General features: G+C 65.1%; 56 protein-coding genes and 2 pseudogenes (1 of these 58 cut by a window edge). 29 read left to right on the top strand and 29 right to left on the bottom strand.

Annotated features, from left to right (window positions below):
* The 3 genes in view from VNW74_RS01935 to VNW74_RS01925 are tightly spaced (at most 27 nt apart) and all read left to right on the top strand, a layout consistent with a single transcriptional unit that may run on beyond the window.
* On the top strand, window positions 1–416 hold the 3' end of the coding sequence (locus VNW74_RS01935) for a GNAT family N-acetyltransferase (protein WP_325674915.1). It extends 580 nt beyond the left edge of the window; the window shows 416 of its 996 coding nt (coding positions 581–996); its start codon lies off the left edge, out of view; the stop codon is at window positions 414–416.
* A 1-nt stretch (window position 417) separates the two neighbouring features.
* Window positions 418–1,080, top strand: a complete 663-nt coding sequence (locus VNW74_RS01930; RefSeq protein ID WP_325674914.1) for a DUF5642 family protein — start codon at window positions 418–420, stop codon at window positions 1,078–1,080.
* Window positions 1,081–1,107: 27 nt separating this feature from the next.
* Entirely contained in the window at window positions 1,108–1,764 is a 657-nt protein-coding gene (locus VNW74_RS01925) for a DUF5642 family protein (RefSeq protein WP_325674931.1), read from the top strand.
* A 3-nt stretch (window positions 1,765–1,767) separates the two neighbouring features.
* On the opposite strand, the gene VNW74_RS01920 is transcribed toward VNW74_RS01925, so the two are convergent.
* Together VNW74_RS01920 and soxR are read right to left on the bottom strand one after the other, a co-directional pair.
* Complete coding sequence (locus VNW74_RS01920; RefSeq protein WP_325674913.1) at window positions 1,768–2,364, bottom strand: alpha-ketoglutarate-dependent dioxygenase AlkB; 597 nt, start codon at window positions 2,362–2,364, stop codon at window positions 1,768–1,770.
* 59 nt (window positions 2,365–2,423) lie between these two features.
* Window positions 2,424–2,855, bottom strand: a complete 432-nt coding sequence (soxR, locus tag VNW74_RS01915) for a redox-sensitive transcriptional activator SoxR (protein WP_325674912.1) — start codon at window positions 2,853–2,855, stop codon at window positions 2,424–2,426.
* 46 nt (window positions 2,856–2,901) lie between these two features.
* Here soxR and arcA point away from each other — a divergent pair, with 46 nt between their 5' ends.
* Window positions 2,902–4,110: an arginine deiminase gene (arcA, locus tag VNW74_RS01910; RefSeq protein WP_325674911.1), complete on the top strand. Its 1,209-nt coding sequence runs from the start codon at window positions 2,902–2,904 to the stop codon at window positions 4,108–4,110.
* 13 nt (window positions 4,111–4,123) lie between these two features.
* On the opposite strand, the gene VNW74_RS01905 is transcribed toward arcA, so the two are convergent.
* Complete coding sequence (locus VNW74_RS01905; protein ID WP_325674910.1) at window positions 4,124–5,677, bottom strand: dolichyl-phosphate-mannose--protein mannosyltransferase; 1,554 nt, start codon at window positions 5,675–5,677, stop codon at window positions 4,124–4,126.
* A gap of 25 nt (window positions 5,678–5,702) precedes the next feature.
* Here VNW74_RS01905 and rsmI point away from each other — a divergent pair, with 25 nt between their 5' ends.
* A complete protein-coding gene (rsmI, locus tag VNW74_RS01900; RefSeq protein ID WP_325674909.1) occupies window positions 5,703–6,557 on the top strand; it encodes a 16S rRNA (cytidine(1402)-2'-O)-methyltransferase in 855 nt (284 codons plus the stop codon).
* Here rsmI and VNW74_RS01895 read toward each other — a convergent pair whose 3' ends face one another.
* From VNW74_RS01895 to VNW74_RS01880, 4 genes are all read right to left on the bottom strand, one after another.
* Window positions 6,558–7,808, bottom strand: a complete 1,251-nt coding sequence (locus VNW74_RS01895) for an aminodeoxychorismate synthase component I (RefSeq protein ID WP_325674908.1) — start codon at window positions 7,806–7,808, stop codon at window positions 6,558–6,560.
* A 22-nt stretch (window positions 7,809–7,830) separates the two neighbouring features.
* Window positions 7,831–8,733: an RNA polymerase sigma-70 factor gene (locus VNW74_RS01890; RefSeq protein WP_325674907.1), complete on the bottom strand. Its 903-nt coding sequence runs from the start codon at window positions 8,731–8,733 to the stop codon at window positions 7,831–7,833.
* Complete coding sequence (locus VNW74_RS01885) at window positions 8,730–9,914, bottom strand: NAD(P)/FAD-dependent oxidoreductase (RefSeq protein ID WP_325674906.1); 1,185 nt, start codon at window positions 9,912–9,914, stop codon at window positions 8,730–8,732. Before VNW74_RS01885 ends, VNW74_RS01890 begins: the two co-directional genes overlap by 4 nt.
* A gap of 88 nt (window positions 9,915–10,002) precedes the next feature.
* Window positions 10,003–10,581, bottom strand: coding sequence for a TetR/AcrR family transcriptional regulator (locus VNW74_RS01880; protein WP_325674905.1), 579 nt, complete (start codon window positions 10,579–10,581; stop codon window positions 10,003–10,005).
* A gap of 100 nt (window positions 10,582–10,681) precedes the next feature.
* Here VNW74_RS01880 and VNW74_RS01875 point away from each other — a divergent pair, with 100 nt between their 5' ends.
* Window positions 10,682–11,152 (top strand): DUF1772 domain-containing protein, encoded by a 471-nt coding sequence (locus tag VNW74_RS01875; protein ID WP_325674904.1) that lies wholly within the window; start codon window positions 10,682–10,684, stop codon window positions 11,150–11,152.
* Window positions 11,153–11,186: 34 nt separating this feature from the next.
* The gene (locus VNW74_RS01870; protein WP_325674903.1) at window positions 11,187–11,546 is read left to right on the top strand and encodes a nitroreductase/quinone reductase family protein; all 360 of its coding nucleotides are present in this window, start codon (window positions 11,187–11,189) and stop codon (window positions 11,544–11,546) included.
* On the opposite strand, the gene metG is transcribed toward VNW74_RS01870, so the two are convergent.
* Complete coding sequence (gene metG, locus VNW74_RS01865) at window positions 11,534–13,084, bottom strand: methionine--tRNA ligase (protein ID WP_325674902.1); 1,551 nt, start codon at window positions 13,082–13,084, stop codon at window positions 11,534–11,536. The two genes, VNW74_RS01870 and metG, sit on opposite strands and share 13 nt — an antisense overlap.
* A 24-nt stretch (window positions 13,085–13,108) precedes the next feature.
* On the opposite strand from metG, the gene VNW74_RS01860 reads away from it, so the two are divergent.
* The 5 genes from VNW74_RS01860 (at window position 13,109) to VNW74_RS01840 (ending at window position 19,091) form a co-directional block, all read left to right on the top strand.
* Window positions 13,109–13,948 carry a TatD family hydrolase gene (locus tag VNW74_RS01860; RefSeq protein ID WP_325674901.1) on the top strand — a complete coding sequence of 280 codons (840 nt, stop codon included), beginning with the start codon at window positions 13,109–13,111 and terminating at the stop codon, window positions 13,946–13,948.
* A gap of 147 nt (window positions 13,949–14,095) precedes the next feature.
* A complete protein-coding gene (locus tag VNW74_RS01855; protein ID WP_325674900.1) occupies window positions 14,096–15,223 on the top strand; it encodes a transglycosylase family protein in 1,128 nt (375 codons plus the stop codon).
* Window positions 15,187–16,131: a 16S rRNA (adenine(1518)-N(6)/adenine(1519)-N(6))-dimethyltransferase RsmA gene (gene rsmA / locus VNW74_RS01850; protein WP_414686575.1), complete on the top strand. Its 945-nt coding sequence runs from the start codon at window positions 15,187–15,189 to the stop codon at window positions 16,129–16,131. The genes VNW74_RS01855 and rsmA overlap by 37 nt, the downstream gene beginning before the upstream one ends.
* Window positions 16,132–16,186: 55 nt before the next feature.
* The gene (locus VNW74_RS01845; RefSeq protein ID WP_325674930.1) at window positions 16,187–17,137 is read left to right on the top strand and encodes a 4-(cytidine 5'-diphospho)-2-C-methyl-D-erythritol kinase; all 951 of its coding nucleotides are present in this window, start codon (window positions 16,187–16,189) and stop codon (window positions 17,135–17,137) included.
* A 316-nt stretch (window positions 17,138–17,453) separates the two neighbouring features.
* A complete protein-coding gene (locus tag VNW74_RS01840) occupies window positions 17,454–19,091 on the top strand; it encodes a fatty acyl-AMP ligase (RefSeq protein ID WP_325674898.1) in 1,638 nt (545 codons plus the stop codon).
* 99 nt (window positions 19,092–19,190) lie between these two features.
* Here the strand turns inward: VNW74_RS01840 and pth are convergent, their stop codons facing one another.
* The 7 genes from pth to glmU form a co-directional block, all read right to left on the bottom strand.
* Window positions 19,191–19,766, bottom strand: coding sequence for an aminoacyl-tRNA hydrolase (pth, locus tag VNW74_RS01835; protein ID WP_325674897.1), 576 nt, complete (start codon window positions 19,764–19,766; stop codon window positions 19,191–19,193).
* Between the two features lie 3 nt (window positions 19,767–19,769).
* Window positions 19,770–20,429: a 50S ribosomal protein L25/general stress protein Ctc gene (locus tag VNW74_RS01830; RefSeq protein ID WP_325674896.1), complete on the bottom strand. Its 660-nt coding sequence runs from the start codon at window positions 20,427–20,429 to the stop codon at window positions 19,770–19,772.
* Between the two features lie 153 nt (window positions 20,430–20,582).
* The gene (locus VNW74_RS01825) at window positions 20,583–21,452 is read right to left on the bottom strand and encodes an oxidoreductase (protein WP_325674895.1); all 870 of its coding nucleotides are present in this window, start codon (window positions 21,450–21,452) and stop codon (window positions 20,583–20,585) included.
* Window positions 21,453–21,483: 31 nt separating this feature from the next.
* On the bottom strand, window positions 21,484–22,137 hold the full coding sequence (locus VNW74_RS01820; protein WP_325674894.1) for an LpqN/LpqT family lipoprotein: 654 nt from the start codon (window positions 22,135–22,137) through the stop codon (window positions 21,484–21,486).
* A complete protein-coding gene (gene arsC, locus VNW74_RS01815) occupies window positions 22,134–22,490 on the bottom strand; it encodes an arsenate reductase (glutaredoxin) (protein ID WP_325674893.1) in 357 nt (118 codons plus the stop codon). The genes VNW74_RS01820 and arsC overlap by 4 nt, the downstream gene beginning before the upstream one ends.
* On the bottom strand, window positions 22,491–23,471 hold the full coding sequence (locus VNW74_RS01810) for a ribose-phosphate diphosphokinase (protein ID WP_325674892.1): 981 nt from the start codon (window positions 23,469–23,471) through the stop codon (window positions 22,491–22,493).
* A 121-nt stretch (window positions 23,472–23,592) separates the two neighbouring features.
* Window positions 23,593–25,053: a bifunctional UDP-N-acetylglucosamine diphosphorylase/glucosamine-1-phosphate N-acetyltransferase GlmU gene (gene glmU, locus VNW74_RS01805; RefSeq protein ID WP_325674891.1), complete on the bottom strand. Its 1,461-nt coding sequence runs from the start codon at window positions 25,051–25,053 to the stop codon at window positions 23,593–23,595.
* A gap of 129 nt (window positions 25,054–25,182) precedes the next feature.
* Here glmU and VNW74_RS01800 point away from each other — a divergent pair, with 129 nt between their 5' ends.
* Window positions 25,183–25,584, top strand: coding sequence for a PAS domain-containing protein (locus VNW74_RS01800; protein WP_325674929.1), 402 nt, complete (start codon window positions 25,183–25,185; stop codon window positions 25,582–25,584).
* Between the two features lie 16 nt (window positions 25,585–25,600).
* On the opposite strand, the gene VNW74_RS01795 is transcribed toward VNW74_RS01800, so the two are convergent.
* Together VNW74_RS01795 and VNW74_RS01790 are read right to left on the bottom strand one after the other, a co-directional pair.
* Window positions 25,601–26,260 carry a TetR/AcrR family transcriptional regulator gene (locus tag VNW74_RS01795; RefSeq protein WP_325674890.1) on the bottom strand — a complete coding sequence of 220 codons (660 nt, stop codon included), beginning with the start codon at window positions 26,258–26,260 and terminating at the stop codon, window positions 25,601–25,603.
* Window positions 26,261–26,396: 136 nt separating this feature from the next.
* Entirely contained in the window at window positions 26,397–27,071 is a 675-nt protein-coding gene (locus VNW74_RS01790; protein WP_325674889.1) for a TetR/AcrR family transcriptional regulator, read from the bottom strand.
* 427 nt (window positions 27,072–27,498) lie between these two features.
* On the opposite strand from VNW74_RS01790, the gene VNW74_RS01785 reads away from it, so the two are divergent.
* From VNW74_RS01785 to VNW74_RS01750, 8 genes are all read left to right on the top strand, one after another.
* The gene (locus VNW74_RS01785; protein WP_414686577.1) at window positions 27,499–28,710 is read left to right on the top strand and encodes a PPE family protein; all 1,212 of its coding nucleotides are present in this window, start codon (window positions 27,499–27,501) and stop codon (window positions 28,708–28,710) included.
* Between the two features lie 223 nt (window positions 28,711–28,933).
* The gene (locus tag VNW74_RS01780; protein ID WP_325674928.1) at window positions 28,934–29,596 is read left to right on the top strand and encodes a PIG-L deacetylase family protein; all 663 of its coding nucleotides are present in this window, start codon (window positions 28,934–28,936) and stop codon (window positions 29,594–29,596) included.
* Between the two features lie 35 nt (window positions 29,597–29,631).
* A complete protein-coding gene (locus tag VNW74_RS01775) occupies window positions 29,632–29,772 on the top strand; it encodes a hypothetical protein (protein ID WP_325674887.1) in 141 nt (46 codons plus the stop codon).
* A complete protein-coding gene (gene rfbC, locus VNW74_RS01770; RefSeq protein ID WP_325674886.1) occupies window positions 29,769–30,317 on the top strand; it encodes a dTDP-4-dehydrorhamnose 3,5-epimerase in 549 nt (182 codons plus the stop codon). Before VNW74_RS01775 ends, rfbC begins: the two co-directional genes overlap by 4 nt.
* A 169-nt stretch (window positions 30,318–30,486) precedes the next feature.
* The gene (locus tag VNW74_RS01765) at window positions 30,487–30,747 is read left to right on the top strand and encodes a hypothetical protein (protein ID WP_325674885.1); all 261 of its coding nucleotides are present in this window, start codon (window positions 30,487–30,489) and stop codon (window positions 30,745–30,747) included.
* A complete protein-coding gene (locus VNW74_RS01760; protein WP_325674884.1) occupies window positions 30,744–30,944 on the top strand; it encodes a hypothetical protein in 201 nt (66 codons plus the stop codon). The genes VNW74_RS01765 and VNW74_RS01760 overlap by 4 nt, the downstream gene beginning before the upstream one ends.
* Before the next feature lie 41 nt (window positions 30,945–30,985).
* Window positions 30,986–32,245 (top strand): class I SAM-dependent methyltransferase, encoded by a 1,260-nt coding sequence (locus tag VNW74_RS01755; RefSeq protein ID WP_325674927.1) that lies wholly within the window; start codon window positions 30,986–30,988, stop codon window positions 32,243–32,245.
* A 148-nt stretch (window positions 32,246–32,393) separates the two neighbouring features.
* Window positions 32,394–33,446, top strand: a complete 1,053-nt coding sequence (locus tag VNW74_RS01750; protein ID WP_325674926.1) for a glycosyltransferase — start codon at window positions 32,394–32,396, stop codon at window positions 33,444–33,446.
* 113 nt (window positions 33,447–33,559) lie between these two features.
* Here the strand turns inward: VNW74_RS01750 and VNW74_RS01745 are convergent, their stop codons facing one another.
* Window positions 33,560–37,057 (bottom strand): indolepyruvate ferredoxin oxidoreductase family protein, encoded by a 3,498-nt coding sequence (locus VNW74_RS01745; protein ID WP_325674883.1) that lies wholly within the window; start codon window positions 37,055–37,057, stop codon window positions 33,560–33,562.
* 264 nt (window positions 37,058–37,321) lie between these two features.
* Here VNW74_RS01745 and VNW74_RS01740 point away from each other — a divergent pair, with 264 nt between their 5' ends.
* The 4 genes from VNW74_RS01740 (at window position 37,322) to VNW74_RS01725 (ending at window position 42,476) form a co-directional block, all read left to right on the top strand.
* A complete protein-coding gene (locus VNW74_RS01740) occupies window positions 37,322–38,173 on the top strand; it encodes a GNAT family N-acetyltransferase (protein ID WP_325674882.1) in 852 nt (283 codons plus the stop codon).
* Between the two features lie 456 nt (window positions 38,174–38,629).
* Window positions 38,630–39,565: a GNAT family N-acetyltransferase gene (locus VNW74_RS01735; protein ID WP_325674881.1), complete on the top strand. Its 936-nt coding sequence runs from the start codon at window positions 38,630–38,632 to the stop codon at window positions 39,563–39,565.
* A gap of 419 nt (window positions 39,566–39,984) precedes the next feature.
* Window positions 39,985–41,193, top strand: coding sequence for a type VII secretion protein EccE (eccE, locus tag VNW74_RS01730; RefSeq protein WP_325674925.1), 1,209 nt, complete (start codon window positions 39,985–39,987; stop codon window positions 41,191–41,193).
* A gap of 1,151 nt (window positions 41,194–42,344) precedes the next feature.
* Window positions 42,345–42,476 (top strand): hypothetical protein, encoded by a 132-nt coding sequence (locus VNW74_RS01725; RefSeq protein ID WP_325674880.1) that lies wholly within the window; start codon window positions 42,345–42,347, stop codon window positions 42,474–42,476.
* 286 nt (window positions 42,477–42,762) lie between these two features.
* Here the strand turns inward: VNW74_RS01725 and VNW74_RS01720 are convergent, their stop codons facing one another.
* Window positions 42,763–42,945, bottom strand: coding sequence for a hypothetical protein (locus VNW74_RS01720; protein ID WP_325674879.1), 183 nt, complete (start codon window positions 42,943–42,945; stop codon window positions 42,763–42,765).
* Between the two features lie 334 nt (window positions 42,946–43,279).
* Between VNW74_RS01720 and VNW74_RS01715 the strand changes: the two genes are divergently transcribed.
* The gene (locus VNW74_RS01715; protein ID WP_325674878.1) at window positions 43,280–44,179 is read left to right on the top strand and encodes a glycosyltransferase family 2 protein; all 900 of its coding nucleotides are present in this window, start codon (window positions 43,280–43,282) and stop codon (window positions 44,177–44,179) included.
* 183 nt (window positions 44,180–44,362) lie between these two features.
* Here VNW74_RS01715 and VNW74_RS01710 read toward each other — a convergent pair whose 3' ends face one another.
* Entirely contained in the window at window positions 44,363–45,091 is a 729-nt protein-coding gene (locus VNW74_RS01710) for an SGNH/GDSL hydrolase family protein (RefSeq protein WP_325674877.1), read from the bottom strand.
* 266 nt (window positions 45,092–45,357) lie between these two features.
* Here VNW74_RS01710 and VNW74_RS01705 point away from each other — a divergent pair, with 266 nt between their 5' ends.
* The 3 genes from VNW74_RS01705 to VNW74_RS01695 are packed head-to-tail and all read left to right on the top strand — an operon-like array spanning window position 45,358 to window position 47,971.
* Window positions 45,358–46,611, top strand: a complete 1,254-nt coding sequence (locus VNW74_RS01705) for an acyltransferase family protein (protein WP_414686574.1) — start codon at window positions 45,358–45,360, stop codon at window positions 46,609–46,611.
* Window positions 46,608–47,774, top strand: a complete 1,167-nt coding sequence (locus VNW74_RS01700; RefSeq protein WP_325674875.1) for an SGNH hydrolase domain-containing protein — start codon at window positions 46,608–46,610, stop codon at window positions 47,772–47,774. The genes VNW74_RS01705 and VNW74_RS01700 overlap by 4 nt, the downstream gene beginning before the upstream one ends.
* A gap of 38 nt (window positions 47,775–47,812) precedes the next feature.
* A complete protein-coding gene (locus VNW74_RS01695; RefSeq protein ID WP_325674874.1) occupies window positions 47,813–47,971 on the top strand; it encodes a hypothetical protein in 159 nt (52 codons plus the stop codon).
* A gap of 399 nt (window positions 47,972–48,370) precedes the next feature.
* On the opposite strand, the gene VNW74_RS01690 is transcribed toward VNW74_RS01695, so the two are convergent.
* From VNW74_RS01690 to VNW74_RS01650, 9 genes and pseudogenes are all read right to left on the bottom strand, one after another.
* Complete coding sequence (locus tag VNW74_RS01690) at window positions 48,371–49,423, bottom strand: YncE family protein (protein ID WP_325674873.1); 1,053 nt, start codon at window positions 49,421–49,423, stop codon at window positions 48,371–48,373.
* 25 nt (window positions 49,424–49,448) lie between these two features.
* Window positions 49,449–49,580, bottom strand: a pseudogene (locus VNW74_RS01685) (NAD-dependent epimerase/dehydratase family protein); the annotation flags it as partial.
* 44 nt (window positions 49,581–49,624) lie between these two features.
* Window positions 49,625–50,428: a polysaccharide deacetylase family protein gene (locus VNW74_RS01680; protein WP_325674872.1), complete on the bottom strand. Its 804-nt coding sequence runs from the start codon at window positions 50,426–50,428 to the stop codon at window positions 49,625–49,627.
* A complete protein-coding gene (locus VNW74_RS01675) occupies window positions 50,425–50,916 on the bottom strand; it encodes a hypothetical protein (protein ID WP_325674871.1) in 492 nt (163 codons plus the stop codon). Before VNW74_RS01675 ends, VNW74_RS01680 begins: the two co-directional genes overlap by 4 nt.
* Entirely contained in the window at window positions 50,913–53,696 is a 2,784-nt protein-coding gene (locus VNW74_RS01670; RefSeq protein WP_325674870.1) for a glycosyltransferase family 2 protein, read from the bottom strand. The genes VNW74_RS01675 and VNW74_RS01670 overlap by 4 nt, the downstream gene beginning before the upstream one ends.
* Window positions 53,693–54,205, bottom strand: coding sequence for a hypothetical protein (locus tag VNW74_RS01665; RefSeq protein ID WP_325674869.1), 513 nt, complete (start codon window positions 54,203–54,205; stop codon window positions 53,693–53,695). The genes VNW74_RS01670 and VNW74_RS01665 overlap by 4 nt, the downstream gene beginning before the upstream one ends.
* Window positions 54,157–55,755, bottom strand: a complete 1,599-nt coding sequence (locus VNW74_RS01660) for a hypothetical protein (RefSeq protein WP_325674868.1) — start codon at window positions 55,753–55,755, stop codon at window positions 54,157–54,159. The genes VNW74_RS01665 and VNW74_RS01660 overlap by 49 nt, the downstream gene beginning before the upstream one ends.
* Complete coding sequence (locus tag VNW74_RS01655; RefSeq protein ID WP_325674867.1) at window positions 55,724–57,079, bottom strand: glycosyltransferase family 2 protein; 1,356 nt, start codon at window positions 57,077–57,079, stop codon at window positions 55,724–55,726. The genes VNW74_RS01660 and VNW74_RS01655 overlap by 32 nt, the downstream gene beginning before the upstream one ends.
* Window positions 57,076–57,259 (bottom strand): annotated as a pseudogene (locus VNW74_RS01650) (glycosyltransferase family 2 protein); the annotation flags it as partial. The gene VNW74_RS01655 and the pseudogene VNW74_RS01650, both read right to left, overlap by 4 nt.

Below are 57,259 nucleotides of genomic sequence, written 5' to 3'. Positions count from 1 at the left end.
ACTACCTGGCCGAGGTCGACTACGTCGACCACTTCGTGTGGGTGATGACCGATGCGGATGGCAACCCGGTTGCCGACGGCCGCTTCGTCCGAGACGACCACGACCCTACCGTCGCCGAGGTCGCGTTCACCGTCGCCGACGCCTACCAGGGCCGCGGTATCGGCTCCTTCCTGATCACCGCGCTCTCCGTCGCCGCCCGGGTCGACGGCGTGGAAAAGTTCACCGCCCGGATGCTCGCCGACAACGTGGCGATGCGGACGATCATGGACCACTACGGCGCTTTCTGGGAGCGCGACGACGTCGGGGTGGTCACCACCGTCATCGCGGTGCCCGACCAGCGCGACCTTCCGTTAAGCCGCGACATGACGAACAACATCAAACGTACTGCGCGCCAAGTTATTCGGGCTGTCAGCTAGCATGCGACTCCGCGTCACTGCGGTTGTTGTCCTGCTGCTCGCCTCATGCGCTCACGCACGCCAACCCGCACCGACGACTTCCGGCAGCACGCAGGCTCGCCAGGTCAACCCCGCCAACATCAGGCGGGTGGGACGCGAATTGCCGCCCGGCTATGAGGTAACCGAGGTTTCGGGCGTGGCCGCGCCGCCGACGATCTGGGGTCTTGGCGGGGATGGCGTAGCAACCCCGGCGCGCTGCGCGGCGCTGGCCGACCCGGCCGATAGTCACGGGCAATCCGCCCAAGGTATTTCGGGTTCCGGTGCGGGCGGCATCGTCTACGCGGTGGTCGTGACCGCGCCGACGGGCCCGGTGGCGCTCGACCACTCCCTGGTTACCCAGTGCCACGGGTGGACTATGAGCAGCGGGCGTGCCACGGCCCGGGTTCATCTCGTCGACCCACCCCGCATCGAGGGCGCCGAAACCCTCGGTATGGCCACCGATATCACCACGTCGGTCGAAGGAGGCAATGAAATCGACTCTCGGGCAAGCACCTTCACCGCTTATCTGGGCGACTACTATGCGTTCACCGCGCTGATCAGTGACCCCGGCTCATCGCATTCGCCGCTTACGCCGCAGTTCGCGGCCGATCTGTTGGTGAAAACCGTGTCGGCGTTACGCGCCTGAGGGCCTTGCACTAGATTGACGCGGGTGATGAGAATAGCGGTCGCGATTGGAAGTGCCTGCTTGCTGGCGGGCTGCTCATCGCACGGATCGTCGGAGACCGCCCCGTCCGCCGATATCACCAAGATTTCGCAGGTCAAGTCGGATTTCGGGCCGGAGTTCAAGGTCAAGGACGTCCCGAAGACCGCAATCGACCCCAAGGTGTTGTCGACGCACAAGCTTCCGCCGGGGCTGAAGTTCGACCCGCCGGATTGCTCGTCATTCGTGGTTGGCGAGGACATGCCGCCGGGCCTGCAGGGAAACATGGCCGCGGTGGCCGCCGAGGGTGATGGCAATCGCTTCATTGCCATGGCCGTGCAGACGTCCGAGGCGGTGCCGGTCAACGACCCAGGGCGCAAATGCCAGAAGGTGGGATTCGAGGGCGGCCGGGTGCGCGGTCTCATCGAGGTCGTCAAAGCGCCGCAGATCCAGGGGACACGCACCCTGGGCGTGCACCGTGTCCTGCAAACGACGGTGAACGGAAAGCCGCGCAGCGGCGAGCTTTACAACTACACCGCGCACTTCGGCGACTATCAGGTGATCATCACCGCCAACCCCGTGCCGCAACCTGGCAAGTCGGCCACGCCCATCGACACCAATCGGGCGCGCGACTTGCTGGTCAAATCCGTCGCGGCGATCAGAAGCTGATTTCTAGCGCACGTCTCTGGGCCGGAACTGGATGCTGACCCGGGGGCTGTTGCACGCCGAGGTTTTGGGAACCGAGTGTTCCCACGTCCGCTGACAGGAACCGCCCATCACCAGCAGATCGCCGTGCGCCTGTGGCAGCCGCAACGACGGGCCGCCGCCGCGCGGTCGTAACGCGAAGGTGCGGGTGGCACCGAGGCTGACGATCGCCACCATGGTGTCCTGGGTGCTGCTGCGGCCGATCGTGTCGCCGTGCCAGGCGACGCTGTCCGACCCGTCGCGATAGCAGCACAGGCCTACGGTCGTGAACGGCTCACCCAATTCGCCGCCGTAGATGTCGTTGAGCCGACGGCGTAACCGGCTCAGCCGTGGATGCGGTGGATCCTCGACCGTGAGGTCATGAAAGCTCACCAGGCGCGGCACGTCGAGGACGCGGTCGTACATCTGACGCCGCTCCGCGCGCCACGGCACAGTTGTCAGGAGTTCGCCCAACAAGTCGTCGGCGCCGGTCAGCCATCCGGAGCGGATATCGATCCAGGCCCCCTTGCCCAGCGGCCTCCGTTCGTTGCAGTCGAACAACGACTCCTGTACCGCAATCGCCACGACACCAATTCTATCGCACACCCGTTCGAATTCGCGCGGCGCCGTTGCGAGCGGTCGAACTACAGTCGGACCGGACCGGGCCCCTGCTTGGCGAGCACGTCGCCCGGATTGGTCAACGCGCAACTGCGCAGGCTCAGACAACCGCAACCGATGCAGTCGGCCAGGTTATCGCGCAGCCGCTGAAGATGCAGGATCCGATCGTCGAGGTCTGCCCGCCAGCCCGCCGACAGCCGCGCCCAGTCCCGGCTGGTCGCAACCCGATCGGCGGGCAGCGTGGCCAGTGCCGCGCGGACACGCGCGAGCGGGATGCCCAGCCGGTGCGACATCCGGATGAAGGCGACTCGCCGGAGGGTGTCGCGACTGTAGCGGCGCTGATTGCCCGATGTGCGCCTGCTGGTGATCAGCCCCTGCCGCTCGTAGAAGTGCAAAGCCGAGACCGCAACGCCGGCCCGAGCGGCCAGTTCTCCCGGTAGTAGTTCCTCGGCATCCATAACCTGAACCATACTTGAGGTGACGGTTCGGGTTACCGTGCTAAGTGTGAGTAGCAGCGAGCTGGGGTCCAACTCGGAAGTCGGTGCACTGCGAGTGGCGATCCTGCACCGACCGGGCGCCGAACTGCGTCGACTCACGCCGCGTAACAACGATGATCTGCTGTTCGACGGATTGCCCTGGGTTGCAAGGGCGCAGGAGGAGCACGATGCGTTCGCCGAGCTGCTCAGGTCCCGCGGCGTTGAGGTGCTGCTGCTCTCCGACCTGCTGACGGAAGCTCTGCAGAGCGGTGCCGCCAGGATGCAGGGCATTGCTGCCGCCGTTGATGCTCCACGACTCGGATCACCGCTGGCGCAAGAGCTCTCGGCCTTCTTGCGTGGCCTTGACCCGGCCAGGTTGGCCGATGTGCTGATGGCCGGCATGACGTTCGCCGAACTGCCGTGGGACGCGGGCGCGGACGACTCGTTGGTGCGCCGCATGCATGACGGCACCGACTACGTCATCGAGCCATTGCCGAACCTGGTCTTCACCCGCGACTCGTCGATCTGGATCGGTCCCCGTATCGTCATCCCGTCGCTGGCCCTGCCGGCGCGGGTGCGCGAGGCGTCGTTGACCGATCTGATCTATGCCCACCATCCACGGTTCACCGGTGTGCGCCGCGCCTACGAATCCCGCACCGCGCCCGTCGAAGGCGGTGACGTGTTGCTGCTGGCACCGGGCGTCGTCGCGGTCGGGGTGGGTGAACGGACCACCCCGGCGGGTGCGGAAGCTCTGGCGCGCAGCCTGTTCGACGACGATCTGGCTAACACGGTGCTGGTCGTGCCGCTGGCTCAGGAACGCGCGCAGATGCACTTGGACACCGTGTGCACGGTGGTCGACACGGACGCGGTGGTGATGTATGCCAATGTCGTCGAGACATTATCCGCTTTCACGATCGCGCGCACGCCCGATGGCGTGAAGATCTCGGACGAGACTCCGTTCGTGGAGGCCGCGGCCACCGCGATGGGTATCGACAAGTTGCGCGTCATCGACACCGGGCTGGATCCCGTTGTCGCCGAACGTGAACAGTGGGATGACGGCAACAACACGCTGGCGTTATCGCCCGGGGTCGTCGTCGCCTACGAGCGCAATGCGCGGACCAACGCTCGTCTGAGGGACGCCGGGATCGAGGTGCTGACGATCGCCGCCTCCGAATTGGGGACTGGTCGGGGTGGCCCGCGGTGCATGTCCTGTCCCGCCGCCCGCGACCCGCTGTAAACAATGCGAGCCGTCACCGCCAGCTGGGCAGCCAGATCTCCATGTTCCAGGTGGTCTGCGAAATCGGCTGACCGGTCAGTACTGGAAACAGCCAGGCGAAGTTCGTCAGCACCAGTGCGACGTAACAGGATACGGCGATCAGTCCGAGGGTGCGGCGTTCCGCGCCTTGACCGGGTTTGTACAGGATGTCGCCACAGATCAGCGCGATCGCCATCACCAAAAACGGCGCCATGGTGGCGGCATAGAAGAAGTACATCTGCCGGTCGATGTCGGCGAACCATGGCAGCCAGCCTGCGCAGTAGCCGACCAGCACCACGGCGTAGCGCCAGTCGCGGCGCACGATCATCCGCCAGCAGGCGTAGCCGAGGACGGGCACCGACAGCCACCACATCGCGGGAGTGCCGACCAGCATCACCGCCTTGACGCACGACTGGGCGCCGCAGCCCGGGACGTTCTGCTGGTCGATGGCGTAGAGCACCGGTCGCAGCGACATCGGCCACGCCCACGGTTTGGATTCCCACGGGTGATAGTTGCCCGCTGAATTCGTCAGGCCGGCATGGAATTGGTAGGCCTTGGCGGTGTAGTGCCACAGCGAGCGGATCGCGTCCGGCAGCGGGAAATCCGTTTGCGGTCCGATCGATTGGCCTACCTCGTGTCGATCGATCGCGGTCTCGGAGGCGAACCAGGGCGCGTAGCTGGCCAGGTACACCGCGAAAGGGATGAGCAGCAGCGTGTACATGGTCGGGCCCAGGTCGCGGCGGACGACGCCCAGCCACGGTCGCGGCACCCGGTATTGGCGGCGTGCCGCAACGTCGAACGCCAACGACATCAACCCGAAGAACACCACGAAGTACAGGCCGGACCACTTTGTCGCACAAGACAAACCGAGCAGCACCCCAGCGCCGAACCGCCACCAGCGCACGCCCAGGCGCGGGCCCCACACCGTATGGGCGCTGCGGCCTTCGGTCAGCGCGACGTGCATGCGCTCGCGCACCTGATCCCGGTCGACGATGAGCGCACCGAACGCGGCGACCACAAAGAATTCCAGGAAGCCGTCGAGGAGAGCCGTGCGCGCCGCCACAAAGCTGACCCCGTCGCCAATGAGCAGCAGTCCGGCGATTGCGCCGACCAACGTCGACCGGCTGATCCGTCGCACGATCCGCACGACCAGCGCCACCAGCAAAATGCCGAGTACTGCGCCGGTGAACCGCCAACCCAGCCCGTTGTAGCCGAAGATCGCCTCGCCGATCGCGATCAGTTCCTTGCCCACCGGCGGATGAACGACCAGACCGTACCCGGGGTTGTCCTCCACGCCGTGGTTGCGCAGCATCTGCCAGGCCTGCGGCGCGTAATGCTTCTCGTCGAAAATCGGCGTGCCGGCATCGGTCGGCGAACCCAGGTTCACCGTTCGGGTCACCGCCGCCAAAGCAGCAATCACCGCGGTCACCACCCAGCCCTCTAACCGGTCGACGGGTCCGAAATCGGGCACCGGCATCATCGGCCCGGGGCTGATAACAGGGACGGTCCGCTCGGTGGCGACGACGAGTTCATCGGACAGGGCGGTCATCACAGACAATCGTAAGCTGTGGCGCATGACTGGTGGCCGACTGTTGCTGGGCGCGACGCCATTGGGGCAGCCGTCCGATGCGTCACCGCGCCTTATCACCGCCTTGTCGTCGGCTGACATCGTCGCCGCCGAGGACACCCGCCGGGTGCGGACACTGGCCAAAGCGCTCGATGTCCGGATCGGCGGGAAGATCGTCAGCTTCTTCGATCACGTCGAGGCCTCCCGGGTGCCCGAGCTGATCGACGAGATCAGCACAGGGGCAACGGTGCTGGTGGTCAGCGACGCCGGGATGCCGCTGATCAGCGACCCGGGCCACCGGCTGGTGCTGGCCTGCCTGGACGCCGGTTTGCCGGTGCGGTGTCTGCCCGGTCCATCGGCGGTGACCACCGCGCTGGCGGTCTCGGGGCTGCCGTCAGACAAGTTCTGCTTCGAGGGATTCGCGCCACGCAAGCAGGCGGCGCGCCGCGATTGGCTGGCATCGCTGGCCGAGGAACGGCGCACTGCGGTGTTCTTCGAATCGCCGCGCCGGCTACCCGCATGTCTGCGTGATGCGGTCGAACGGCTCGGCGGGGATCGCCGGGCAGCCGTGTGCCGAGAGCTGACCAAGGTGCACGAGGAAGTGGTGCGCGGGTCGCTGGCGGAACTGGCGGCCTGGGCTGCCGACGGCGTGTTGGGCGAGGTGACCGTCGTGCTGGCCGGCGCCACCGTCCGCGCCGACCTGCCGGCGCTGGTCGCTGAGGTCGAGGCCCTGGCCGCCGCGGGAATCCGCGTCAAGGACGCCTGCGGCCAGGTGGCCGAGGCGCATCCGGAGTTGAAGTCGCGGAGGGTGCTCTACGACACGGTGTTGCGTTCGCGGCAGCAAGGCAGCGACCAAGGCTGACTACCGCGCGAAAAGCTCTGCGGGAATTCCCGCCCCGATGATCGGCGCCGCCTTGTGCAGGCATTCGTCCCACTCAGCGTCGGCGTCGGAGTCGGCGGTGATCCCGCCGCCCGACCCCAGCAGCGCGTTGCCCGCACTATCGAATTCCACGGTACGGATCGCGACGTTCAGCTCGCAGCCGGCGACCGGCGATGCCAAACCGACTGTGCCGCAGTACACTCCGCGCCTCGATCGCTCCCACCGGGTAATCAGTTGCCGCGCCCGTAGTTTGGGAGTGCCGGTAACCGAGGCCGGCGGGAATGCGGCATCCAGCAGCGTCGAGGTCGGCAGGTCGACCGGCATCAGCGCGGCCACCGTCGAGACCAAGTGCCACACACCCGGCGCGGGCCGGACCACCAGCAGCTCGGGCACAGTGACCGATCCGGTGACCGCGACGCGTCCCAGGTCGTTGCGGACCAGGTCGACGATCATGATGTTCTCGGCAACGTCCTTGGCCGAGGCTCTCAGCGCCGACGGGGAAGCGTCCAACGGCAGCGTGCCCTTGATCGGGCTCGACGTGACGACCTCACCACGACGGCGCAAAAAGAGCTCCGGCGACAGCGATGCCACCGCACCCCAGGACCCGGCCACATAGGCTGCCCGCGCCGGCGCGGTGCGCGCGACGCCGTCGATGAAGAAGTCGAGCGGTTCCCCGGCAATCGTGCCGGCGAACTGGGTGCATACGCAGGCCTGGTAGACCTCGCCGGCGCGGATGGCCTCCAGGCAGGCCAGCACCCCGTCGCGATGCGCCCGACGGTCGGCCGCGTCCCAATCGATCCGGTAAGGCCGCGCCGGTGCCGAACGCGGCGACGGCGCCGCCAAGGCTTGGGCCAGCCAATTCCGCATCGGGGCGCCCGACAGGCTCTCGTACCACCACTGCCGGTCACGGTCGCAGCGCAACACGCAGTCCGTCCACCCGCCCGCGGCTTCGGGTATTCGGGCGGACCGTCCGTCGGCGCTCGGATCGGGATAGGACAGGTAACCGATCCAGCCGCCGCCGACCGCCTCGCCATCCGCACCGGGCCGCACGGCGAACGCCCCGGCGGCGTCGACGGCGCGTACCGACACACTCGGCGCGATCACCGCCAGCGCGCCGAACCAGTCACCGGTCAGCGCGGCCGGCGGCGGTAGGTCCAGCCGGTTCGTGGCGTCACCGACGGCCCGCAGCACCTCATGCGGGCTGCCGAGATCGCCAAGCCGGTCGGTTCGCACGCCCCCTAGCTTGGCAGAGATCTCAGCCGCGGCTGATTTTGCGTGCGGTGGTGACGGCCGCGAGCTTGTCGGGATTGCGCATCGCGTAGAAGTTACTGATCTTGCCGTCGACGATCTCCACGGTGAAAACGCCCTCCAACTGGTCGCCGGCGTAGATCAGCACGGCCGGCGCGGCGTTACAGATGACCATCTCGGCGCGGACATCGGGCAGCTGCATGCCGCGGCCGATCAGCCCGACGACCGCTCTCGCGACCTTGTCGGCCCCGACCACCGGACGACGGGCCGCGCTGGCCTTGCCGCCGCCGTCGGAGGTCCACACCACGTCCGGGGCCAGCATCGACATCACCGCCTGCACATCGCCGCCGGCCGCCGCGGCCATGAACTCCGCGGCGATCCGGGCGTTCTGCTCCGGGTCCACCGGGGCGAAGCGCCTGCGCCGGGCCTGCACGTGTTCGCGGGCCCGATGCGCGACCTGCCGTACCGCCGCGACGGATTTGCCTACCGTGGAAGCGATTTCGTCGTAGTCGAACCCGAACACCTCGCGCAGCACGAACACCGCGCGTTCGTCGGGGCTCAAGGTCTCCAGCAGCACCAGCATCGCCATCGAAACCGACTCGGCCAGTACGACATCGGCTGACGGGTCTTGCTCGTCGAGCAGCAGCGGTTCGGGCAGCCAGGGTCCGACGTAGTCCTCCCGACGCCGAGCACCGGCGCGCAGCGCATTGAGCGCCTGACGGGTGACCAGCCGGGCCAGGTAGGACTTGGTGTCGAGCACTGACGACAGGTCTACCTGTGCCCAGCGCAGATAGCTGTCCTGCAGCACGTCATCGGATTCGGTTGCCGAGCCTAGGATTTCGTAGGCGATGGTGAACAGCAACGGCCGCAGCAGCACGAACCGTTCGGCATGTTCGTCGGAGCTGGTCACCGCACCGTCACCGTGTCGTTTGCCGGCTGCTCGGGCCGCTTGCCGCCCTTGAGCCAGAAGTATGAGCCGGGCTTGGTGGCCTCGCGGCGAATCGACCAGACCGTCGCCTTGCAGATTGCCTCTTTGAGCGACGCGGCGATCCGGCCACCGACGACGGCGTTCACCGGGGTGTCGTCGGTGCGGGCGATTTGGAGGCTGGCATACGAGCGGCCCAGGCTGATGCACTGCCCGATGAACGCCTGGTTCAGCGTCGCCGGTGTGGTGCCGGCGATGCGGCTCAGCACCGTGTTGGCGGCCTGAACTCCCAATGGCCCGGCCGCCTGGCAGCTCATCCGCAGCGGCTGGCCGGACGGTGCGGCGGCGTCTCCGGCCGCCACGATGCGCGGGTCGTCCACGCTGGTCAGGGTTTCATCGGTCAGCAACCGGCCCAGCCCATCGGTGCTCAGCCCGCTGCGGGCGGCCAGTTCCGGCACGCCGAAGCCCGCCGTCCACACCGTCAGCGCGCTTGGCAGCACGGCGCCAGCCGACAACGGCGAGTCCAGCACGACCGCGTCCGGGCGGACCTCGCGGACCACGGCGGTCTCGAGCACGTCGACACCGAGACGGCGCAGCCACTTGGCCACCGAACGTCGGCCCGGCCGGCTCAGCGACGGCCCCAGCACGCCGCCGCAGAGCAGGGTCACGCGGCGTTGCCCGGCCAGCTCGGATGCCGTTTCGATGCCGGTCAATCCGGCGCCGATCACGGTGACGGGTGCGTCGGGATGCAGCTCGTCCAGTGCGTCACGCAGCCGTTCCGCGTGCTCGAATTCGGCGACCGGATAGGCGAATTCGACCGCGCCGGCTACCGCAGACGGCGCCACGCCGGTGCTGCCGACGGCGTAGATCAGGTAGTCATAGTCCAACACAGCGCCGGAAGCCAGCTCGATCGTGCGGTCGGCGCTGTTGATCCGCTCGGCGGCATCGACGACCAGCCGGATACCCTCGCCGAGCAGCGTGCCGTAGTCGACGGCGGCGGTGCCGCTGCCCGCGGCCAACTGATGCAACCGGATTCGCTCAACGAATACCGGACGTGGATTGACCAGCGTGATCTCGACGTCCGCGCGCAGCCGCAGGTGGTTGGCGGCCAGCGTTCCGGCATATCCGCCACCGATCACGACGACGTGAGTGCGCTGCTGGGTCATTGCTGTCTCCTGTTCTCGCGGGATGTTCTGCCCTTGAGACACCGCCGAGGTCGCGGATGTGACAGCGTTCGCGCCGTTGTGACCAGGCTCACGTCGACCGCGAGAGCGCGGAGACCAGCAGATCGACGCGCGCGGACCGATATTCCGGACGTAACCGGCCACCGCGGTCGAGGGTGACCATCCCGTGCAGCGCCGCCCAGAGCACCTCGGAGAGCGTGTCGGCATCCCGGGTGCCTGCGACCATGCCGACCGCCGCACGCAGCTCGGCGAAGGCCGCGTTCAACTCGGCCGGGGTGTCCGGGGCGGCGAAGTGCAGTGTTGTCGCGCGGGTGAACATCGCGTCGAACAGGGCGGGATTGTCGTGGGCGAACCGGATGAACGCGTGGGCGACTCGCGCCACGGCGTCCTGGCCGTCGGTCGCACCGCTGCGCGCCGACGAAAGCGCGTCGGCGAGCTCGCCGAAGCCCTGCACGGCGACGGCGGCGACGACTCCCTCCATGCTCGCGAAGTGCTTGTACAACACCGGCTGGCTGTACTCGATCTCTGCGGAGAGCCGGCGGGTGGTGACGGCGTCCCAGCCCTCCTGTTCGGCGAGCTTGCGCGCCGTGACGGTGATGAGCTCGCGTCGCGCGGCCCGTTCCCGGGCCCGACGGTCCTCGATGGCCATGGCGTCATGTTAGCGCCGATACAAAATCTAGCGGCGCTATTGACGCGGTGGGTCTCAAGGGTTAGCGTTGCTAACACCTAATCCGGAAGAGGAGAGCGCGATGACGCAACCCGCCCACTGGTTCGCCTTGATCGCGGTGCTGGGCACCGCGGTGGTCTACGGCACCGACGTGTTCGGTGCGATCGTGCAACGGCCCGCACTGGCGCGAATAGACGACCACGCCTTGCTCGCGGTGATGGGCAACATCCATCGCTACGGCGACCGGCGGATGCCGGTGCCCGGGGGGTTCGGCATGGTGGCCGCGGCGATCAGTGTGGCATTTGCCGCCGCGTCCGGTCGCTGGGTGCAAGCCGGCGCGGCTGGTGTCGCACTTGGCCTGCTGCTGATTTGGCTGGCGCTCTACCTGCGAGTGGCCAAGCCGATCAACCGCCAACTCATCGCCGGGGCTGATCATCCCGAACTGCCCACGGATGCCCGTGCGCTGCAGCGTAACTGGGACAAGGTGATCACAACCAGGGCCACGCTGCAGGGTCTGGCGGTTGCGGCGTTGTGCCTGACGCTGCTGATCTGAACTGTGGCACGACAAACCGAAGGGTCAAAAGAAAATGCGCAGTTACATGCGATTGATCATGCGCCCGGCTCCGCTTTTCAACGCGCCGATAGCGGCGATCGCGGCTTCCCCGCGCTTCGGCGCGAGACTGCGGCGCAGTGTCACGCTGATCACCTACACGGGACGACGTTCGGGACGGACGTTCAATATCCCGGTGGCCTACCGCCGCCGCGGTGACGAGTTCGAGATCGCCGCGAACTTGCCCGACGCAAAAACGTGGTGGCGCAACTTTGTCGGCGATGGCGCTCCGATTTCGCTGACGCTGGACGAAGTCGAACGTGCCGGACACGCCGTAGCTCACCGAGACGACAAGGGACGCGTCACCGTCCGCGTTCGCCTTAATCAGTCAACTTGATAGCGCGGGAACACCCCGGTGGGTGTCGGCAGCTTCGTCCCCGGTGCCAAGCGTCTACCGACCGCCGCGAATGTCCGCTGGTCTTCCGGCTGGCCGAGCAAGTCCAATAGCTTGCCCGCCGACTCGGGCATCACCGGCTGGATCAACAGCGCGGCGATCCGCACCACCTCGCAGGTGGCGTAGAGCACGGTCGCGAACCGGACCTGGTCTGCCTCCGAGTCGCTCTTGCGCAGCACCCACGGCTGCTGCGCGGAGAAGTACCTGTTCGCCGCGCCTAGCATCAGCCAAATCGCTTCCAGCGCCAAATGCATTGCTTGGGAATCGAACTCGACGCGAACGCGGTCGAGTAGGCCGTCGGCGGCGGCCAGCAGTTCGTTGTCGTCAGCGGTGAAATCGCCAGGCGTCGGGGCGATCCCGTCGAGGTTCTTGGCCACCATCGACAACGACCGTTGCGCCAGGTTGCCCAATTCATTGGCCAGGTCGGCGTTGATCCGGGTGATGATCGCCTCCTCGCTGTAGCTGCCGTCCTGGCCGAAGGGCACCTCGCGCAGGAAGAAGTAGCGGACCTGGTCGACGCCGAACTCGTCGACGAGAGCGGCCGGATCGACGGTGTTGCCCAACGATTTGCTCATCTTCTCGCCGCTGTTGAGCAGGAAGCCGTGCGCGAAAACCCTTCTTGGGAGCTCAATTCCGGCGGACATCAGAAATGCCGGCCAGAAGACGGCGTGGAATCTGATGATGTCCTTGCCGATCATGTGCACGTCGGCCGGCCAATAGCGGCGAAACACCTCGGAGTCGGTGTCCGGGTAGCCGACCCCGGTCAGGTAGTTGGTCAGCGCATCGATCCAGACGTACATGACGTGGTCGGGGTGGTCCGGAACGGGCACGCCCCAGTCGAACGACGTCCGCGAGATCGACAGGTCGTTCAACCCACCGGAGACGAAGCTGACCACTTCGTTGCGCCGCACCTGGGGGCCGATGAAGTCCGGATTGGCCTCGTAATGAGCCAGCAGCTTGTCGCGGTACGCGGACAGCCGGAAGAAATAGGTCTGCTCTTCTGTCCAGGTGACCGGGGTGCCGGTTTCGACGGCGATGCGAGTACCGGTGGCGTCGAGAGCCGTTTCGTCTTCGGTGAAGTAGCGTTCGTCGCGCACCGAATACCAGCCGGCGTAGGCGTCCAGATAAATGTCGCCGGCATCGGCCAGCCGCTGCCAGATGGCCTTCGATGCCTCGTGGTGGTCGGCATCGGTGGTGCGGATGAACCGGTCGAACGAAATATTGAGCTTCTCCTGCAGCCGCTGATATACGTCGGAGTTCCGCTTGGCCAGTTCGGCGGGCGAGATCCCTTCGGCGGCGGCTGCCTGCGCCATTTTCAGTCCGTGCTCGTCGGTACCGGTCAGGAACCGCACGTCGAAGCCGTCGAGCCGTTTGAAGCGCGCGATGGCGTCGGTGGCGATGTACTCATAAGCGTGCCCGATGTGCGGCTCACCGTTCGGGTACGTGATCGCCGTCGTGATGTAGTAGGGCCGCGTCTTCATCGTTTGCCACCCTATTGTGTCCGCGTGGGTTCCAAACGTCCGCCGCCGCCGGCGCCCGAGCGATTGAGCCCGCTGATCGACGCGCACACCCACCTCGATGCGTGCGGCGCGCAGGACGCTGACGACGTGCGCGCCATCGTCGACCGCGCCGCGTCGGTCGGGGTGGTCGCGGTGGTCACCATCGCCGACGACCTGGCCTCGGCGCGCTGGGTGACACATGCCGCCGACTGGGATCCGCGGGTCTACGCCGCGGTGGCACTGCACCCGACCCGCGCAGACGCGCTCACCGATGCGGCCCGAGCCGAGATCGAACGATTGGCTGCCCACCCGCGGGTGGTGGCGATCGGCGAGACCGGCATGGATCTGTACTGGCCGGGCCGGTTGGAGGGCTGCGCGGAACCGGGGAAGCAGCGGGAGGCCTTCGCGTGGCACATCGACCTCGCCAAGCGGACCGGCAAACCGCTGATGATTCACAACCGCGAGGCCGACGCCGAAGTGCTCGACGTGTTGCGCGCCGAGGGCGCGCCGGACACGGTGATCTTTCACTGCTTCTCGTCGGGCGCCGCCTTGGCGCGCGCATGCGTCGATGCCGGGTGGCTGGTCAGCCTATCCGGGACGGTGAGCTTCCGAAATGCACGTGAGCTGCGCGAAGCCGTCCCGCTGATCCCTGTGGCGCAGCTGTTGGTGGAGACCGACGCGCCGTTTTTGACGCCCCATCCCTACCGGGGGGCGCCCAACGAGCCGTACTGCCTGCCCTACACTGTGCGGGCGCTGGCCGAGCTCATCGATCGGCCCGCCGACGAACTGGCCGAGGTCACCACTGGCAATGCCCGCACGGCCTACGGATTAGCCGCGAGAAGTTAAGAGCCCGTTAAGGCGGTTGCGGCGGAGTTGCTCTATCTAGGCCGGTTCGTTACCGTCTTGTGATCGAACGGTAGGGCCCCCGGTGGGCCTTTTGCTTTGTTGACGAATTGTTGCTCAAGCTCTTGCTGAGGTCGGGATAAACGCGCGTTGAACGTAGTTACGAAACTCCATCAGGCTGCCTCACCGGCTTTGCGGCTTCTGGTCGCGGGTCTACTGCTGGTCTTGGCCTTCGCCGGCGCCTATGCGGTCGCTGACTACAAGACGGTGACGCTGAGCGTCGATGGCACCGCTATGACCGTGACCACCATGAAGTCGCGGGTGATCGACATCATCAGGGAGAACGGCTTCAACGTCAGCGAGCGTGATGACCTCTATCCCGCCGCCGGCGAGCGCGTCCGCAACGCCGAGAACATCGTGCTGCGTCGCAGCCGGCCGCTGCAGATCTCGCTGGACGGCCAGAACACCAAGCAGGTGTGGACGACGGCTTCCACCGTCGACGAGGCGCTGGCCCAGCTGGCGATGACAGACACCGCTCCGGCCGCGGCGTCGCGAGGCAGCCGTGTCCCGCTGGCCGGCATGGCGCTGCCGGTCGTCAGCGCCAAGACGGTCGAACTCGACGACGCCGGCGCGGTGCGCAACGTCCACCTGGCCGCGGCCCGGGTCGGGGAACTGCTGGCCGGCATCGGGGTGCCGCTGGTGCAGAGCGACCAGGTCACTCCCGGTGCGGCGGCGCCGGTGATCGACGGCATGCACATCCAGGTCACCCGTAACCGTATCGAGAAGGTCACCGAGCGCGTGCCGTTGGTTCCGCCCCGGCGCCGGATCGAGGACCCGGACATGAACATGGACCGCGAGGTCGTCCAGGACCCGGGCACCCCGGGCACCCAGGACGTCACCTTCTCGGTGTCCAAGGTCAATGGCGTCGAGACCGGCCGGCTGCCGGTGGCAAGCCACGTCATCACACCTGCCCGTGAGGCGGTGGTGCGGGTCGGAACCAAACCGGGCACCGACGTTCCGGCGGTCGGCAACGGAGAAATCTGGGATGCCATCTCGCGCTGCGAGGCGGGCGGAAACTGGGCGATCAACACCGGAAACGGCTACTACGGCGGCGTGCAATTCGACCAGAACACCTGGGAGCGCAACGGTGGATTGCGGTTTGCCCCGCGCGCCGACTTGGCGACCCGGGAAGAGCAGATCACGGTCGCGGAGGTGACGCGGGCTCGCCAGGGTTGGGGAGCGTGGCCGGTGTGCAGCGGAAGAGCGGGTGCACGCTGACCATCCGGTTGCTGGGGCGCACAGAGATCCGAAGGCTGGCCAAAGAACTCGAATTCCGGCCGCGCAAATCTCTGGGACAGAACTTCGTCCACGACGCCAACACGGTGCGCCGGGTGGTGTCCTCCTCTGGAGTCAACCGGCACGATCACGTCCTGGAGGTCGGGCCCGGTCTGGGATCGCTGACGCTGGCGCTGCTGGATCGCGGGGCCACGGTCAGCGCCGTCGAGATCGATCCGGTCCTGGCAGGCAGGCTGCCGAAGACCGTCGCCGAGCATTCGCACAGCGAGATTCACCGGCTGAAGGTGCTAAACCGCGACGTGTTATCCATCGGGCCCGCCGATCTGGCTGCCGAGCCGACGGCGGTGGTGGCGAATCTGCCCTATAACGTCGCCGTTCCCGCGCTGCTGCACCTGCTCGCCGAATTCCCGTCGCTGCGCACCGTGATGGTGATGGTGCAGGCCGAAGTCGCCGAACGGCTGGCGGCCGAACCCGGTGGCAAGGAGTACGGCGTGCCCAGCGTCAAGGTCCGCTTCCACGGACAGGTCCGCCGCCACGGCACGGTGTCACCGACCGTGTTCTGGCCCATTCCGCGGGTCTATTCCGGGTTGGTGCGCATCGATCGGCATGCAAACCCGCCCTGGCCGACCGACAAGGCCTTCCGTCAAGACGTGTTCAAACTTGTCGATATCGCATTTGCTCAGCGGCGCAAGACATCTCGCAACGCGTTCGTCGAGTGGGCGGGTTCGGGCAACGAATCGGCGAGTCGGTTGCTGGCCGCCAGTATCGACCCGGCGCGCCGGGGTGAGACGCTGACCGTCGACGACTTCGTCCGGCTGTATCAGCGCTCGCGAGAAGCCGCCGGCAACACCGCCGCGGGCCTCCCGCAACCGCACGCCTCGGCAAGCTGAGGGGCCGAGGGGCTTCGGTTTCGCCCGCCGCGGGCGATACTCTCGTTCGGTGCCGATGGACGGAAACACTGCTGCTCAGTGGGTGCCCACTGGGTCCGTTACGGTCCGGGCGCCCGGCAAAATCAACCTGTATCTGGCTGTCGGCGAGCGGCGTGAGAACGGTTATCACGACCTGACGACGGTGTTTCACGCCGTCTCGCTGGTCGACGAGGTCACCGTCCGCAATGCCGATGTGCTCTCGCTCGAGGTCAGCGGCGAGGGCGCCGACCAGCTGCCCCGCGACGAGCGCAATCTGGCGTGGCAAGCCGCCGAACTGATGGCGGACCACGTGGGTCGGGCGCCCGACGTCTCGATCGTCATCGACAAGTCCATCCCGGTGGCCGGCGGAATGGGGGGTGGCAGTGCCGACGCGGCGGCCGTACTGGTCGCGATCAACTCCCTATGGGAACTGGGTGTGCCACGTCGCGATCTGCACATGCTGGCCGCGAAGCTGGGCAGCGATGTGCCATTCGCACTGCACGGCGGCACCGCGCTGGGTACCGGTCGCGGGGAGGAGTTGGCGACGGTGCTGGCCCGCAACACTTTCCACTGGGTGCTGGCGTTCGCCGAGGGCGGGTTGTCCACCCCGGCGGTGTTCAGTGAACTGGACCGGCTTCGGGAGGTCGGGACACCACCTCGGCTCGACGAACCCGGTCCGGTGCTGGCGGCGCTGGCGGTCGGCGACCCCGAGCAGCTGGCGCCGCTGTTGGGCAACGAACTGCAGGCGGCCGCGGTGAGCAAGGATCCGGCCTTACGCCGCGTCTTGCGTGCCGGCGTCGAGGCGGGCGCGCTGGCGGGCATCGTGTCGGGTTCCGGACCGACGTGTACGTTTCTGTGCCGGTCGGCGCCCGCCGCGGTGGACGTCGGCACCGAGCTTTCGGGGGCCGGTGTCTGCCGAACCGTACGCGTTGCGAGCGGGCCGGTGCACGGCGCGCGGGTGGTGCCGGCACCTGTCACGGGGGTGTGACGAACGCTCGATTCCACCCGCGAGTTTGGCAGTTACTTAAGAGGAGTTTAAGATGATCGGCGGTGACAAATGCCGGTCAAGAAATGCGCCTGGATGTCTCGCCCGCCGACCATGCCGGCGGGCGTTGCGTGCACCCCAAAAGTCGGGGTGACCGCCGTGTCCGCGGCGCAACCGCAACGTTGCGTGAGGTTAGCCCGTCATCACCGATTCGAGACGAAATCGCCGCCCAATTGTGGGCGTGCAGCTGCACCAAAGTGTGGTTCAGCCGGAGCAGCATTAAATGCTGTGCGTTGGCGCCGGAACCGAGGAGGCTACCGTGAGCAGGTTTACCGAGAACATGTTCCGCCGCGCCCACGAGAGCACCAAGGGCATGGTGACGGGCGAGCCGCACCAGCCGGTCCGGCACACCTGGGCGGAGGTCCACCAGCGTGCACGCCAAGTGGCTGGCGGCCTGGCTGCTGCTGGAGTCGGCCACGGTGATGTGGTCGGCGTGCTGGCCGGCGCGCCGGTGGAAATCGCGCCGACGGCCCAGGGCCTGTGGATGCGTGGCGCCAGCCTGACCATGCTGCACCAGCCCACGCCTCGCACCGACCTCGAGTTGTGGGCCAACGACACCACCACCGTCATCGACATGATCGAGGCGAAGGCGGTGATCGTCTCCGACCCGTTCATGGCGGCCGCTCCAGTGCTGGCGGAGCGCGGGATCAGGGTGCTGACCGCCGAGCAGCTGCTGGCATCCGACCCGATCGACCCGATCGCCACCGGCGAGGATGATCTGGCGCTCATGCAGCTGACGTCGGGCTCAACCGGCTCGCCGAAGGCGGTGCACATCACGCACCGCAACATCTACTCCAACGCGGAGGCGATGTTCATCTCGGCCAAGATGGACCCCAGCGGCAACGACGTGATGCTCAGCTGGCTGCCGTGCTTCCACGACATGGGTATGGTCGGCTTCCTGACTGTGCCGATGTATTTCGGTGTGGAGCTGGTCAAGGTCACCCCGATGGATTTCCTGCGCGACACGCTGCTGTGGGCCAAGCTGATCGACAAGTACGGCGGCACGATGACGGCGGCGCCCAACTTCGCGTACGCGCTGTTCGCCAAGCGGCTGCGCAACCAGGCCACGCCCGGTCAGTTCGACCTCTCCACGCTGCGGTTCGCGCTGTCAGGTGCCGAGCCGGTAGACCCGGCGGACGTCGAGGACCTGATCGAGGCCGGAAAGCCGTTCGGCTTGCGGCCCGAAGCGATCATGCCCGCCTACGGAATGGCCGAGACGACGCTCGCGGTGTCGTTCTCCGAACTCGGTGACGGGCTGGTGGTCGACGAGGTGGACGCGGATCTGCTGGCCGCGCTGCGTCGCGCCGTGCCCGCCACCAAGGGCAACACCAAACGGTTGGCGTCCCTGGGACCGCTGCTGCAGGGGCTGGAGGCCCGCATCGTCGACGAGGACGGCAATGTGTTGCCCACCCGCGGCGTCGGGGTGATCGAACTGCGCGGCGAGCCGGTGACCCCGGGCTACACGACGATGGGTGGGTTCATCCCGGCTCAAGACGAGCAGGGCTGGTATGACACCGGCGACCTCGGCTATCTGATGGACAACGGCCACGTCGTGGTCTGCGGCCGGGTCAAGGACGTCATCATCATGGCTGGCCGCAACATTTATCCGACCGACATCGAGCGGGCCGCGGGCCGCGTCGAGGGTGTCCGTCCGGGCTGCGCGGTGGCTGTCCGGCTGGATGCCGGACATTCGCGGGAGACCTTCGCTGTCGCCGTCGAGTCCAATGCCTTCGAGGATCCCATTGCGGTGCGCCGCATCGAGCATCAGGTCGCCCACGAGGTCGTGAGCGAGGTCGACGTGCGGCCGCGCAACGTCGTGGTGCTGGGTCCCGGGACGATCCCGAAGACGCCGTCGGGCAAGCTGCGGCGGGCGAACTCCGTCACCCTGGTTACGTAGTAGCCCGGCGAGCAGACACATAAGGTCCTCGCGATCGGCATGTAGCGGTGCTTTTGCTGGGGGTACCCCCACCCGCTTGCGGGGGACTGCTCGCGCGACTTACCAAGCGTGGACGCGGTTTTGGGCCGGCTCCAGTCCCAATTCGATGAGCAGCTCGGTGGCGTCGGCCGCCTGCTCGCAAACCGTAGGCACCTCCGGGCGTTCGGCGGCGGTGAAGTTCTCCAGCACGAACGCCGCCGGATCCTTACGTCCCGGCGGTCGGCCGATCCCGATCCGCACCCGCTGAAAGTCCTTGGTGCCCAACGCACCCGCGACCGAGCGCAGCCCGTTGTGACCACCCTCCCCGCCGCCGATCTTCAGTCGGATCTGACCGAAGTCGATGTCGAGGTCGTCGTGGATGACCACCACGTCAGCCGCGGGCACCGAATAGAACTTGGCCAGTGGGCCCACTTGGCGGCCGGACTCGTTCATATAGCAGCGCGGCTTGGCCAGCACCACCGGCCGCCCACCGAGCCGGCCGGTGACGATCTCCGCGCCAGAGCGCTTGTGCGCCTTGAACGCTGAGCCCAGCCGGGCGGCGAGCCGGTCTGCGACCATGAACCCCAGATTGTGCCGCGTCTGGGCGTAGTTTGGTCCCGGGTTGCCCAGGCCGACCACCAACAGAGGGTCGGCCATGAATTACTCGGATTCGGACTCGGACTCGGAGGCTTGGGCCTCTTCGGCGGACTCCTCGGCCGGCTCCTCGGCCTCGGCCACCTCGCCGGCCCCTTCAGCTTCGAGCTCCTCGGCGGTCGGCGCGTTCACCACGTTGACGACCAGCAGCTCGGGGTCGTCCACGAGGGTGACGCCCGGCGGCAGGGCGATCTGCCCGGCGGTGAACTGGGTACCCGGTTCGGCCCCTTCGACCGAGACGATCAGCACCTCCGGAATCGACAACGCCTCGGCTTCGATCTCGACGGTGTTGGCCTCCTGGGTGACCAAGGTGCCGTATGCGGCCTCGCCCTGGACATCGATGCCGACCTCGACGACCACCTTCTCGCCGCGACGCACGACCAGCAGATCGGCGTGCTGGATGGTGCGACGGATCGGGTGGATCGAGAGCGCCTTGGTCAAAGCCAGCTGCTCTTTGCCGTCGATGTCGAGGGTCAGCACCGCGTTGGTGCCGGAGTGGCGCAGCACCGCGGCGAAGTCGTGTCCGGGCAGTTCCAGGTGTTGCGGGTCAGCACCGTGGCCGTAGAGGACGGCGGGAATGTTCCCTGCGCGGCGCGCGCGCCGGGACGCGCCTTTGCCGGTCTCGGTCCGAACCGAGACGGTCAGCTGGTTGGCAGATCTGGCCATGGTTTCGCTCCTCTGAGACGTGTCTTGGGCACGGCCAGGATCGCGCGGCAACCATAGAAACTAGAATCAAGGTCCCCGTCGATAACGGTGGCCTGCACGTTTGTCGCAGGCCGCCCTCGCCGTGACGCCCGGTCAGGTTAGCGCATCAGCGCCTCAGAGCGGAAATTTGGTCTCGGTGAGCCGTTCGGACAGGTCCCAGAGTGCGCTGGCGGTGGCGGTGCTTTTCGCCAGTGGGCTGCGTCCGCCCGGCCGACTGCGTCCAGCCATGCCGAAGCTCGGCCCGATGAAGCTGTCGCCCGGTAAATCCTGTGAGGCGGCATACAGCGTTTGGCGGGCGCCGAAGTCGGCGTCGGTGGCGAGCACGCGGGTACCGACGGACATCACCGCGTCGCCGAATTTGCGACCGGTGCGCCCCTGCAGGTTGGTATGCGAAAAACCGGGGTGCGCGGCCAGCGCACGCTGCGGCGAGCCGGCCGTGTTGAGGCGCCGCTGCAGCTCGCTGGTGAACAGCAGGTTGGCGAGTTTGGACTGGCCGTAGGCGACCCAGGCCGAGTAGGGCCGCGATGTCCAGTTCAGGTCTCGAAGGCTGATGTAGCCCATCCAGTGCATCAGCGAGGAGACCGTCACCACCCGGTCGGTGATCTTGGGCAGCAACAGGTTGGTCAGCGCGAAGTGACCGAGATGGTTGGTACCGATCTGGCTCTCGAACCCGTCGGCGGTCACTGCGTGTGGGACCGCCATGATGCCGGCGTTGTTGATCAGGACGTCGACGGTGTCGACCCCGTCGGCGAACTGCCGCACTGAGGCAAGATCCTGCAGGTCGAGTCGACGCACCTCGACGTCTCCGGTCATGTCCCGGGCAGCGGCTTCGCCCTTTCCGGTGTTGCGTACCGCCAGGATGACCTGAGCACCGACGCGGGCCAGCTCGCGGGCCGTAACCGCGCCCAGTCCGCTGTTGGCGCCGGTGACGATCACGGTGCGTCCGGCGAATGAGGGCAGGTCTGCGGCGGTCCACGACGTCATGGCAACCACATTAATGTGCCGGGGCCGGCAGCTACTTTGTTGCGACGGTGAATCCGTGGATGATCGCTTGAATGTCGGCCGCGTCGGGAGCGGCCTGCTCGGCCAGGCTGGTGACCGCGAGCTGGACCAGGTAGCGCTGGCGGTCGGGCGCTGACCCGGTCGGAACGACAATCCGGTTGTAGGTGTGCAACCGTCGGCCGTTGAGGTTGTAGCTGGCCTCGATCATCGACGACGGAAAGCCGTGAAAGGTGGCACCGGACTTGTCGAGCAGTTTGAAGTTGTCCGCGAGCGAGGCGTCGGCGTTGCCGTGCTTGGCCAAGTCGGCGGGGTCGAAATCCCCGTTCAGTTTGAACACCATCAGCATGGCCGTGGGAAAACTGTCGCCTTTGGCGATCGTTTCGGTGGTGGGCGCGATGTTCGGTTTGTCGACCTTCGCCCAGCCCTGCGGCGTCGGAATCGACACGATCAGATCGGTCAGCTTGTCCGGCGCCACCGGCTCGCCGGACACCCCGCTGCTTTCCAGGTACTCCGAGAACGGTACCGGCGTCTCAGTCGTCGTCGATGTCTTCGCTGAAGTAGTCCAAATCGACTGGTAATCAGGGTTTTTCGGCCCACAGCCGACCGACGAGACGACCAGAAGCAGTATCGCGGCCGCGCCGCCGATCCCACGACCGCCGAGGGTCACAGGATCTCGCGGACCGTGTCGACCGGACGAGCCAGCCGGGTGCCCTTCGGTGTGACGACAAACGGCCGTTCGATGAGGATGGGATGTTCGGCCATGGCGTCGAGTAATTGGTCGTCGCTGGCGTCGGCCAGCTTAAGCTCGGCGTACAGTGACTCGCGTTTGCGGACCGCGCTGCGCACATCGATCCCCGCGTCGCGGATCATGGTTACCAGCTCGTCACGGGACGGCGGTGTCTTGAGGTACTGCACGATTGTTGGCTCAATATCGTTGTCGCGCAACAACTCCAGCGTCTTACGCGAGGTAGTGCACTTGGGGTTGTGGTAGATGACGGCTTCACGGGCACCCGACGGCATCTAGGCGTCCCCGTCGAATAGTCCTGTGACTGAACCATTTTCGAATACCGCGCGGATAGTGCTGGCCAGCAGCGGCGCGATCGACAAAACCGTGAGCTGCGGGAACCGCTTTTCCTCACCGATCGGCAGCGTGTTGGTGACGATCACTTCGCGGGCGCCGCATGCCGCAAGCCGTTCGGACGCCGGGTCGGACAGCACGCCATGGGTGGCCGCGATGATCACGTCACCAGCGCCCTCGTCGCGCAGCAGCTTGACCGCACCGGCAATGGTGCCACCGGTGTCGATCATGTCGTCGATCAGCACGCAGGTGCGCCCTTCCACCTCACCGACCACGCGGTTGGAGACCACCTGGTTCGGCACGCGCGGATCGCGGGTTTTGTGGATGAACGCCAGCGGAACGCCGCCGAGCGCGTCGGCCCATTTCTCGGCGATGCGCACCCGGCCCGAGTCGGGGGAGACCACGACCATGTTGCCGTCGGGGTAGTTGTCGCCGATGTAGCCGATCAGCAGGTTCTGCCCGCGCATGTGGTCCACGGGCCCGTCGAAGAAGCCCTGGATCTGGTCGGTGTGCAGGTCGACCGTCACGATCCGGTCCGCTCCGGCCGTCTTGAGTAGGTCGGCGACTAACCGCGCCGAGATCGGTTCGCGGCCGCGGTGCTTCTTGTCTTGGCGGGCATAGGGATAGAACGGCATGACGGCGGTGATCCGCTTGGCGCTGCCCCGTTTCAGCGCGTCGATCATGATCAGTGCTTCCATCAGCCAGTTGTTCACCGGGTCGGGGCAGGACTGCAGCACGAAGGCGTCACACCCACGCACCGATTCGTCGAAGCGTACGAAGATCTCGCCGTTGGCGAACTCACGCGCGGTCTGGGCGGTGACATGGACATCGAGTTCTTTGGCTACCTGCTCGGCCAGCTCGGGATGCGCGCGGCCAGAGAAGAGCATCAGATTTTTGCGGTTATCGGTCCAGTCGTGACTCACCGTGCTGCCCTCGCCGTATCGGGAAAGAAATGGGGATCAAAAAGGAATGGAAGGCCCATCGTAAGCGAAGTGCTTCGATGGGTTGTCGAGTTGCGGGCTTGCGGCTTCCGAATTAATGGGTTCACGGCGTCTCGTCGGCCTCGAGTTGGTTGGCCCTGTCGGCGGCCTCTGCGGCGGCGCTGCCGGGCCGTTTGCGCTGAACCCAGCCTTCGATGGTGCGTTGCGGGCCGCCCGAGACCGCCAGCGCGCCCGGCGGAACGTCCTCGCGGACCACCGTGCCGGCCCCGGTGTAGGCGCCGTCGCCGACGCTGACCGGGGCGACGAACATGGTGTCTGAGCCGGTCCGTACATGCGAGCCGATCGTGGTGCGGTGCTTGGAGGTGCCGTCGTAGTTGACGAAGACGCTGGAGGCGCCGATATTGCTGTGCTCGCCAATGTCGGCGTCGCCCACGTAGGTCAAGTGCGGCACTTTGGTGCCGGCGCCGATCGTGGAGTTCTTGGCCTCGACGAAAGCCCCCAGCTTGCCGTCGGCCCCCAGCACGGTGCCGGGCCGCAGGTAGGTGAACGGGCCGACCGCGGCGCCGTCACCGATCGATGCGCCCGCGCCGTGGGTGCGGATCACCGACGCGCCCTCGCCCACGGCGACGTCGGTCAACGTGGTGTCCGGGCCGATGGTGCAACCGCCGCCGATGCGGGTGGCGCCCAGTAGCTGGGTCCCGGGCTGGACGACGGTGTCGCGGCCGATCGTCACGTCGATGTCGATCCAGGTGGTAGCCGGATCGACAACGGTGACACCGGCCAGCTGATGGGCGGCCACGATACGGCGGTTGAGTTCGGCGGCCAGTTCGGCCAGCTGCACCCGGTTGTTGACGCCGGCCACCAGCGTGCTGTCGTCGACGTGCCGGGCCTGCACCACCTGCCCGTCCTGCCGGACGATCGCGATGACGTCGGTGAGGTACAGCTCCTGCTGCGCGTTGTCGGCCGACAGACGGCTCAGTGCTGATCGCAGCGCCGCAATGTCGAAGGCGTACACCCCGGCGTTGACTTCGCGGATCTCCTGCTGCGACGGCGTCGCGTCAGCCTGCTCAACGATAGCGATCACCTCGTGGTCCTGTGTGCGCAGCGTGCGACCGTAGCCGGTCGGATCGCTCAGCGTCGTGGTCAGCACGGTGACCGCTGCGCCCCGGGAGTTGTGGGCCGCGACCAGATCGGCCAGCGTATCGGCGTCGAGCAGCGGAATGTCGCCGGAGGTGACGACGACGACGCCGGCGAAGTCGTCGGGCAGCGCCGAAAGGCCGCACAGCGCCGCGTGACCGGTGCCGAGCTGCTGATCTTGCCTGGCCACCTCGATGGAGCGCCCCAGCCTGCGGGCCAATTCAGCGACGACCTGTTCGATGGGTTCGTGGTTCTGGCCCAGCACCACGACCAGGTGCTGGGGCGCCATTTTGGCGATCGCGTGCAGCGAATGCCCGAGCATGCTGCGGCCGGCGAGGGGGTGCAGCACCTTCGGGGTGTCCGAGCGCATCCGGGTTCCGGCCCCGGCCGCCAGGACGAGGACCGCCGATTCGCCTTGCGTTGTCATCCAACCTCCTCGTTCAGCGTGTCATTATCCGCACGGTCGCGGCAAAGGAGGTGCACCGCCCCGAGCGATCGGTAGTGCTTAATTCGACTCGGTGCGGCGGTGAACGCCGCCATGGACAATAATCAAGCGGTGGACCGTCGTCGAACCGGACAGCCCAGGCAGTCGCCAAAGGCGGCGCTTGCGCAGTTGCCGGCCCTGGTGCTGTTGGAGCGGATCCCGATCCCGACATTGGCTGTCCTTCAGGACGGCACCATCGTGTTCGCTAATGGCGCGTTTGCCGAGATGGTGGGCCGTGACGCAGAAGAGGTCGTCTCGCTGAAATTCCACGACATCTTCTACGGCGCATCGGCATCGGAATCGGCGCTCTCGGTTGTGGACGGACTGGCGAACATGGTCGTCGAATTAACCCACCAAGACGGCTCGACCGTGCGTGCGCTGATGAGCAAATCGGCGCTGAGGCGCAGCGATGACGAGATTGCGCTCGCGACGTTCCAGGACCTGACCGAGCATCTCTGGGTCAACGAACCTTAATTCTCCCCCGCGGCGGTCAGGACGACGGGTCATGCTCGACGTGCCGCAGGGCTTCGCGGGCCAGGTATTCGCGGTAATACGCCAGCGATGTATCGGTCACGATCGCCGGGAACAACAGCTCCCAGATCTGGGTCAATCGCGCGATGAGGTCGCTGCCGCCCGGCGCGGCCTGGGACAGGATCCGCGTCCCGAAGGTTGCGCCGATGATGGCCTCGCTGACCATTTTCGGATCGAGGCCCTCTCGGAGGTCGCCTTCGGTGATTGCCCGCCCCACCTCGGCGGTCATCCCCTCCACCCAGTTGGCATAGACGCCGCTAGCGGTGTCATCGAACTTCCCGAAGGCAAGCGTCAGCTGCTCGGCGGTTCGAGCCACTTTGTCGGAAGTGAATAGGTCGGCAGCCACAAACGACCCGTGCACCATGTTCTCCAGTGCCGGAGAGAATGAGTCAGACATGGTGGCTAAGGCGTCGAGGACCAGCTTGGCGCCTTCGTCGATGATCGCGGACGCGAGGGATTCCATCGAATCGAAGTGGTGATAAAACGCCCCCTTGGTCATCCCGGTGCGCTCGATGATCGTGCCCCGATCGGCGGCCGCATACCCAACCTCGTTGAACACGTCGATCGCGGCATCGAGAATCTTTCGCCGTGTCGCTTCGGATCGAACCTGGCGGGCCATCGCCTCTACCTCCGGAGTTCTGCTATGTGCTTAGACTCCGGACGCTCGGTGTCTCACAAGTCCTCACTCGGCGGGAAAGCCTAACAGGCGTCGGTCGGATCCCGATTGATCACGGGTCGCGTGACCTGCGTCGTGGTCAACTTGAACCCGCTAGCGCGGAGGCGCTGCCGATCCCGATTGCCGTGCGCCGCCTGATGAATTGTGTGAAGTAATCGATCCTGTCTGGACGCACGATACCGGGCAACAGCAACGCCCAGGTCTTCTCGAGCTCGAGAAGAAACCGTTCCGGGTCGTCGAGATCGCTGGTTTGCCGCAGCCCCATATACGTCGACACTTGCAGACGCGCCACATCCTGGGGGTCACACTCGTCGAGGATGTCGCCCTCGGCGATGGCACGATCGATGATGACGGTGAGGGTCTCGATCCATCCCGCTAATCGCTGGTTTTGGAGTCCCTCGAGCCGGCCGATCGACTCGAGCAGATTGAACCCCGCTCGGGCCATGTCCTCGCCGATGTCGCGAGCAGCTATCTGATAGGAGAAGTCGATCATCGTTTCCAGTCCGGAGAACTTCCGGGTCACTAGCGCTGCGATCACGTCTTTGGCCTCAGCGGCCTGGTCTTCGATGATGGCCAGCGCTAACGCATGCTTAGAGCGGAAGTGGAAATACATTGCGCCCTTGGTCAATTCAGCTTCCGCGAGGACATCATCGAGCCCGACCTGATGGTACGGCAGCCGGGCGAACTGGTGTGCGGCAGCATTCAGAATTTGCTGGCGGGTGGTGTCCGCTCGCTTGTCAGTTGATTCAATCATTCGCAAACCTCGAGTCGCACCTGTCTTCCGAGAGACCACGGATCGCTGTCACGGCGGGTAGTTGCACTAGGTTCCGCCCGAGCGCGGATTAAGTGGGTGTACCGATGTCGGGCTCTTCATCGAGATGAGTCGCCTTCGGTGCTCGATAGTCCGCTATATGTGCCGGTGGCACTGCAGCCAGGCCGACCCGCTTGCTTCGGTCCGCAACGCATCTATACCTCAATCTGCACGTAAGTTACCAGCCGACACTCAATGCCCTTCTTATTAGCCACGTGTCTCATGATACTCCGAGTTGTAATTAGTTAACCACATCAGTAAAAAAGTATGTAAGATGGCCGCCATGTGGACGACGGGTCTGCGCAAGGGTACGTCACCCGATCGCGCCAGGCCAGTGCGGCCGGCGGCTATCGGGCGGCGTTCATAGATGCTGGACTTCGCGGCCCTGCCGCCAGAGATCAATTCTGGGCTGATGTATACCGGCCCGGGATCGGGGCCCATGCTGGCCGCCTCCCTGGCGTGGGATGCGTTGGCCGACGACCTGTATTCGACAGCAATTTCCTATGGGTCGGTGATCACAGACCTCACGGCGTCGTGGCTCGGACCATCATCGATATCGATGGCGGCGGCCGCCGCCCCCTATGTGTCGTGGATCAGCGCCACGGCCACCCAGGCTGTAGAGGCGGCCACTCAGGCCAAGGCGGCGGTCGCCGCCTACGAGGCGGCGTTCGGTATGACGGTGCCTCCGACGGTGATTGCGGCCAACCGGGCTTTGTTGCTGATGCTGACCGCCACGAACTTTTTCGGTCAGAACACCCCGGCGATCATGACCACCGAGGCCGAGTACGTCGAGATGTGGGCGCAGGATGCCACGGCGATGTACGGCTATGCCGGTGCGTCGTCGGCTGCATCGACGTTGACTGCGTTCACGATCCCGCCGGAGACCACCAACCCAGGCGGGTTGAGCGGGCTGGCCGCGGCGGTCACGCAAGCTGCCGGCACCCCGGCCGGCACAGGCGTACAGACGGTGTCATCGCTGACTTCAGCGCTGTCCACACCGCTGGCCTCTGCTGCGATGCCAGCGACGTTGTCCTCGTCGTCAACGTCGCCGCTGTCGTTATTGACGACCCTGACGTCGTCATCGACGGCACTAACGTCGGGGACGAGCCTGCTCTCGGGCACTGGCTCGTTCGCGTCGATGTCTACTTCGGGCCTCTCGATGCTCGGCTCGGCGAGTTCGCTCATGAACTCGTTTGGGTCGGCGACCAGCGCCTTCGGCAAGGGCTTCCAGGTGTTCGGATCGCCACTGAGCACTGGCGTGAGTTCAGGAGCAGGTGCCTTGAGCTCACCCGGCATGGGCGGCGGCGCTGTGTCCGCGGCTTCGGGCCGGGCAGCCTCGCTCGGCGGGTTGTCGGTGCCCCAGGGCTGGACCTCAGCCGCTCCCTCCTTCAGCCAGGTGGCCTCGGCGATGCCGGCCGCCAGCCAGCTGGGCGCTACGCCGCCGGTCGCGCAGAGCGCGCCGACGGGCCCATTCGGCACCCCGCTGGCCAATGCGACTGAGCGCGGAGGCGCCAGCTCGCCGCTGGCCGCCCGCTACAACGTCCGGCCCGCGATGGTGCAACGCCCGGTCTACGCCGGTTAAGGCACAGAGGCCTGCCGGGTGCCTCCACGGCAGATTTCTAGCGGAAATACCTTAAGTGAGCCTGAGGGGTTAACATCATTCACAAAGTATGTATGATGCCTCCCATGGTGATTGTTGGTTTGTGCGACCTTCTTGCCAACGCCGTCCTCCGAGTCGGAGCGGGGGTCAACGTAACCAGCCCCCGGATGGTGCGGGATTGGTCCGGGTGCGGGACGTGGCCGGCATGATGGCGCTGACGCCGATGAGCCTAAATTCCGTCGCTGTCATCGGGGCTCACTGTGATGACATCGCCATCGGCGCTGGCGCCACATTGATGGAAATTGTGCGTGACAACCCCGGTGTCGTCGTTCACGCGCTCGTCTTGACGGGCGGCGGCACCGAGCGGGAGGTCGAAGAGAAGAACGCCTTCGCGGCGATATGCCCGACAACCGACGTCCGGTTGACGGTCGCCGATCTTCCGCATGGCCAGCTTCCTGAACATTGGCGAGCGGTGCAGCAGTGCATCGCCAAGTTCCGCCGCGAATGTGAACCAGACCTGGTGTTCGGTCCACAGCGCCACGACTACCACCAAGACCACCGTTTGGTCGCGGAGCTGATTCCCACTGAGTTCCGCGACCACCTCGTGCTTGGCTACGAGATTCTCAAATGGGAATCGGACTTGCTTAATCCAACGCTCTACCTACCGATTCCAGACGAAACGGCGCGCCAGAAGCCGACCTTGCTTGCCCGGTGCTATCCGTCTCAATCGGGTCGCGACTGCTTTGACGACGAGGTTTTCCTCGGCTTGATGAGAGTCCGTGGAGTGCAGTGCCGCGCTCGCTACGCCGAAGCCTTCACGGTGGAGAAGGCCATTTTGGATACCAAGACCGATTACTCGGTCAACTAGGCCAGTCATCACCGAGACGACGGAGGGACATCACCGTGCGAGTGCTGGCCGGAGGCAGCGGGGGCTACCCCGAGATGTTCCACGGCCGTGGGCAAAGCGGGCTCCAACGGATCGAGTTCCTGCTCACGGACGGGCGCGTCGATGAGCGCTTGGTTGTGGAAGGAGCGCTGCAGTGAGATACACGCCCACTGACGTCGCGGGGGTGATGATCATCGACATCGAACCGCAGCGCGACGATCGCGGTTTCGTCTCGGCTTCGTTCTGTTCGGATGAATTCGGCGCCAATGGGCTGACTTCGGCTGTCGCGCAGACGAACATCTCATACAACTACGCCCGCGGCACGCTGCGAGGTCTGCATCGTCAGGGACCTCCGCACGCCGAGGCCAAGTTGGTGCGCTGCACGCGCGGCGCAATTGTCGACGTTGCGGTCGACGTCCGGCCCGAGTCGCGCACCTACCGCCAGCACGTCATGGTGCAGCTCAGTGCTGACAACCGTCGGGCCCTGTTCTTACCGCCGTATGTCGCACATGGCTTTCAAACGTTGGCTGACAACACCGAAGTCCTCTGCCAGGTCAGCGATTCCTACGAACCTGCCAGTGAGCAGGGCTTCCGTTGGGATGACCCGAAATTCGGCATCGAATGGCCGCTGCCGGTCACCGTCATCTCCGAGGAGGACGCCAGCTGGCCGCTGTTGGTACGGGTCCCGAGCGTGGCGTCATGATGATGGGCGTCGACAAACTGCTGGCCGCGCGGGCGGCCCAGGCGCGACTAGCCCCGATAACCCGATTCGTCGGGATGTCATCGTCGGTGGTTTCGGTGGCAATCACCGCCCATTATCGAAGACCAGCGCGATGAAAGCCGTTGGCGCGGCTGGCGCTGGAGTGAGGTTGGTGCGCACGGAGCTGTTCGGCGTTGTGCGCGCGAGTTGGAGGTCGCACCGCCGTTGCGGCCGCCGAACCACAGCGATACTTCCGCTGTGGTTGCTGGCACCGACGACGGCAACCTTTGCTAAGGCGCTGCTGTTGTCGGGGGAGCATTTGGTCCTGGTTGGGGGTGCCGTCGTCGGCGCTTACCTGATGGCCAGTATGGCGATTGGTTCGGTCAATTGGTCGACGGCGGCCTCGCTGCGGCATAAGCAGATGATCGCGTGACTCGCGAGTTGAACCGGGCTTATCTGAAACGCCCGGGCCGCGGTGTGCCCCCGCCGCGGTCCGGGCCCCACCCGACTGTCCTGATGCACAACGGTCACACGTTGCTGTACAAGCGCGTGGTCAGCATGACCGAGCATTTGCGCGCGTCGCGGGTGTACGTCTACGAAAAGAGCGTTCGCGCATGGGTTGCGCCGTGACTCGTGGCACCCGAGGTAGTCAGCCCACGCCGGCGGTCGGGCTGCGATGCCGCTTGTGTGACTCGGACCTACTGCTGAGCGTCTTGGACCTTGGTGCGACTCCGCTGTGCGAAAAGTACCTCACTGTCGACGAACTCGATCTGCCCGAGCCAACGTTCCCGCTGCATCTGAGGCTCTGCGAGGACTGCCTGCTGTTGCAGCTACCCGCTCTGATCACACCCGCCGACACCTTCACGGAATACCAGCGTTTTTCGTCGTTTTCGGACAGCTGCGTGCAACGCGCGAGGGATTTTGTCGATCGAGCCGTCGATCAGCTTGAGCTTGGACCCGAATCGCTTGTGATCGAAGTCGGCAGTAATGATGGATATTTGCTGCAGTATGTCGTCGGCGCGGGTGTCCCGTGCCTGGGGATCGAGCCCTCCGCAAATGTCGGCGCCGTTGCACGTGACCGCGGTGTGCCGACGGTCTCGGCATTTCTCGACGAGCAATTGGCGCGAAGCGTTCGCGCAGAGCACGGCCCCGCGGACCTGGTAATCGCGAACAACGTTTACGCGAACGTACCTGAGCTGCTGGACTTTACCGAAGCGCTGCGCGCATTGGTCAAAGACGAGGGCTGGGTCACTATCGAGGTACACCATGCGTTGAACTTGGTGGTTCAAGGCCAGTTCGACACGATCTACCACGAACACTTCCAGTACTACACACTCCATTCGGCGACGCGCGCACTTGCCACCGCCGGGCTGGCTGTCGTCGACGTCGAACCCATTCCAACGCAAGGTGGTTCGATTCGCATCTGGGCTCGTCCCGCGCGAATCGCCGCACCAGCCAGTGAACGGGTCGTTGGCTTGTTGCGCGTGGAAAATGCCGCGGGTTTACATCGCGTCGACGGTTATCTGCAGCTGCGGCGGCGCACCGAGTCGCTGCGCCACAACCTGTTGCGGTTCTTGCTTCAGTGTCGTGGCGACGGCAAGCGTGTCGTCGGCTATGGTGCACAGGGAGAGGGCAACACCCTGCTCAATTACTGCGGGATCCGCAGCGATCTGCTCGAGTACATCGTCGACCGCGATCCATACAAACACGGCCGCTTCACGCCAGGTATGCGTATCCCGATTCGCGATCCAGGGCTTCTCACCATCGATCGACCAGACGTGGTGTTGGCGCTGCCCTGGGACCTGGAAAGCGAACTCACCGATCAGCTGAGCTACATCGCCGACTGGGGCGGTCAACTCGTCTTCCCGCTTCCGACCGTGCACTATGCTACGCCGTTGGCATCCAACGGCATTGGGATGGTGCTGTCATGAGGATCTGCCGGGGCGGTGGCGGCACGGATCTATCCCAGGCTGGGCCGATGAAAGCGGCTTCGACCGGATGCGAAAGCACGAAACGGTGACCGCGATGACCAAGGCCAGTATCCCACGCGATCACCGTGGTACCGCGAATGCACTTCGGGTGTTGTGGCTTTCGCCGTCGATGCGGCCGCTGGCGCGCGTGCAAGCTGAAGGGCTGCGCGGGCGGGGCATTGATGTGCTGTTGGTGACGACCGACCAACACCCGGAGTCGGACAGCGCCCGTGACTACGAGCTGGTCCTCGATCCGCGGTTCCGCACGGCGTCGACCTGGCCGGCGGCACTGGCGGCTGAGCGCCGCATTCGCGAACATCGGCCTGACATTGTGATCGCTGAACTGGTGCGCGATCCACGCTGGATCGCGCTGGCCGGACGGGCCCCGCGTATTCAGCTGGTGCACGACGAACGCCGCGATGACGGCCGGCATCGGCAAGCCTTGGCGCGCGCCCTATTCGACAGGTGGGGCGCCCGCTCGGCGGCTACCGTAACCTACAGCAATTACGCCGCAATAGCTGTTGCCACGCGGCGTGACGTGGTCGGCACCCAGGTGCATGTCGCGCCGCTTTGCAGCGACCTGGATCCGACGCTGGTTCCTCCGTTCGTCGGTCCAGACGGGCGGCACGATTTCGTGCTGGCTGGCCGGCTTAACGCGCACAAAAACATTGACGCTGTCCTCGAGGCCTGGCAGCGACATGTAGACGGAGACAAGTGGCGCGGCGACGAGCTGCTGCTGATCGGTGACGGGCCGCTTACTATCCGAACCCTGCCGGCCTACGTTCGTTGGCGTCCCGGCAGTTACCGGTATGCGGATGTCGTCACCACACTGGCCGCCGCCAAAGGCTCGGTCGCCCACTACCGCAGTGCTTCGCAAAGCGGCGTTCAGGTGCTGTCGATGCAGCTGGGGGTCATGCCAATCGCTTCCTCCGCCGGTGGCCTGGCTGAGTACCAGCCCCCGGGCTTTCCGCCGGTCGGGGTCGACGACGTCGCCGGGCTGGCTGCCGCGTTTGATGATCTGGCCGATCCGCTCACCGCGACCTTGCGTGGGGGAGCGGCGGCGCGTCACTACGCAGACTTCTTCGCCGTCGATCACGCCGTGGACGGCCTTGTGGATGTGCTCACCGAGGTGAGTCACCGAATCGGCAAGGCACCCGTATGAACATGATTGCCGACACCACCTCAAACCGGTTGCCGCCATTTGCAATTCATTATCGAACTGGAGGCTAGTGTGCAGATCGGGAAACGTCTCACACTACGATCCGATGGTCCATATCATGGACCACCGGACGGCGTCAGCCACCCCGCTCGCAACTGCTCGAGCCGCTGCGCCGTCCGAGTGCGGTAGATCTCGACGGCACGAAGCTTCACGTCCTCATAACCTCGAACGAGGTCAGGCAGCCCCGCGATCTCGGCGGCGGGCTCGACGGTCTGTGGTGACAGCCACTGCGCGACTTCGAGGATTGTGGCCCGATACTCGTCGACGAGTGTTCGCTCTAGCCGACGCATCCTGCTGTACCCGAAAATGTCCAGCCTGGTGCCGCGGACCCACCGCATCCCATAGAGCAGCCGGAGCCACGGATTGACCCACGATCCCAGGGCCAGCTTGTCCTTGAGACCCATGGCACGAAGCGATGGGGGGTGCAGTCGTATCTTGGCTGTCGCATCCTCACCGAACTCAGCGGCCAACTTCGAGCGGAAGGCCGGATCGACCGCCAAGCGCGCGACCTCGTATTCGTCCTTGTAGGCCATCAACCTGTGGAGGTAACGGGCTACCGCTTCAGTAACAATGGTCGTGCCGGCCGCGGCCGATTCCGCGACCCGGACCTGCTCCACAAAGTCCGTGTACTCCTTTGCGTAAGAGTCATTTTGGTACTCGACTAGGTCCCAAGCCCGCGATAGGACGATGCGCGCTAGTTCGCTCCCTTCGGGCGCCTGCACGGCGGCGGCGATCGCGCGCGCGGCGTGTGGTGGCGGCGGAGGTGAGGACGAAGACGTTCTCCGGGTAATCATTTCGCTGGCCGCCAGCGGGTCGCACACCACTTGACGGCCGCGACGAAACGCCTGCAGATTCGTCTCCACGGCCGCGCCGTTCAACGTAATCGCCTTTTCGATTGCCGCGGCGGTCAACGGAATGGCGCCGGCCTGATACGCCGCGCCGACCAGAATCATGTTGGCGTACTGCTCGTTGGCGAACAGCTCCCGGGCGATGTGTCCAGCGTCGAGGTAAACAGCGCGCCGGGTCGATTCATCGATACGGTCTCGGATGGTCCCCGCGTCGGGAAAGGAAACCGTGGTGTCGACAATCATCTGACCGGTGGGCACCGTCGTGGTCGACACGACTGCGACGGTCCGGTCGCGCGACGCCACCTTCAGGTTGGCCGAGTCGGTTCCGACCAGGCTGTCGCAGACGAGATAGAGATCGCAGGTTCTCTCGACCAGCTTCGACGACCGAAGCTGCGGGGCGACGGTGATTTTCAGATCAGAAATGACTGCGCCACCCTTTTGTGCCAGACCGGTTTGATCCAGCCCGCGAACGGACTTGCCGTCCAGCAATGCGGCGGTGGCCAGCATCTGGGAGACCGTGACGACACCGGTGCCACCCACGCCGAGTATGCGCATCGCGAAGCCATCGGAACTGGGCACGTTTTCGGGTTCGGGAAGCTGGCTCCCGGCCAAAGGCGGCGTGTGTGCCGTGACTCGTGCGTGTCCCGGGGTGACCGTCACAAAGGAGGGGCAATCGCCTTTTAGGCACGAATAGTCCAGATTGCATGATGACTGGTGAATCGCTGTCTTTCGGCCGAATTCGGTATCGATCGGATGGACGGAAAGGCAATTGGATTTCTCACCGCAGTCGCCGCAGCCTTCACAGATCCGTTCGTTGATCACTACTTTGGATGTCGGTGTCTCGATCTGTCCGCGTTTGCGCTTGCGCCGCTTTTCGGCCGCGCACTCCTGGTCGTGGATGAGGACGGTCGTGCCGGGCACTGCGGCGAGTTCCCGCTGCACCGCGATCATCTCGTCCCGGTCGCGGACCTGGACCTCTTTGGGCAGGTTTTGCGAACGGACACGGTTTAAGTCGTCCGTCGTGACGACGATCTTTGACACGCCTTCGGCGCATAGCAGCTGAGTGAGGCGTTGGAGAGTGAACGCGCCCACCGGATCTTGGCCGCCGGTCATCGCGACGGTCGAGTTGTACAGCAGCTTGTATGTGATGTTCTCACCCGATGCGACGGCTGCCCTGATCGCCAGGCTGCCCGAATGCGTGAATGTTCCATCGCCGATGTGCTGAATAAAGTGCTTTTCATCCGCGAATGGCGCCAGTCCCAACCATTGCGCCCCTTCGCCGCCCATCTGGGTCACTCCCATGACGTTGCCGACCAGCTTGTCATCCATGAGCATGGTCATGCCGTGGCACCCGATGCCTCCACCCACGATGCTGCCTTCGGGCACCCTCGTCGAGGAGTTGTGGGGACACCCCGAACAGAAATATGGGGTCCGGGTCAGCAGGGGAAGTTCGATACGCGCACGCTTGGATCGCTTCTGCCATTCCAGGACGGGTTCTATCGCGTACTCGTTGCCCAGTCTGCGCGCCAGAGCCGTTGCGACACTGTCGGTGTCGAGTTCTCCGGAGGCGCTCACCAAAACTTGTCCACTGGGATCGAGCTTGCCGATCACACGAGGCGGGTTCGCGCTGCCATACAGCAGGTCCTTGATCGCGGTCTCGACGAACGCGCGTTTCTCTTCGACGACGATGATTTCGTCGAGCCCGCGCGCGAATTTGCCGACTATCTCGGCATCGAGCGGATAGATCATGCCAACCTTGAGCAGACGAATACCGTAGTGGCCCAATCCGTTGTCACTGATGCCCAACATGGCCAGGGCTTCCCTGACGTCGAGGTAAGTCTTGCCAGCGGCAACTATCCCCAGACGATCTCGGCGTCCCTGCTGGACAATACGATTCAGTGAATTGGCTCGCGCATACTCGATTGCGCGCGGCAGCCTGTCGTCGATCTGGCTTTGCTCCAGTTGCAGCAGATTTCGGCCGATGAGCAGTGCGTCAGGTGTGTGGTGTGCCGCGCCGAGGCCGCCGAAGGTGGGCTCGACGCGCGTGGAGTCGAGTGCCACCGTCATGGATCCATCGGCGACCGCAGTGACAATCTTGAGGCCCGACCACAGCCCGGTGAACCGGGACAGATACGGCGCGTGCACGGCATGATCGAGCGCCTCTTGCGGATCGCAGGGATAAAGCGTGGGAATCATCAAGTCCGCCAACGCGAACTCGGATGCGCACGCCACCGTGGAAGACTTCGCGCCGGGATCGTCTCCGACCAGGGCGACAGCCCCGCCTAGCGGATCGGTGCCAATCAGGTTGGCGTGCCGAAGAGCATCGGATGCCCGGTCGAGTCCTGGAGATTTCCCGTACCAGTAGCCGGTGATACCCCGTGTTTTGAACCGGCCGGCTGAACCTGCCAACTGGGTCCCCATCACCGACGTCGCGGCCAGTTCCTCGTTGACAGCGGGGCGGTGCACGATGTCGAATCCGTCCAAGGGCCCCCGCTGCCGCGCGATTTCGAGGTCCAGCCCGGCCAGAGGTGAGCCCTCGTACCCGGCGACGAACGTGGCCGTGTGGCAGCCTCGTGTCCTGTCGAGAATTGCGCGGTCACGAAATGCCCGCACGAGCGCCTGGACCCCTGTCAGGTGGACGGTGCCGGCGGTGCGGACGTATCGATCGTCGAGGGAATAGCTACCGATGGGCTGCGGAGATGTCATCGTGGCCTCGCGGTGTGCTCGGAACAGTTGGTCTGCATATGTGAAACTTACAAGACTAACAGTTTGACATATCTGTGTAGGATGCCAGTTAGTATGCATGTTCCTTCTTGGGCGCATTGTCGGTATGGTCGCGCGAAGGCGCCGCCGTAACCACGACCCCTCAAGGGGCGACTTGCTTTCACTAGGAGCGACATGGGAACCTCGGCAGAGCGTGGAGACTTTCGCCAAATGACGGGCGATGAGCCGTATAGTTCGGGCATCGGGGTGCGGCCGACAACACCTGCGGACACCGCCGAGATCTGCGATCTGCTCGAGCACGGCTTCGGTATCGCGGCCGATGGCTGGCGCCGGCTCTGCACGACCAACTGGCTGGCGGACAAGCCGACCCGAGGCTTCGTTCTCACTGACGGCGGCAGGATCGTCGGCCATGTCGGCACGATCTACGTGCAGCGGGAGATCAACGGAAAGACCGGCATCGTCTGCAACTTTTCCGGCTTTTATATCGCGCCGGCCTATCGCGGTCGCGGCTTGGGGGCAACGCTCGTCGCGGCCGCCGTGCGCGACGAGCGCGTCACCTACACCTCCCACACCCCCGCCCCGGTGACACAACTGGTGCTAGAGGCCCTGGGGTTTGCGATCCTCGAGCGACACCTGTTGCTGTTCCCGCCGGGGCTCAATGCCGAAACCCTTTGGCGGTCGCGTGTCGACATCGATGTCAACGATCGGACGGTGCGTGCATCGCTCGGGCAGGCCGAGCGCCGGATCTACGATGACCACGCGCCCTATGACTGCCTGCACATGACCGCCCGCGATGCCGGCGGCACGGCCTATCTGGTGGTCAAGCGGCGTGTGGGCCTTGTGGCGTGGGCGGCCGGGATTCCGTTCTCCCAGATATTGTATTGCAGCGCGCCGGACGTGCTTGCGCGCAACCTCGAACGAATCAAGCTGGCGATCATGTGGCAACAGAAGACTTTCGGCATCGCGATGAACGAGCGTCTCTTTCCCAAGGCGCCGCGTGCGATCAGAAGGGAGGACATCGCCCAATACCGGTCGGCGGGATTCACCCCGAACGAACTCGACTTGCTGTACTCGGAGTTCGTACTGCTCGATATCTAACGGGGCTTCGCCCAGCCCGACGAGGCATGCCGTGGTCGCCCTGGGTTAGGAGGCTCCGGTCGGATGGGGTTGAGACCGTGATCGGTAGGGCGCTCGGCGAGTTGGTGATCGTCGGGATACCCCGGGGGCACTCCTGGCACGGACGGATTTGATCACAGCGAGTCGTTAAGGCGACGGTACCGAGGATCACAGCCACCCCGGGCGGAGATGTCATCGTGGCTCGCGGTGTGCTCGGAACAGTTGGTCTGCATACAAGACTAACAGTTTGACAAATGTTATTATAGGTCGCCAGTTAGTATGTATTCTCCTCTTTGAGCGCATTGTCGGTATGGTCGCACAAGGCGCCGCCGTAACCACGACCCCTCAGGGGGGCGACTTGCATTCACTAGGAGCGACATGGGACCTCGGCAGGGATCGACCCGGACACCGCCAGCAGTGAAGGGAAAGGATTCTCGGATGGACGACACCATCGAAAGCCTGCCCGCCGCCGATGCGCAGACGGCAAACACCCCGCGCCCGTCGGGCATCAGCGTGCGGCCGGCAACACCTGCGGATGGCGCCGAGATCTGCGATCTGCTCAAGCACTGCTTCGGTCGCAGCGGTGCCGCGGCCGATGGCTTTCCCCGGCTCTGCACGACCAACTGGCTGGCGGACAACCCGACCCGAGGCTTCGTTCTCACTGATGGCGGCAGGATCGTCGGCTATTGCGGCACGATCTACTCGCAGCGGGAGATCAACGGAAAGACCGGCATCGTCTGCAACTTCTCCTCCTATTGTGTCGCGCCGGCCTATCGCGGTCGCGGCTTGGCGGCAACCCTCGTCGCGGCCGCCGTGCGCGACGAGCACATCACCTACACCTCCCACACCCCCGCCCCGCCGACACAACGGGTGCTAGAGGACCTGGGGTTTGCAATCCTCGAGCGGCACGTGTTGCTCTTCCCGCCGGGGCTCAATGCCGAAACCCTTTGGCAGTCGCGTGTCGACATCGATGTCAACGATCGGACGGTGCGTGCATCGCTCGGGCAGGCCGAGCGCCGGATCTACGATGACCACGCGCCCTATGACTGCCTGCACATGACCGCCCGCGATGCCCGCGGCACGGCCTATCTGGTGGTCAAGCGGCGTCTGCCCCGTGTGGCGTGGTGGCAAAGGTTTCCGTTCTCCCAGATACTGTATTGCAGCGCGCCGGACGTGCTTGCGCGCAACCTCGAACGAATCAAGCTGGCGATCATGTGGCAACAGAAGACCTTCGGCATCGCGATGAACGAGCGTCTCTTTCCCAAGGCGCCGCGTGCGATCAGAAAGAAGGACATCGCCCAATACCGGTCGCCGGGATTCACCCCCAACGAACTCGACCTGCTGTACTCGGAGTTCGTACTGCTCGATATATAGCTATCTGGCGCCGCTGGCCGAACCGCGCTCCCCAGCGGCGCAAAAGCCAGTTCGCCCACAGGCTGACACATGCCGCGTGCGGTGCGTTGTTGCTGCCGAACTTAAAGTAAAGAAGCGACGACACGCCGGAGCGCTGGGCCCACCGGCAGGGCCGGGCGAGCGCGCCCGGCGGTGTCCTCTGGACGCACGACGGCCTATTGCCGGGGCTGACATGGCACGTCCATTTTGAGGCTGGGATGCGGCCGGTTGGTGCAAACTGATGATTCAGCCTTGGGTTCATTATATATCCTTATTGGATGATATATCGCTTTGAACAAACTTGTAGTAGAGTGGGCAGCGATGCATAGGATGCCCCTGATGGTGATGACCGGCATGGTGTTTGGTGAAGCGGTGTGGATGCGGCGATCGCCGGGGCGCCGATGAAGGCGCAACGCCGGTTCGGGTTGGCCCTGTCGTGGCCGCGGATCACCTCGGTGTTCCTCCTCGACGTCGCGGTGCTCATACCGGCCAGTCACTTGCCCGTCGCGTGGTGGGTGGGTGTGGCCGGTGCGGCGGTGGTGATGATCGCCGCGGTGCTCACCTACCGGGGAATCCCGCTGATCTCGGCGCTAGCCGGGTGGGCGTGGGATTGGTCATCCGCCCCGGAGGCGGCACTGGTCGCGGGAGATATACCTGCGATCACTCACCGGCGCCGCTTCGGCCGCGCCGTAGTCGGGATGTACGAGTACCGGGGCCAGCTGGTCGCGGTGATCGCCGTGGACGAGCCGGCGGACCCACCGGCCGGGCGGCACGGGCGGCGGGAGGCGAGGCCGGCTATTTTGCCGGTGGCGGCGGTGGCTGCGGGGCTGCGCCAGTTCGATGTGCGCCTGGACGCCATCGACATCGTCTCGATGCGAAAGCGAGACGTCGGCGAGGCCGCCGATCCGTCCGCCCCGCCAACCGCGGATGATCATCAGCCCGTAGATGTCCAGCACGGCACCTGGCTTGTGCTACGGATGGATCCGCAGCACAATGTCGCCGCGCTGGCGCTCCGCGATTCGCTGGCCTCGACGTTGGCGGCGACCGTCGAGCGGCTCGCCGACGATCTGGGCGGACCGGGCTTGACGGCCCGGCCGTTGACCGGCGATGAGCTCGCCGAGGTAGGCGCCGCGGTGTTGGCCGGTCTGCGACCGGGTTGGAGTCGGCCGGGGTGGGGTCGCCTCAAGCATCCCGACGGGTATGCGACCAGCTTCTGGGTGTCGCCGCGGTACATCACTTCCGAGACGCTGGACTGGTTGTGGCTGCACGATACCGATGCCACCGTGCTGACGATCCGACTCACCGCCGCCGACGGCGGTGCCGAGGTGTCGGCTTGGGTGCGCTATCACAGCCGGGGGCGGCTGGGTAAAGATGTGTGCGCCGGGCTGAATCGGCTCACCGGCCGCCAGTTGGCCGCGGTGCGGGCCAGTCTGCCGGCCCCAGTGAAGCGCCCACCGCTGGTGGTCCCGGCGCGGGCGCTGCGCGAGGACGAACAGCTCACACTGCGGGTGGGTCCAACAGAGGTGGGTGCGGCACCGCAACACTTGATGCGCCCGGCTGAGGCGAGCGATGACGCGCCGCGAGCAGCCGTGTTGGCGCCCGCAACTTGATCGTCGTACCGCTGACCGGCCATCCAGCACGCGGCAAACGACGCGAAAGCGATAAACACCGCATAGCCGCTAAAACACTGGCGTTCACAATCGGCGCCAATGTGACCACCGGCCGGGTTCCGCAGGTGGCGCGCCAAAATCGCCCCACGACACACACAAACTGGGGTCGTACGATCTGGGCCACGCAAGACACCGTTTCTTTATTAGGGACCACTTTGCGGCGTTCGGCTCGTGGCGGGCTGAAGTGATCCTCGCCGGGGCGAGCCCATCGAGGACGGCATCGAAGAACCGCAAGATGCGCCGAAGGCGGTAGCGCTCGACATCCGTGATGGGTCTCGATCCGCGAGCTGGTTCAGGAGCTGGGCAGGCGCATGGACGCTTACGGCTTACGGCTCAGTCGCAGCCGTCTTCACGGTCTGGTGGCGAGCCGGCTCCGTTAAGCCAAAACACAGCTTGGTTCAAGCTGTCAGAATTCGTCAGCTTCGTTCCGTCTTCCTGAATGTATTGAAGCTGAACCTCTGCCATGTAATCCCCGGCGGCCTGCAGGGTCGGGCTATTGAAAGCCACTCGATAACACTGGTCACGCATTACATACCATGCGACCGTCGCGTCGGAAGGTAACTCTTGCCGGACCCGCGGTAGAACCGCGGATCGGTCGCTTGTATGCATATTCAGGGCGTAGACCTGGATCCTTCCAGTGCCCTTGTCGTCCACCTCACTGTAGACAGCACCGCTAGCCGCCAGGTACTCCGGCAAGCTGGGATCATCACCGTAACCGTTGGTGTCCGCGGCGTTTGGCGTGTGCGAGTCGTCCCAGGCGGCCCGCGTAGCTCCAATGCCAGGAACTGACTCGCCTTGGACGGCTGAAGTTGCTGGCAGCGGCGCGACGGCTGATGTGCTTGCCGGTGTGCTCGGTGTGCTCCCCGGCGAGCGCGACGAACACCCCGCCGCCGCACTGACCAACACGCAGCCGACAGCGATCGCAACCCGCACTGACTGTGTGGTCACAAACGACATGCGCTTCTCCTCACGGACACGGACCGACCCGCAAAGCGACCGCAACCGCTGCGGTGACGTCCGGCCGCAGCGATCCCGGGCTGATCACGTACAAACGGATGATTCAGCTATAGGTCACTATACATACTCTTTGAATGATGCACATCATTCAACAAACTTATAGTATTCTAGTGGACGGCGATGGAGAGGATGCGCCGATGCTGCTGGTGACCGGCATGGTGTTTGGTGAAGCGGTGTGGATGCGGCGATCGCCGCGGCGCCAATGAAGGCGCAACGCCGGTTCGGGTTGGCCCTGTCGTGGCCGCGGATCACCTCGGCGTTCCTCCTCGACATCGTGGTGCTCATACTGGCCAGTCACTTGCCCGTCGCGTCCGGTCTCGCCCGGCAACCAAGAAATCTTCTAGAACCCGCTACATTCGGTTCGCCGCCCAACTGCCCAATGCGCGCTGGAATCCGACTTCACCCACCGGTGGCTCGCTAATCCGGAGTTTGACACGGGGTGAGGCGGCTGTGCCGTCTGAGTGAGTCGGTCTTCGAAGTCGACCGCGCTGATCATACGGAACCGTGACGGAGGGCAAGCGATCGGGATCTACCGCTGGCCGGCTCGTCGACGGTGAAATCGTCGAGGGTGAACCGGCCGGGCACGGCCGGGCGCAGCGGCTTGGGTTTGATCACGGTTTCGTGACCGGCGTCTCGATAGGCGGCGGGGGCAGCCCCGGTGCGGTCGATGACCATGGGGACGCTTTCATCGGGCGTCCGTTGGCTAGTCAAGCAACGTCGACCGTGGTGTGCCGTGAGGCTGATAGTGTGGCGGTACTTGTGCTGTGAGCGGTACCGCTGAGGATTGATTTCGGCTTGATGGCGTTTGTTTACGGTGGTTGGCTGCGACGCTCCTGCGGCAATCTGGGTGGGAAGAAATGCATTCTTGGTATGGTCGTGCTTCCTGTACACCGAGCGCGGCTTGGTGGCTACATCGTGACTCACTTGCCGACACTAAACGGGTCGCCCGACGACAACGGTATATAGCTGTGTGCCCTGGTTCATTCTATTATGTGTTGTCGGGTGAATTGTGGAGCGCCTGACGGTAGTCTTGCGCGCGCGGAATGCCGAGAAGACGATCCGTGCCGCGGTTTCTTCGGTTCTTAGAGGGCTTCCGCGCGATGGGAGGCTCGTAATTCTCAATGATGCGAGCAGCGACGCTACCGGCGAACTTCTGGCAGGTTTGGCTCGCGCCGACGGCCGCGTCGGCGTATTAACGTCCGATGTGCAACTAGGTCATGCCGGGGCCTTGAACGCATTGATCGACGCTGCCGATACCCCGCTTATTGCCAACATGGATGCGGATGATATCGCGCTTCCATGGCGGTTTCGCCATCAGATTGCTGCAATGTATCGAAGCAATCTTGATGCCGTATTCGCGACAGCAATTTTATTCGGTCGTTCTGGGATCAAATTCGGAGCTCCGCTCTCCATTGGACCGGCCGCGTCGCCATACGAGTTGCTGTTGCTCAATAAACTTGCGCTTCCGACACTTGTCGCTCGGCGAAGCGCCATTGTGGGCGCGGGATGCTGTCGTCGAGTGCCTGCCGAAGATTGGGATTTGTGGATCCGGATGGCTCTACGGGGCTCCCGCTTGGGTCGAATCGCCTTGCCGACTCTTTTGTATCGTCGCCATGCCGAACAGCTTTCGGCTACGAAGGTTTGGCAGAAAGAGCTTGTGCATGCAGTCGAGACCGCACAGGCTCACCAGGAACTTAGCCAACGACTCCTTGGATTCAGCGAAGCCGGCACGTACGCGGCTCTGACCGGGCCGGCCGCCGAGCCCGAAGAAGTGCGCGCAGCCATAAACCTTATTAAGGCAGTGCGGATGGCGGCGAACTCGTTTCCCTTTCGTGATCGTTTAGCGATGCGAGCGATGGCGCTGACGGCGATGCACAGGATCCGAGGCATCTACGGTACCGACTTATGACGCCGCTCAACGCGCGGCCCAGGACGGGCTAGGCGCCGAATTTGCCCGGGCGCGTCTCACGGAAACTCCCCACCTGAAGGCTGGTTTAGTGTGGCGGGCCTGCGCCTGATTGATAGGGTTAAAGGGAATCGCGCCAGATGCGATCGGATCGCCCCGGAGCCGTGATCGGCCCTGACTCGCTGCTCAACTCAACGCTTGTATCGCGTCAAACGTACGCTGGGCTACATAGACCAGGCCATCATCGTTTGGATGAAAGCCATCATCACTGATGTAGTGAGCTTTGTTGGCTTCGGTAATCCACGGTCCGCCAACGTCTGTTCCTTTTCCGGAGGAATCATAAACAGTTCCGGTCCGCGGCTCGATGAATGGCACCGTTCGTTGGACGCAAACTGCCCGTAGCGCTGGGTCGATCTGTGTGTATGGGGCACCGTTAACGCCAGTGGGGTCATAGATGCCGGTCACCACCACAGTTGGATGGGTAGGGAGGGCGTGAACCGCATCGATCAAGGCGGCAAGCGCAGTTGCCAGGTCCGATGGTGTGTGATCGGTGTCGTTGAAGTAGCTGGTAATGAATACGATGCTTGGGCTGAAAGGGGCGACCTCAGTGGGTACACGATTGATGTAGCTCGCGGAGGTGCCGTGGCCGTTCGCGAATAGCCCTGTGCCCCCACGGCCGTCATTCAAAACCTCGTGCCATCCGCACATTCCCGCCAGCTTGGTGGGCCACGAGTTCCGCGGACCATGCCCCCACGTAAGCGAGTCTCCGACGAACACCGCCCTCGGTTCACCTTGGCCCAGGCATGGCTTCGCTGCCGATGCATGAGGGCAGCACGCCAAGCCAACGAACAGCACAGAGCTGAGCAGCAACCCCCGGACCAAATACCCTAAGTTACCCTCGGCGCTGTAAATCATTTTTAAAGTATGTCATACTCCATGAAGGAGGGTGCACGGTATGCCACGTCGGAGATCGCTGCAGGTCGGCAAAGTCGTCGAACGAGTTGCGGCCACGTTTGCCGAGGATGCCGGAACTCGCCAGCAGCACTTCTGAACAGATCGGCAGCCGATTTATGACATCCGGATCGTCCGCAGGCCAAGCCAGTGACAGCGCGTCGGCGCTGCAGCTTGCGGTGGCGACGAGACCAGGTGGATCCTTACCCGCGCGCCCCGACAACGGAGCGATGTCCGCTGACGCGATAAAGCCAGACGTTAAACAGCAGAGACCGGCACAACCGGCCGCGAAATCGGTTCAGTTCCGGCCAGACATCGAAGGGCTGCGCGCTGTCGCTGTCGGCTTGGTCTTGCTCTTTCACGCCTACCGGCAGCCGTTCAGCGGCGGATTCGTCGGGGTTGACGTCTTCTTTGTCATCTCCGGGTTCTTGATCACGAGCTTGCTTCTGCGGGAGCAGACCAAGACTGGGCGGATCTCGATCGCCGGGTTTTACGCCCGACGCGTGCGGCGCATCCTCCCGGCTTCCACCCTCGTGGTGGTCGCCACCGTCTTCGCGACCTACTATCTCCTTGCATTCATCGCCGGCAAGCAGGCAGCCGCTGATGCCAAATGGACAGCTATCTTCGCGGCGAACATTCACTTCGGGCTCCTGGGAACCGACTATCTCGGGTCACAACTTCCGCCGTCGCCACTTCAACACATGTGGTCCCTGGGGGTTGAAGAACAGTTCTACGTCCTATGGCCGGGCCTGTTCTTGTTGATGGTGCTCATTGTTCGCGGACCCCGGCACCGCGCCGCGATGGCCGGGGTGTTGGGTGCGATTATCGCGACATCACTTGCGTGGTCGGTCGTCGAGACGATGTCGAACGCCACGTGGGCATACTTTTCGCCCCTCACGCGGGCATGGGAGCTGGCCCTGGGAGCCCTTGTCGCCCTGCTGGCACCGGTCATATCCAAATTACCGCAAGGCTTCTCCGAATTTATAGCCGTCGCGGGCGTGATTGGCATCGTGATCAGTGCGGTGCTGTTCACTCAAACCACTCCTTACCCAGGTTCGGCAGTGGCTCTGCCCGTGGTCAGCAGCGCGGCGCTAATCGCCGCTGGCTGCATTAGTAGCAGGACAATTGTCGGGCGGGCACTATCCATGCGGCCAATGCAGTGGGTCGGCGCTAGATCTTACTCCCTCTACCTTTGGCATTGGCCTGTCCTAATTCTTGCCCAGCAATACACCGAACATGACTTGGGCGGATGGCAAAGCACGGCCCTACTCGCGTTAGCGGTAGCGGCGTCCGCGTTGTCGTACTCGTTTTTGGAGAATCCGGTGCGGCGCGCTCGAGTGTTAAATTCGAGGACCGGACTGAGCCTGGCGATGGGCGCGGCCCTGATCGTGGCCACCATTCTCGTCGCTCAGTGGCAGATCGCCGAGCACTACGGCTCATGGAATCCATTCGAACAGGGAACCAGTGGAGATGTTTACAAATGATCGTGAGGACGTATTTGAAGAACGTTAGGACCGGACTGGCGGCGATCGCAGCTCTCGCTGCACTCGCGATGACGGCATGCTCGGCCGCCCCCGAGGAAGAATCATCCTCGTCCTCGTCGGGCGGCCGGTTCGACATCAGCAACGAGGCCGCGCGCGCGAAGTGCTCGTCAACAGCGCAGCCGAGCGCGCCACCCGCCGGAACCTATGCAACGACGGCTCAAGTCCTTGACGCGGTAAAAGCTGCTCAATGCCTTAAGGCGTTGCCAGAACCGGTCGCCACAGCACTCAACAACGAAGATCCCGCTGGCGGCCAGAATAGGTTCGACTGCAGCACGAATTTCGACGAAACACAGTTGAGATACAACAACTACGGGGAATGCACTCTTGGTGATCAGAACGGCACCAAGCTAATGGTGGTGTATGGCGATTCACGCGCCCACATGTGGGGTGCGACACTAGAAGGCGTTGCTGCTCAGCATGGTTGGAAACTAAAAGTGTTCAGCAAGGGCGGGTGCCCGGTCCAAGACCTCAATTTCCGTGACGACCAAACCAAGACGCCATTCACCGCATGCGACGACTGGCACGCAAGAACACCGGCCGTAATCAAGGCTTTGCATCCAGATCTAGTACTCGTCACAAGCATTCCGTGGGGCACACTCGCTGACAGCAACCCCGACGACGAGTTCCCTTGGTACGCCCACATCCTTGGATGGCTCGGCGAACACCTACTAGGCCACGGCAAAAACGGTAGCGAGCCGACACCCCGCCAGTGGCAGGACGGCTGGACCCGGACAATGGGCAATCTAGCTCAGCCTGGCACGAAGTTGGCGATGATCGGCTCTATCGCACAATGGGGAAACGCACAACCATCCTGTCTCGCCAAACATCAATCTAACATTCAGGCGTGCAGTGATGCAGTGGACAAGGTATTGGACTACGGCAACGGTGAAACCAACGGCCATCAGGCTCTTGATGCCGAGAAAGCAGCTGCAGCGGGCGCTGGAGCGCTGTACATATCCACGGTTCCGTGGGTGTGCGCCAGCCGTTGTGAGCCCGTCATCGCCGGCATGCGAGCATTCGAAACGGGCTTCCACTTGAGTCAGCACTACGCCGTGTATTTGACCGGCGCGCTTGGTGAGGCACTGCAGCCTCTGGTCTCCTGACATGAGTGTGATCGTTGCTGCGGTGTTTTGATGCCGTAGTGGAGTTTGAGGTTGGTGCCGGGGTATCGGGTTTGGGTGGCGGTGAGGTCGTGGCAGAGGCCGGTGATGGCGCGGGTGCGGCGGGGCGCGGTGGTGGGGTCGAGCAGCCCGTGCAGTGTGTAGCCATCGATGTGGATGTCGCCGGCGTAGCCGCATGACTTTGCGCAGCAGGACGCGGGCTTGGTCGTGGGCGCGGGCGTAGTGTTCGCGCAGCAGGCGAGCGAGGGCGGTTTCGGCGGTGTAGGCGGCCATGCGGATGGCGTGGGTGATGAGTTTGGTTTGCTCGTCGAGCAGCCGCGCGGGGTCCAGCTAATCCAGAGGCTTGCGAAGGATGCTGATGAGATCGCGGTGCGCGCGGTCGGTCGGCCGGATGAATGTCTCGACCGGTGTCGCCTTCCACTCGTCGTAGGGCTGGCCGCAATATTTGGCCAAGTCGTCCCACTCGTCGCCCAGCGCGGCCTACGCGTGATCGCGACCCCATTCCTGACGATTCCACGCAATCGACGGCATCCGATTCGTCTCCTCGGATGATTCCGACAATATGGCCGAAACATGCGCTAACGCGGGGTGTCGCGCACCGCGCCTACCGCGATGCCGCGAGGGTTATCGCCGATCACCGGAGTGGTCGCGACGGTTCGCAGAGCGTCGGTGTCGATCACCGACACCGTGCCCGAGTACATGTTGGCGACGTAGAGGCGACGCCAGTCGGGGGCCGCGGCCATGCTGCTCGGGGCTGCGCCGGTCTCGATCTCGGCGATCACGTGCAGTGTTCGCGTGTCGATGACTGAGACATCGGCGGAATTCTGGTTGGCGACGAAAACGTGCTGTCCGTCAGGGCTGACGGCCAGCGCGCACGGGTACTGGCCGACCTCGATCGGTTCGCCGACCTGCTCGGTGGTGGCGGTGTCGATCACCGTGACGGTGTCTTTGTAGACGTTGGTTACGTATGCTCGTGCGCCATTGGGGCTTAGCGCAACCTGGGTGGGGGCGTCGCCAGCCGGGATGGGATCATCGATCACCTCCCAGGCACGCGTGTCGATCACCCGCACGTCTTTCTGGTACTGGCTCGTGGCATAGAGTTGCGCGCCATCAGCGGTGATGCCCAGGCCGCCGGGCGCATCCCCGGTCCGGAGCGGGCCGCCCACCGTCCGCAGGGTGCCGGTGTCATAGGCGCGGACATCGTGAGACCCGCTAGTGACATAGAGGCGCCGCCCGTCGGGACTGACGACGACGCCGAACGGGTAGTGGCCGACCGGGATGGGCTGACCAATCCGGCGATGGCTCCTGGTGTCAATCACGGTGAGGTTGTCGTCGGTCGGGCTCAGCACGTAGGCGCGGCGGCCGTCGGGGGTAATTGCGATGTCCGACGGAAATGCACCGACACCGATCGGGGCGCCCACCGGGGCCATGGTCGCGGTGTCGATCATCTGCACATCGCTAGTTCGGGCGTTGACCACGTAGATGTATAGCCCGGGAGGCGAGGGCTCGGAGGACGGCGTGTGATCGGGGGAACACGCGGCGACCGCCGCGGCGATGATTGCGACGGCCAATCGGGTGGCGGCGCGGGTCAGATGGGGTGCCGACGCGGCCCGTCGGGCAAAACTAGGCATCACGGCCCGACCTCGCGTGTCGACGGGCGTGCTCAAGGTTGGTCAGCGAACCGGTGGCCAGGTTGTCCAGGCCGACGACCTGGTGTCCGTCCTGCAGCAGTCGGTCGACCAGGGTGGAACCGAGGAATCCGGCGGCGCCGGTGACAAGGGTGTGCATGATCAGCTCGCTCCAATGCGATCGTGGCTGGTGGGTTCTCCTCGCTAGACGTCGATGACGCCGCGGCTGGATCCGGGTCCGCGTGCGCGCCGGTAGCACCGCCACACGGCGGTGCGCCACCGCTGCCGACAGGGGGCCACGCGAGCACCGCGGCCCGCGAGCCAGTCACGCATCTGCTCGTCGCTGGTATCGCTGCGGACAGTCAGCCGGGCCAGAGAGAAGACGTCGTCGGATTCGGAGCTAAGCGCGTTTATCACAGCGCATGCCGAGTGGTACCCGGCCGCCTCGACTGCCCGGCGGAGTCGGGCCGTGTGGAACCCGTGTGGGTAGGCGAAGCTGTGCACCGGCGCCGCGAGCGTGTCCTCGAGCAGATCTTTGCAGCGGCGAATTTCGTCGGCGGCCGCCTGGGGGCGCATGATGTCCAGCGCCGGGTGGGTATGGGTGTGGCCGCCGATCTCGACGCCCAGCTCGGCAAGTTCGGGAAGTTGCGACCAGTCCAGCATGGGGGCCGGTGGTATAGCCATGTCGGCGGCGGGGCCGCCGCCACCACGCAATGCTCCGGTGGTGACATAGAGGCTGGAAGGCAGCCGGCGGTGAGCCAAAACCCTTGCGGCGCTTTCGAAGTCGGAAAAGCCGTCATCGAAGGTGATCGCCACGGGCCGCTCAGGCAGCGGGGTGAGGCCGCGCAGCGCAGCACCTAGCTGCGAGATTGTCATCGCGTCCAGCCCGCTCTCGATCATCAGGTCTACGTGACGGGCGAAGGCGGCCGGGGTCACCGTGTACGGGGCGATCCAGCCGGGCGGGTTCTCCGATACCGAGTGGTAGAGCAGGATCGGGATGACTGTCATTGCCGCGCCCCCGCTTTCCTTTGCAGAACGGCGGCACGGGCGCGAATCCTGATGTTGCCCGCGAGCACCCCCGCTTTCCGGTGCAGAACGGCGACGCGGGTGCCGCGAATCTTAATGTTGCCCGCGAGAACGGCTATTGAGGTGATCGCGGCGAGCACCACGAGCTGCAGCGTCATCGAGTTGTTACGCGCCACCGTCGCGGCAACGCTGACCAGGACCGCCAGCGACATGCTGAGCGTCACGGTAAGCACGCAGCGTTCGATTGTGTCGCGGCTGACCAGGCGCGAGATCGCCAATCCCGGGCAGGTCAGCATGAAACCGAACGCGGCAACGATTCGGGCCGGGTTACCGGGCGGCAGCTGCGCGGCGACCAGCGTGAGCCATCCTGATGCGCCCAGCAGCAGCTCCCCGACCGGAACCCGGGCAAGGTGGTCAAGGAGGGCGTGGCCGGGGTGCCGGCAACTGTCGGGCAAAATGGTCTGCGTCATCTCTGGGCCTCCTGTGGTGGTAGGGCCAACGTGATCACCATGGCTTCGGGGTTGCGGTAGATCATCCTGAAGTACGGTGAAGTCGTCAGGGCAAGCTGGATGTGTTTCATGCCTTGCGTCCTACAGACGCTGCTAGCGCAGGACCCATGTTCGACGATGCGCGGGAAGGCGCCTTCCATCTCGGTGTCGAAGATCTGGCTGCGTGTGATGACCAGATAGGCATGGTGATGGGTTGCCATCAAGTCATGAAGCCGCCCGACGGGGTCGTTGACGATGGCCCGCCGTTGCTCAGGCGTGAGCGTCGCGATCCGCTCGTAGTCGTAGAACTCGAAATTGGTGAAACCCCACGGGAAATCGCCGGTTTCGCCGACGATGAGCGAGCCACGGGGGGCGATGCCGAAGACGAACCGGGCTGCGTCGATCTCGTTGCGAGTGAACAAGTTGGCCTGTTCCTTGCCGTAGTAGCCGGCGACGAACCCGGGGACCAGTGCCAACAGCACCACCGGCAGGGCCATCCGCGCCAATCTGCTCTGCCCACGGGTGTGGTGGGAAAAGAATACGCTGGCCGCGCAGAACGCCACGAACGGCAACGTGAATTCGTATACGCGGAAGATCATTTCGCTGCCGTAGTCGTTGGTCGCGAACATTGGCAGCGGCGCGAGAGCCAGCGCCGCGATCACGGGTTCGCGGTGGCGACGCCAACGGTGGGCGAAACCGACGATCCCCAGGGCCCAGACCGCGGCGCTGTGCGCGCGGTCGATGTGGGCGATCACGACCATGCTGGGGCTGACGGCGGAAAGGTTGACGAACCCCGACTTGGCATTGTGGCCGAGCCTGCCGATCGAGCCGGTGTACTCGGCGTGGTGTTCTACAATCCACGGCCAGGCGAACGAAAAATCCCATCCGGCCCCAAGCGCGATGGCGGCGATCAGCAACACTTTTACCCGGTATCGGCAGCACGCCAGCGCCGTGAGCGCGACTATGATCATGATCGGGCTGAGTTGGTGTGTCGGCGCGACCGCGGCGACGAGCACCACCGCGGTAGCGATGATCACCGCGCGACGCCGCCGGTCAACGGCATCGCCCCGGGGACCGGGCGCAAGATATCGGAGGCACAACGCGATCAGCGTCAGATAGGAGAAGTAGCCGAATGTCTGCGGCGCGAAGTAGTCCTGACCGACCCAAGAGCCCAGGATGAAGATGACCACGGCGGACCAAATCAGCCGACGGTCGGTTGTGAAGGATCGAAAGATCAGCCACAGCGGTGCGAGCATCGCAAGGTTGACCAGCGGCGGCGCCCAGGCTGCGTAGCCCAGCGCCGAGTGCAGACCGGCGCCCTTGACCAGTGCCGCGTTGAAAGTGAAAAAACCGGGCCAGTTTTGATAGGCGTCGAGTTCAATGATGGTCCGGTCGACGCCAGCGTGGTGCATGAAGAAGTCGGTCATTCCGATGTGCTTCCATGCCCAGCAATACCGCAACGTCTCGTACCGCACGCTCGGGGTGGCGTGCAGGATCGCGATCAGCACGACCGGGTGCGCGGCGAGCAGCGCCGTGCGGTTTTCGCCGCGCAGAACCGCGGCGGCGAAACCGACCAGTACCACCGCCACCGCAATCCAGAATGTCGCCGGTAGCAGCGGGATCAGCCCGTAGTCGCCGATGCGGTCCAATCGGATCCGGGGCAGCGAAACCAGCCACAACACAACGGCAACGAGGAGACCGAAGGCTGCGATCCGCTCGCTCGGCTCGAACGGCGGAGGTCTCAGTTTCGCGAATCTCCCCGGGTTCGGGGCGGCCGTCGCCGCGGGAGCGAGTACCCGCCCGACCGCGTACCCGAACGCGGTAACAAAGACGCCGACCAGCAGGGCGCCCATGGTGGCCAGCGAACGCAGTTGGCCACGCACGGCCTGGACCAGGTAACGCGCGATGCCACGGGGAATCGTCGAGCGCAGATACGACTTCTCGGCCGCCAAAGCCCGAGACGCCCCCGCAAGCCTACTCACTGTCGCTTTGGAAAGGCCCTCGGAGTAGCAGCGTGATACGAAGTACGACCAGGTGGCCCGCGAGCCCGGCACCCGGTGGCGTACCAGCGCCCCCGGCTCATACAAGTGCAGCCCGTTGGGATTATCCCGCTGGACCCGGATGCACAGCTCGGTTTCTTCACAGCCCAGTGGCTGCGTACCGATGCGGCCTAGCGAGGTGGCGAAGCCGCCGGACACCAGGAGAACGTCGCGGCGCAGCGACATGTTGGCCCCGATGAAATTGCGCACCGGTGCTCGCCCGGACGGCAGGCCGCGATAGCTGCATCCGACGACCCAGTCGAATTCCACCGGGAACCAACCGGGTCGCCCCGAGCGCCAGTCCGGCACCACCCGACCACCGACACCCAGCACAGCAGGATCGCTGTAGGGTGCGAGCAGCACTGCCAGCCAGTCCGGCGCTGCGGCGGCATCGTCGTCGAGAAATGCGACGATATCCCCGCTGGCGGTGGCAATGCCGGTGTTGCGCGCACCGGAAAGCCCCTTCGCATAGCGGTTTGCGGATACGGTCACACCGTCCAGCTCCCGGGCGGCGCGCGCCTGCAACCCGGGACAGTAGTCGATCACCAGCACGATGTCGGCGACCGGGATACTCTGACTCCGCACCGACGCGACGGCGTCCACCAGTTGGTCCCAACGGTCTTCGGTGTAGGCGCAAATTACCACCGACACGGTGAGCTGGGTGAGCGCCCCATCGGCGCGTCCTGGGTCCTGCTCGTTGTGTCCGACCGACATCGCAGTCATCGGCGCACCGTCGCTGTGTCGTCCCTCCCGCTGCCGCATGCGGGTCCGGCGGCGACGGTGCGGAGCACCGGAGCGAAGTCGGCGGCCCACCAAATGGGATGAGTGCGGAAGGTGCCGCACTTGCGCCACAGGTCGGCGATGTGGTGCAGCCAGGCCGGCAAGATCGCGGTGCACTCATCGAGACCCTCGCCGCGCTCCTCTTGGCCACAGCCCGCGTTCGACAGCGCATGCGCGGCGTGCACGTCCCGATTCGACAGGCCACCGGCCCGCAGCGGCGGCGTCACCACGGCCCCCAGTTCAGCCCGCTGGACTATGCGGCCAGCGGTCAGGGCCATGAGGTGTTCGTCAATCAGGGCCGGCCGCCCCAGCCGCGCCCCACCCCGGTCCACGATGCCGGTGACCGGGCCGCCGGCCCCAGCCAACCGAACATTACCGAGGATGTAGTCCCCGTGGGTCCAATTCACCAGCGTTCGCCGCCCGGCCAAGGCCTCCGGCGTGTCCGTACCCACGCCGCCGCCCGGTCGGCGAACCGCCGCACCCGCAGGGCAGTGAACAGGCGAAGGACGATGATTGGGATCGGCATGTGCAGCGCGACGCCGTTCCGTGCACGGGCAGTCGAAGTGATCGCATGCGAATCGACGCTGAGCCACAGGTCGCGTCGAATCAGCAAGAACCCGGCCAGCACGCACTGGGTGATCAGCCATGCCCACCCTGGCCCGGATGGGCCGATCACGTGCATCAGCAGCCAGGTCAGGGACAGCACCAGCGCGCACATAGCGGCCTGGATCGACACCAGGAATCTGAGGCGGCGTTGCACCCGCGCAGAGCTGATCGCGACCGCAAACAGCAAGTGCGGCAGGGTCGCCAGAGCCAGAAGCCGCAGCGTTTCGGTGGCCGAGCGATAGCCGGCGCCGAAGACGCCGAGCAGTACGGGGGCCGCCAGCATGATCAACATCACCACCGGTACCTGCAGTTTCGCGGTGTGTGCGACGACGTGGCGCACGCTGTGGGCGAGGCGCGCAGGATCGCGCGCGGTTTCGGCCACCAGCGAGGTGCCCATGCTGATGTTGATGAGATGCAGAGAGTACGCGATCATAAACGCGATGCCGAAGTAGGCGGCTTGCTCGGCGCCAAAAGCGCCGAGGACCATGATCGGCAGCAGTTGTGCCGCCGCGATATGGCAGACAGTGCCGCCGTAGTCGGCCGCCACGAACCGCGCGAGCTGGCGCACCGGCGGCAGCGTCTCGGTCGGCGCGCCGCGTTCGCGGCGTTGATGACCCCGAATAGCCCACCCGAACAAGTAGACCCCCACGGCCGTGTCCACAGCGCCTAACGCCAGGACCCACGCGGCGAAGATGCCGAGCGAGGGCATGACTCCGGCGAGCACGCCGACCAGCGCCAGCTTGATGACCGAGACCGCCAAGTTTTTCACTGGTACCACGGCCGCCCGGCGCAGCGCCACCAGAACGCCGTCCTGGATGACGGACACCGGGTAAGCGGCGACGGCTACGATGAACATCGCCGTGGCCAGGGGGCCGTGGAGGAACTTCGAGCTCGGCGAGATTATCGGCACCGCCACCACGCAGCCGATGCCAACCAGTAGGGCGAGGCAGCCGCACACCAGGTGGGCGCCCGCGACCAGCCGCCGGACCTGCTGGCCAGCGGACGGAACAAAGCGCACCATCGCGCTGCCCAAGTTGACCTCCGCGACCTCCGACGCGAGCCTCATCAGCGAAATCGCCGCCGTACTGCAGCCCACGACGACTGGGTCGTATTTCCAGGCGGCGACCGTCCAGAAAAACAACCCCACCACCGCGGTCGATCCGGAGTTGAATGCCAGTAGATACCCGTTGCGCAACAACGGGTTACGCAACACACCGAGAATTCCCCGCGGTGGCGCCGACGGCGATGAGGCCGCAGGTCCGGAGCGGACGAGGAGGTCGGAGCTCACTCGGCGTACCCGGTCGTCGTGCGAGTCGACCGCGCCTCCAACGGTGATCACCGTGCGCGCCGCGGTCGTGGCGCCGTCAATTATCACGCTTCGCCGCTCGATGCGCACGCAACCTGCTCACCGCATATGCGGCCGGCCCGAAAACCAAGCCCCGCTTCTCCAGGCGAGCCAGCGCGCTCGGCAAGCCATCGTAGCGTTGGTGGTTGCGGGCCGATTTGCGGTTGAATGCGTAGGCGATGCCCGCCGGCAGCCGGCGCAGCAATGCGCCCCACATCCTGGGCTCGTGCACCAGTGCGCTGGTCAGGTATGCGCCCAGCCCGACGCCATAGCCGAACGCTTGGTTGTGCAGCGCCGCCATCTCGCGGTGATGGCGATGCCACACGACGGCGCTGGGCTGGTAAACGAGTCGTTGTCCGGAAACCACCACGCGGAAAAACGCCGCCAGGTCATCTCCTCCGCGCGCGAACGTTCCGGCGCCAATGGCGGAGTCGAAGCCGCCGAGCCGACGCAGTACCTCGACGTCGAAAGCCATATTGGCTCCCGAACCGAGTCGCCCCGGGGTGAATGGGAACAGCGGGTCCTGCGGCCGGTGTGAATCGGTGTCGACGATCCGCTGCTTGAAACCCTTGTCAAAGCCGCCGTGGCGCTCCAGCAGCAACTGGGCCGGTGTATCCAGCTGTGCGGGCAAGATCAAGCCGGTGACGCACCCCACCTGGCTTGTCGCGGCGAACCCCTCGGCGATTCCCGTCAGCCAATGCCGGTCGACGACCACGTCGTCGTCGACGAAGGCCACGATCTGGCCCTGTGCCTGCGCGAGGCCGCAGTTGTGCGCCGCTGCCAGCCCGCGCCGATTCTCGCGGACGTAGCGCACCAGCGGCGCGAACCGATCTGCGATAAGGTCCGCGGTCCGCGAAGTCTGAGGATCGTTGTCGACAACGACAATCTCGAAGTCCACATACTCCATCGACAGCAGGGAGTCCAGGCAGACCCATAAACTGTCGGGCCGTTCGCGGGTGGCGACGACGACGGTGATGGGTGGCGCGTCGGCCAGTACCGCCCGGCGCCGGCGTATGCATCGAGGCAGGGCGCCGTGGCCCGCGATTAGGTCGTCGGGTTCGCGGGCCGGCGGCAGCCCATCGGCGGCAAGGTGCGAATCGATCGCGTCACGCAGCGCCGACCAGACTGTTGCCGAATGCGTCCGCCAATGATGGTTCGCGTTCCCGTCGAGCACGACAACGCCGAGTGGGTGACCGTGCAGCCGGACCAGCGCGAGGATTTTCTGTGTGTCGGCCGTTGCGTTCTCGGGCCAGAGCGTGTCGCCGGGTGCGCTGAGTTCGATGTCGGTGCGCTCGATCGGCAGGTCGGCCAGGTCGAGCAGCCGCGCGGACGGAAGCGGCTGCGCTGGCGCGGCTGGGCGTGCAGTGCTCGTCATGCTGTCAGCTCCGTCGGCACGGCCGGCGGTCGCCCTGCAGCCTGTCGCACCGCTTGGTAGAGGTGCCCGGAAACGCCGTCGCGGTGATGGCGCAGCACGGTTCGTAGGACGCGGATGCCGTCGCGGATGGCATGAAGGTTCGACGCACCGCTGCGACGGGGCAGCTCGAGGCTGGGAACC

The sequence above is a fragment of the Mycobacterium sp. genome (assembly GCF_035570115.1).
GTDB lineage: Bacteria > Actinomycetota > Actinomycetes > Mycobacteriales > Mycobacteriaceae > Mycobacterium.
This window is presented reverse-complemented; position numbering and strand designations above follow the sequence as displayed.

Excerpts from the sequence above, each read along its gene's own strand:
- VNW74_RS01705 (WP_414686574.1), top strand. The coding sequence starts at position 45,358 with ATGTCCGCTGACGCGATAAAGCCAGACGTTAAACAGCAGAGACCGGCA.
- VNW74_RS01655 (WP_325674867.1), bottom strand. The coding sequence starts at position 57,079 with ATGACGAGCACTGCACGCCCAGCCGCGCCAGCGCAGCCGCTTCCGTCC.
- VNW74_RS01680 (WP_325674872.1), bottom strand. The coding sequence starts at position 50,428 with ATGACAGTCATCCCGATCCTGCTCTACCACTCGGTATCGGAGAACCCG.
- VNW74_RS01700 (WP_325674875.1), top strand. The coding sequence starts at position 46,608 with ATGATCGTGAGGACGTATTTGAAGAACGTTAGGACCGGACTGGCGGCG.
- rsmI (WP_325674909.1), top strand. The coding sequence starts at position 5,703 with ATGACTGGTGGCCGACTGTTGCTGGGCGCGACGCCATTGGGGCAGCCG.
- VNW74_RS01710 (WP_325674877.1), bottom strand. The coding sequence starts at position 45,091 with ATGATTTACAGCGCCGAGGGTAACTTAGGGTATTTGGTCCGGGGGTTG.
- soxR (WP_325674912.1), bottom strand. The coding sequence starts at position 2,855 with ATGGATGCCGAGGAACTACTACCGGGAGAACTGGCCGCTCGGGCCGGC.
- VNW74_RS01735 (WP_325674881.1), top strand. The coding sequence starts at position 38,630 with ATGGACGACACCATCGAAAGCCTGCCCGCCGCCGATGCGCAGACGGCA.
- VNW74_RS01880 (WP_325674905.1), bottom strand. The coding sequence starts at position 10,581 with ATGGCCATCGAGGACCGTCGGGCCCGGGAACGGGCCGCGCGACGCGAG.
- VNW74_RS01725 (WP_325674880.1), top strand. The coding sequence starts at position 42,345 with ATGATGCACATCATTCAACAAACTTATAGTATTCTAGTGGACGGCGAT.
- eccE (WP_325674925.1), top strand. The coding sequence starts at position 39,985 with ATGAAGGCGCAACGCCGGTTCGGGTTGGCCCTGTCGTGGCCGCGGATC.
- VNW74_RS01690 (WP_325674873.1), bottom strand. The coding sequence starts at position 49,423 with ATGCCTAGTTTTGCCCGACGGGCCGCGTCGGCACCCCATCTGACCCGC.
- VNW74_RS01675 (WP_325674871.1), bottom strand. The coding sequence starts at position 50,916 with ATGACGCAGACCATTTTGCCCGACAGTTGCCGGCACCCCGGCCACGCC.
- pth (WP_325674897.1), bottom strand. The coding sequence starts at position 19,766 with ATGGCCGACCCTCTGTTGGTGGTCGGCCTGGGCAACCCGGGACCAAAC.
- VNW74_RS01885 (WP_325674906.1), bottom strand. The coding sequence starts at position 9,914 with ATGACCCAGCAGCGCACTCACGTCGTCGTGATCGGTGGCGGATATGCC.
- arsC (WP_325674893.1), bottom strand. The coding sequence starts at position 22,490 with ATGCCGTCGGGTGCCCGTGAAGCCGTCATCTACCACAACCCCAAGTGC.
- VNW74_RS01790 (WP_325674889.1), bottom strand. The coding sequence starts at position 27,071 with ATGATTGAATCAACTGACAAGCGAGCGGACACCACCCGCCAGCAAATT.
- VNW74_RS01825 (WP_325674895.1), bottom strand. The coding sequence starts at position 21,452 with ATGACGTCGTGGACCGCCGCAGACCTGCCCTCATTCGCCGGACGCACC.
- VNW74_RS01870 (WP_325674903.1), top strand. The coding sequence starts at position 11,187 with ATGCGCAGTTACATGCGATTGATCATGCGCCCGGCTCCGCTTTTCAAC.
- VNW74_RS01745 (WP_325674883.1), bottom strand. The coding sequence starts at position 37,057 with ATGACATCTCCGCAGCCCATCGGTAGCTATTCCCTCGACGATCGATAC.
- VNW74_RS01795 (WP_325674890.1), bottom strand. The coding sequence starts at position 26,260 with ATGGCCCGCCAGGTTCGATCCGAAGCGACACGGCGAAAGATTCTCGAT.
- VNW74_RS01930 (WP_325674914.1), top strand. The coding sequence starts at position 418 with ATGCGACTCCGCGTCACTGCGGTTGTTGTCCTGCTGCTCGCCTCATGC.
- glmU (WP_325674891.1), bottom strand. The coding sequence starts at position 25,053 with ATGACAACGCAAGGCGAATCGGCGGTCCTCGTCCTGGCGGCCGGGGCC.
- metG (WP_325674902.1), bottom strand. The coding sequence starts at position 13,084 with ATGAAGACGCGGCCCTACTACATCACGACGGCGATCACGTACCCGAAC.
- VNW74_RS01925 (WP_325674931.1), top strand. The coding sequence starts at position 1,108 with ATGAGAATAGCGGTCGCGATTGGAAGTGCCTGCTTGCTGGCGGGCTGC.
- VNW74_RS01780 (WP_325674928.1), top strand. The coding sequence starts at position 28,934 with ATGATGGCGCTGACGCCGATGAGCCTAAATTCCGTCGCTGTCATCGGG.
- VNW74_RS01830 (WP_325674896.1), bottom strand. The coding sequence starts at position 20,429 with ATGGCCAGATCTGCCAACCAGCTGACCGTCTCGGTTCGGACCGAGACC.
- VNW74_RS01875 (WP_325674904.1), top strand. The coding sequence starts at position 10,682 with ATGACGCAACCCGCCCACTGGTTCGCCTTGATCGCGGTGCTGGGCACC.
- VNW74_RS01845 (WP_325674930.1), top strand. The coding sequence starts at position 16,187 with ATGGACGGAAACACTGCTGCTCAGTGGGTGCCCACTGGGTCCGTTACG.
- VNW74_RS01905 (WP_325674910.1), bottom strand. The coding sequence starts at position 5,677 with ATGACCGCCCTGTCCGATGAACTCGTCGTCGCCACCGAGCGGACCGTC.
- VNW74_RS01670 (WP_325674870.1), bottom strand. The coding sequence starts at position 53,696 with ATGACTGCGATGTCGGTCGGACACAACGAGCAGGACCCAGGACGCGCC.
- VNW74_RS01720 (WP_325674879.1), bottom strand. The coding sequence starts at position 42,945 with ATGGTCATCGACCGCACCGGGGCTGCCCCCGCCGCCTATCGAGACGCC.